The sequence below is a fragment of the Microbacterium lemovicicum genome (genome assembly GCF_003991875.1).
Lineage (GTDB): Bacteria > Actinomycetota > Actinomycetes > Actinomycetales > Microbacteriaceae > Microbacterium > Microbacterium lemovicicum.
On the sequence record NZ_CP031423.1, the window covers coordinates 2220981 to 2277766 of the forward strand.

General features: G+C 70.1%; 52 protein-coding genes and 1 pseudogene (2 of these 53 cut by a window edge). 22 read left to right on the forward strand and 31 right to left on the reverse strand.

The window, feature by feature from the left end; translation table 11 throughout:
• The 3 genes from CVS47_RS10440 to CVS47_RS10450 all read left to right on the forward strand — a co-directional run.
• Positions 1-512 carry the end of an ROK family protein gene (locus CVS47_RS10440; RefSeq protein WP_127096020.1) on the forward strand. 757 nt of this gene lie to the left of the window's left edge, so only the last 512 of its 1269 coding nucleotides appear in the window; its start codon lies beyond the left edge, outside the window; it ends in the stop codon at positions 510-512.
• Positions 513-656: 144 nt separating this feature from the next.
• Positions 657-1061, forward strand: a complete 405-nt coding sequence (locus CVS47_RS10445) for a DUF6379 domain-containing protein (protein ID WP_127096021.1) — start codon at positions 657-659, stop codon at positions 1059-1061.
• A 14-nt stretch (positions 1062-1075) separates the two neighbouring features.
• Positions 1076-2089: a restriction endonuclease subunit R gene (locus CVS47_RS10450; RefSeq protein WP_127096022.1), complete on the forward strand. Its 1014-nt coding sequence runs from the start codon at positions 1076-1078 to the stop codon at positions 2087-2089.
• 391 nt (positions 2090-2480) lie between these two features.
• On the opposite strand, the gene CVS47_RS10455 is transcribed toward CVS47_RS10450, so the two are convergent.
• From CVS47_RS10455 to CVS47_RS10505, 11 genes are all read right to left on the reverse strand, one after another.
• Positions 2481-3464, reverse strand: coding sequence for a Gfo/Idh/MocA family protein (locus CVS47_RS10455; protein ID WP_127096023.1), 984 nt, complete (start codon positions 3462-3464; stop codon positions 2481-2483).
• Between the two features lie 2 nt (positions 3465-3466).
• Entirely contained in the window at positions 3467-4339 is an 873-nt protein-coding gene (locus CVS47_RS10460; protein WP_127096024.1) for a ThuA domain-containing protein, read from the reverse strand.
• Positions 4340-4348: 9 nt separating this feature from the next.
• Positions 4349-5350 carry a sugar phosphate isomerase/epimerase family protein gene (locus tag CVS47_RS10465; RefSeq protein ID WP_127096025.1) on the reverse strand — a complete coding sequence of 334 codons (1002 nt, stop codon included), beginning with the start codon at positions 5348-5350 and terminating at the stop codon, positions 4349-4351.
• A 14-nt stretch (positions 5351-5364) separates the two neighbouring features.
• Entirely contained in the window at positions 5365-6558 is a 1194-nt protein-coding gene (locus tag CVS47_RS10470) for a Gfo/Idh/MocA family protein (protein WP_127096026.1), read from the reverse strand.
• Positions 6555-6971 carry a C-glycoside deglycosidase beta subunit domain-containing protein gene (locus CVS47_RS10475; protein WP_127096027.1) on the reverse strand — a complete coding sequence of 139 codons (417 nt, stop codon included), beginning with the start codon at positions 6969-6971 and terminating at the stop codon, positions 6555-6557. The genes CVS47_RS10470 and CVS47_RS10475 overlap by 4 nt, the downstream gene beginning before the upstream one ends.
• Before the next feature lie 32 nt (positions 6972-7003).
• Positions 7004-8038: a sugar phosphate isomerase/epimerase family protein gene (locus tag CVS47_RS10480; RefSeq protein ID WP_127096028.1), complete on the reverse strand. Its 1035-nt coding sequence runs from the start codon at positions 8036-8038 to the stop codon at positions 7004-7006.
• An 11-nt stretch (positions 8039-8049) separates the two neighbouring features.
• Positions 8050-9150: a sugar phosphate isomerase/epimerase family protein gene (locus CVS47_RS10485; RefSeq protein WP_127096029.1), complete on the reverse strand. Its 1101-nt coding sequence runs from the start codon at positions 9148-9150 to the stop codon at positions 8050-8052.
• Positions 9147-9557 (reverse strand): C-glycoside deglycosidase beta subunit domain-containing protein, encoded by a 411-nt coding sequence (locus CVS47_RS10490; protein WP_127096030.1) that lies wholly within the window; start codon positions 9555-9557, stop codon positions 9147-9149. Before CVS47_RS10490 ends, CVS47_RS10485 begins: the two co-directional genes overlap by 4 nt.
• A gap of 121 nt (positions 9558-9678) precedes the next feature.
• A complete protein-coding gene (locus CVS47_RS10495; RefSeq protein ID WP_127096031.1) occupies positions 9679-11208 on the reverse strand; it encodes a GMC oxidoreductase in 1530 nt (509 codons plus the stop codon).
• A complete protein-coding gene (locus CVS47_RS10500) occupies positions 11205-11999 on the reverse strand; it encodes a TIM barrel protein (protein WP_127096032.1) in 795 nt (264 codons plus the stop codon). The genes CVS47_RS10495 and CVS47_RS10500 overlap by 4 nt, the downstream gene beginning before the upstream one ends.
• Positions 12000-12012: 13 nt before the next feature.
• Entirely contained in the window at positions 12013-12384 is a 372-nt protein-coding gene (locus CVS47_RS10505) for a nuclear transport factor 2 family protein (protein WP_127096033.1), read from the reverse strand.
• 88 nt (positions 12385-12472) lie between these two features.
• On the opposite strand from CVS47_RS10505, the gene CVS47_RS10510 reads away from it, so the two are divergent.
• On the forward strand, positions 12473-13459 hold the full coding sequence (locus tag CVS47_RS10510; protein WP_127096034.1) for a LysR family transcriptional regulator: 987 nt from the start codon (positions 12473-12475) through the stop codon (positions 13457-13459).
• Here the strand turns inward: CVS47_RS10510 and CVS47_RS10515 are convergent.
• Together CVS47_RS10515 and CVS47_RS10520 are read right to left on the reverse strand one after the other, a co-directional pair.
• On the reverse strand, positions 13449-14285 hold the full coding sequence (locus CVS47_RS10515; RefSeq protein WP_127096035.1) for a carbohydrate ABC transporter permease: 837 nt from the start codon (positions 14283-14285) through the stop codon (positions 13449-13451). The two genes, CVS47_RS10510 and CVS47_RS10515, sit on opposite strands and share 11 nt — an antisense overlap.
• A gap of 1 nt (position 14286) precedes the next feature.
• Positions 14287-15240 carry a carbohydrate ABC transporter permease gene (locus CVS47_RS10520; RefSeq protein WP_127096036.1) on the reverse strand — a complete coding sequence of 318 codons (954 nt, stop codon included), beginning with the start codon at positions 15238-15240 and terminating at the stop codon, positions 14287-14289.
• A gap of 173 nt (positions 15241-15413) precedes the next feature.
• Here CVS47_RS10520 and CVS47_RS10525 point away from each other — a divergent pair, with 173 nt between their 5' ends.
• The 3 genes from CVS47_RS10525 (at position 15414) to CVS47_RS10535 (ending at position 22315) form a co-directional block, all read left to right on the forward strand.
• Positions 15414-18626, forward strand: a complete 3213-nt coding sequence (locus tag CVS47_RS10525) for a glycosyl hydrolase (RefSeq protein ID WP_241240114.1) — start codon at positions 15414-15416, stop codon at positions 18624-18626.
• A 150-nt stretch (positions 18627-18776) separates the two neighbouring features.
• Positions 18777-20072 (forward strand): ABC transporter substrate-binding protein, encoded by a 1296-nt coding sequence (locus CVS47_RS10530; protein ID WP_127096037.1) that lies wholly within the window; start codon positions 18777-18779, stop codon positions 20070-20072.
• Between the two features lie 77 nt (positions 20073-20149).
• The gene (locus CVS47_RS10535) at positions 20150-22315 is read left to right on the forward strand and encodes a glycoside hydrolase family 3 N-terminal domain-containing protein (RefSeq protein WP_127096038.1); all 2166 of its coding nucleotides are present in this window, start codon (positions 20150-20152) and stop codon (positions 22313-22315) included.
• Here CVS47_RS10535 and CVS47_RS10540 read toward each other — a convergent pair.
• The 6 genes from CVS47_RS10540 to CVS47_RS10565 form a co-directional block, all read right to left on the reverse strand.
• Positions 22305-23300 carry a Gfo/Idh/MocA family protein gene (locus CVS47_RS10540; RefSeq protein ID WP_127096039.1) on the reverse strand — a complete coding sequence of 332 codons (996 nt, stop codon included), beginning with the start codon at positions 23298-23300 and terminating at the stop codon, positions 22305-22307. The two genes, CVS47_RS10535 and CVS47_RS10540, sit on opposite strands and share 11 nt — an antisense overlap.
• On the reverse strand, positions 23293-24927 hold the full coding sequence (locus tag CVS47_RS10545) for a DUF5597 domain-containing protein (protein ID WP_127096040.1): 1635 nt from the start codon (positions 24925-24927) through the stop codon (positions 23293-23295). Before CVS47_RS10545 ends, CVS47_RS10540 begins: the two co-directional genes overlap by 8 nt.
• Positions 24928-24989: 62 nt before the next feature.
• Positions 24990-26468: a family 43 glycosylhydrolase gene (locus tag CVS47_RS10550; RefSeq protein ID WP_127096041.1), complete on the reverse strand. Its 1479-nt coding sequence runs from the start codon at positions 26466-26468 to the stop codon at positions 24990-24992.
• Positions 26465-27385 (reverse strand): alpha/beta hydrolase, encoded by a 921-nt coding sequence (locus tag CVS47_RS10555; RefSeq protein ID WP_241240115.1) that lies wholly within the window; start codon positions 27383-27385, stop codon positions 26465-26467. Before CVS47_RS10555 ends, CVS47_RS10550 begins: the two co-directional genes overlap by 4 nt.
• A complete protein-coding gene (locus CVS47_RS10560) occupies positions 27382-28857 on the reverse strand; it encodes a C-glycoside deglycosidase beta subunit domain-containing protein (protein WP_127096042.1) in 1476 nt (491 codons plus the stop codon). The genes CVS47_RS10555 and CVS47_RS10560 overlap by 4 nt, the downstream gene beginning before the upstream one ends.
• A gap of 16 nt (positions 28858-28873) precedes the next feature.
• Positions 28874-30175: a C-glycoside deglycosidase beta subunit domain-containing protein gene (locus tag CVS47_RS10565; protein WP_127096043.1), complete on the reverse strand. Its 1302-nt coding sequence runs from the start codon at positions 30173-30175 to the stop codon at positions 28874-28876.
• Between the two features lie 305 nt (positions 30176-30480).
• On the opposite strand from CVS47_RS10565, the gene CVS47_RS10570 reads away from it, so the two are divergent.
• The 3 genes from CVS47_RS10570 to CVS47_RS10580 all read left to right on the forward strand — a co-directional run bounded on the left by CVS47_RS10570 (position 30481) and on the right by CVS47_RS10580 (position 32810).
• The gene (locus CVS47_RS10570; protein ID WP_127096044.1) at positions 30481-31221 is read left to right on the forward strand and encodes an IclR family transcriptional regulator; all 741 of its coding nucleotides are present in this window, start codon (positions 30481-30483) and stop codon (positions 31219-31221) included.
• Between the two features lie 90 nt (positions 31222-31311).
• On the forward strand, positions 31312-32499 hold the full coding sequence (locus CVS47_RS10575) for a 4-hydroxybenzoate 3-monooxygenase (protein ID WP_127096045.1): 1188 nt from the start codon (positions 31312-31314) through the stop codon (positions 32497-32499).
• 71 nt (positions 32500-32570) lie between these two features.
• On the forward strand, positions 32571-32810 hold the full coding sequence (locus tag CVS47_RS10580; protein ID WP_127096046.1) for a hypothetical protein: 240 nt from the start codon (positions 32571-32573) through the stop codon (positions 32808-32810).
• Positions 32811-32998: 188 nt separating this feature from the next.
• Here CVS47_RS10580 and CVS47_RS17015 read toward each other — a convergent pair whose 3' ends face one another.
• From CVS47_RS17015 to CVS47_RS17060, 3 genes and pseudogenes are all read right to left on the reverse strand, one after another.
• Positions 32999-34291 carry a M23 family metallopeptidase gene (locus CVS47_RS17015; protein WP_164734632.1) on the reverse strand — a complete coding sequence of 431 codons (1293 nt, stop codon included), beginning with the start codon at positions 34289-34291 and terminating at the stop codon, positions 32999-33001.
• Between the two features lie 362 nt (positions 34292-34653).
• Positions 34654-35115: a hypothetical protein gene (locus CVS47_RS17055; RefSeq protein WP_378790620.1), complete on the reverse strand. Its 462-nt coding sequence runs from the start codon at positions 35113-35115 to the stop codon at positions 34654-34656.
• 348 nt (positions 35116-35463) lie between these two features.
• A pseudogene (locus tag CVS47_RS17060) lies at positions 35464-35823 on the reverse strand (zinc-ribbon domain-containing protein); the annotation flags it as partial.
• A 287-nt stretch (positions 35824-36110) separates the two neighbouring features.
• Between CVS47_RS17060 and CVS47_RS10595 the strand changes: the two are divergent.
• The gene (locus CVS47_RS10595; protein WP_127096049.1) at positions 36111-36530 is read left to right on the forward strand and encodes a DoxX family protein; all 420 of its coding nucleotides are present in this window, start codon (positions 36111-36113) and stop codon (positions 36528-36530) included.
• Here CVS47_RS10595 and arr read toward each other — a convergent pair.
• Together arr and CVS47_RS10605 are read right to left on the reverse strand one after the other, a co-directional pair.
• Positions 36523-36942, reverse strand: a complete 420-nt coding sequence (gene arr, locus CVS47_RS10600) for an NAD(+)--rifampin ADP-ribosyltransferase (RefSeq protein ID WP_127096050.1) — start codon at positions 36940-36942, stop codon at positions 36523-36525. The two genes, CVS47_RS10595 and arr, sit on opposite strands and share 8 nt — an antisense overlap.
• Positions 36943-36988: 46 nt before the next feature.
• Complete coding sequence (locus CVS47_RS10605; RefSeq protein WP_127096051.1) at positions 36989-37423, reverse strand: hypothetical protein; 435 nt, start codon at positions 37421-37423, stop codon at positions 36989-36991.
• 140 nt (positions 37424-37563) lie between these two features.
• Between CVS47_RS10605 and CVS47_RS10610 the strand changes: the two genes are divergently transcribed.
• From CVS47_RS10610 to CVS47_RS10620, 3 genes are all read left to right on the forward strand, one after another.
• A complete protein-coding gene (locus CVS47_RS10610; protein ID WP_127096052.1) occupies positions 37564-38220 on the forward strand; it encodes a trimeric intracellular cation channel family protein in 657 nt (218 codons plus the stop codon).
• Between the two features lie 78 nt (positions 38221-38298).
• Positions 38299-38703, forward strand: a complete 405-nt coding sequence (locus CVS47_RS10615; protein ID WP_241240116.1) for a hypothetical protein — start codon at positions 38299-38301, stop codon at positions 38701-38703.
• Between the two features lie 61 nt (positions 38704-38764).
• Positions 38765-40441 carry an amidohydrolase gene (locus CVS47_RS10620; RefSeq protein WP_127096053.1) on the forward strand — a complete coding sequence of 559 codons (1677 nt, stop codon included), beginning with the start codon at positions 38765-38767 and terminating at the stop codon, positions 40439-40441.
• A gap of 15 nt (positions 40442-40456) precedes the next feature.
• On the opposite strand, the gene CVS47_RS10625 is transcribed toward CVS47_RS10620, so the two are convergent.
• Complete coding sequence (locus CVS47_RS10625) at positions 40457-41029, reverse strand: TetR/AcrR family transcriptional regulator (RefSeq protein ID WP_127096054.1); 573 nt, start codon at positions 41027-41029, stop codon at positions 40457-40459.
• Positions 41030-41150: 121 nt separating this feature from the next.
• Here CVS47_RS10625 and CVS47_RS10630 point away from each other — a divergent pair, with 121 nt between their 5' ends.
• The 4 genes from CVS47_RS10630 (at position 41151) to CVS47_RS10645 (ending at position 45033) form a co-directional block, all read left to right on the forward strand.
• A complete protein-coding gene (locus tag CVS47_RS10630; protein WP_127096055.1) occupies positions 41151-42578 on the forward strand; it encodes an APC family permease in 1428 nt (475 codons plus the stop codon).
• Positions 42579-42612: 34 nt separating this feature from the next.
• On the forward strand, positions 42613-43473 hold the full coding sequence (locus CVS47_RS10635; protein WP_127096056.1) for a PhzF family phenazine biosynthesis protein: 861 nt from the start codon (positions 42613-42615) through the stop codon (positions 43471-43473).
• 166 nt (positions 43474-43639) lie between these two features.
• On the forward strand, positions 43640-44083 hold the full coding sequence (locus CVS47_RS10640; RefSeq protein WP_127096057.1) for a GNAT family N-acetyltransferase: 444 nt from the start codon (positions 43640-43642) through the stop codon (positions 44081-44083).
• A 104-nt stretch (positions 44084-44187) separates the two neighbouring features.
• Positions 44188-45033, forward strand: coding sequence for a hypothetical protein (locus CVS47_RS10645; RefSeq protein WP_127096058.1), 846 nt, complete (start codon positions 44188-44190; stop codon positions 45031-45033).
• A gap of 27 nt (positions 45034-45060) precedes the next feature.
• On the opposite strand, the gene CVS47_RS10650 is transcribed toward CVS47_RS10645, so the two are convergent.
• Positions 45061-45666, reverse strand: coding sequence for a hypothetical protein (locus CVS47_RS10650; RefSeq protein WP_127096059.1), 606 nt, complete (start codon positions 45664-45666; stop codon positions 45061-45063).
• A gap of 355 nt (positions 45667-46021) precedes the next feature.
• On the opposite strand from CVS47_RS10650, the gene CVS47_RS10655 reads away from it, so the two are divergent.
• On the forward strand, positions 46022-46402 hold the full coding sequence (locus CVS47_RS10655; RefSeq protein WP_164734633.1) for a YciI family protein: 381 nt from the start codon (positions 46022-46024) through the stop codon (positions 46400-46402).
• A gap of 191 nt (positions 46403-46593) precedes the next feature.
• Positions 46594-47127 (forward strand): hypothetical protein, encoded by a 534-nt coding sequence (locus tag CVS47_RS10660; RefSeq protein WP_164734634.1) that lies wholly within the window; start codon positions 46594-46596, stop codon positions 47125-47127.
• A 23-nt stretch (positions 47128-47150) separates the two neighbouring features.
• Here the strand turns inward: CVS47_RS10660 and CVS47_RS10665 are convergent, their stop codons facing one another.
• The 5 genes from CVS47_RS10665 to CVS47_RS10685 form a co-directional block, all read right to left on the reverse strand.
• The gene (locus tag CVS47_RS10665) at positions 47151-48065 is read right to left on the reverse strand and encodes a hypothetical protein (RefSeq protein ID WP_127096062.1); all 915 of its coding nucleotides are present in this window, start codon (positions 48063-48065) and stop codon (positions 47151-47153) included.
• A 47-nt stretch (positions 48066-48112) separates the two neighbouring features.
• On the reverse strand, positions 48113-48784 hold the full coding sequence (locus CVS47_RS10670; RefSeq protein WP_127096063.1) for a VOC family protein: 672 nt from the start codon (positions 48782-48784) through the stop codon (positions 48113-48115).
• A 10-nt stretch (positions 48785-48794) separates the two neighbouring features.
• Positions 48795-51386: an NHLP bacteriocin export ABC transporter permease/ATPase subunit gene (locus tag CVS47_RS10675; protein WP_127096064.1), complete on the reverse strand. Its 2592-nt coding sequence runs from the start codon at positions 51384-51386 to the stop codon at positions 48795-48797.
• The gene (locus tag CVS47_RS10680; RefSeq protein WP_206502597.1) at positions 51383-53518 is read right to left on the reverse strand and encodes an NHLP family bacteriocin export ABC transporter peptidase/permease/ATPase subunit; all 2136 of its coding nucleotides are present in this window, start codon (positions 53516-53518) and stop codon (positions 51383-51385) included. The genes CVS47_RS10675 and CVS47_RS10680 overlap by 4 nt, the downstream gene beginning before the upstream one ends.
• A 62-nt stretch (positions 53519-53580) precedes the next feature.
• Positions 53581-54402, reverse strand: a complete 822-nt coding sequence (locus CVS47_RS10685) for a biotin/lipoyl-containing protein (RefSeq protein WP_164734635.1) — start codon at positions 54400-54402, stop codon at positions 53581-53583.
• 244 nt (positions 54403-54646) lie between these two features.
• Between CVS47_RS10685 and CVS47_RS10690 the strand changes: the two genes are divergently transcribed.
• Both CVS47_RS10690 and CVS47_RS10695 read left to right on the forward strand, forming a co-directional pair.
• Entirely contained in the window at positions 54647-54931 is a 285-nt protein-coding gene (locus CVS47_RS10690) for an NHLP leader peptide family RiPP precursor (RefSeq protein ID WP_127096067.1), read from the forward strand.
• 96 nt (positions 54932-55027) lie between these two features.
• On the forward strand, positions 55028-56786 hold the 5' portion of the coding sequence (locus CVS47_RS10695) for a TOMM precursor leader peptide-binding protein (protein ID WP_164734636.1). It continues 563 nt past the right edge of the window; 1759 of the gene's 2322 nt are visible here — the first part of the coding sequence; the start codon lies at positions 55028-55030; its stop codon lies off the right edge, out of view.

Genomic DNA, 56786 nt, shown 5'->3' on the forward strand with positions numbered 1-56786 from the left:
CGCTGTGCCGCTGCGGCAAGACCGGCTGCCTCGAGGCGGTCGCCGGAGGCTGGGCGCTGGTGCGCGACGCCGAGGCCGCGATCGCGGACGGCGCCGGCGGCAAGCTGGCGAGCGGTGCCGAGCCGATCACCCCGGAGTCCATCGCCCGCGCGGCCGAGTCCGGCGACGCCCTGGCGATCTCCCTCATCCAGAAGTGCGCGCGCGTGATCGGCGAGTCGATCGCCGCTCTGGTCAACATGTTCAACCCGGAGCGCATCGTCATCGGCGGCGCGGTCGTGGGCGCCGGAGAGGTCTTCCTCGCCGAGGTGCGTCAGCGGGTGTACGAGCTGTCGCTGCCTCTCGCGACGCGCGACCTGAGCATCGTGCAGTCGATCAACGACCGGCGCGAGCCGCTCCGGGGCGGCGCGGAGATGGTGCGCGAGCAGCTGTTCGACGTGACCTTCCCGCGCTGGTTCGCCGACGGCCGACCCTCGCGCGAGCGCGTGCATCCCGAAGAGCTGGTCGCGGGCTGAGGGACTCGGCGCGGTCCTCCGCGATCGCGGAGGTCGCAGCATCCGCCTCTTCGACTTCATTTCGGCGGAAGTTTTACGATATGGTGCGTAAGTGCTCGTCGTAGGTCGAGCTGCCACCGGCTCGAGGACGTTCCGATGACGCTCATGATGCTTCGCGACGATGCACTGTTCACCACCACCGACGGGTTCGGCGTGCGGCTCTCGCTGCCCTGGATCCGCTCGCTGCCCGTCGCCAGCGCGTCCGATCTGCAGCTGCAGGTGGATGGGTCGCCCGTCGAGCATCTGCTCGTGGCCCTCGGCGAGCGCACCGTCGCACCGTCCGCCCTCGCGTTCGAGCGGGGCGAGTGGTTCGTGCAGGACCGGCTGGTGCTGCGCGTCCGCGGCGCGCTCGAGCCCGGCGCACACGAGGTCACCGTGTCGTACCGGCTGCTGATCCCCTACCTGCCGGGCGGGCCCGATGCCCCGCTCACCCTGCCTTTCGCCACCACCCGCACCCTCGTGCTCGACGCCGGGGCCGCCGTGCCCACCGTGTCGCGCGACGTGGCCTGACGCCGGAGCCCGCCATGACCTCTCCCCTGCCCTCCGGCTGGACGCTCTCAGCGAGCGCCTTCAACCTCACCCCTGAGCTCATCCGCGCAGAGACGACGGCGCCCGAGCTCGCTCTCAGCCTCATCGAGCGCGACGTGGCCGACACTGTCGAGGTCGAGCTCGGTCAGCTGTGGCGCGGCTTCCCCGCTCCCGGCGAGCGCGACACCCTGGCGTTCCGAGACGCGCTGATCGGCGCCGGCGGCGGCGTCAGCATCGTGGGCGGGAGCATCGACGACTGGGCGAGCGCCACCCGCCGCCGCACCGACGACGAGCGCTACGAGTTCGTGCGTCCGCAGCTCGTGGCCGCGGCGGCGATCGGCGCGGAGGGCGTGCGGCTGCCGATCGGGCAGGCCGGCCCTGCACTGCTCCGCCGGCTCGTGCCGGTGCTCGAAGAGCTCGACCTCGTGCTGTTCGAGGAGGTCCAGGGCCAGCAGGCTCCCGGACGACCGGAGACGGATGCCGCGGTCGGCGACATCGCGGACATCGACAGCCCGCACGTGCGGCTGCTGCTCGACATCAGCATGCTCATGCCGTCCCTGCCGCACGGCTACCTCGACCGCCTCGCCGGGGCCGGGGTGTCGGCGGACCTGGTGCGGCGACTGCGCGACGAGTGGCGCGAGCCCGCGACCCTCGCGGCGGTGCTCGACGAGCTGCGCGGAGGGCGCGTGCCGGGACAGGTGCAGACGCTGTTCATGAACCTGCTGATCCGGTTCGGGCGCTCGGACATCGGCGACCTGACATCGGTCCTGCCGCTGCTCTCGGGCGTGCACCTCAAGTTCTGGGACCTCGACGACACCGACGGTCAGGTCTCCGGCCCGATCCGCGGGCTCGGCGCCGCCCTGCGCGCCACCGGCTTCACCGGAACGCTCTGCAGCGAATGGGGCGGCCACGAGTGGCTCGACGACGATCCCTGGGACATCACCCGCCGCCACCTCGCCCTGGCCCGCGCCGCCCTCGCCTCCCCCGACACTCCCGTCTCCCCCGCGTAAACGCGATTCGCGCGGGAAGCGCCGCGATGCGGTGTTTCTCAGCGCGTATCGCGGTCAACAGGAGCGACGGGTGCGGCAGCCCAGCCCGCTCGCTACGCCCCGACCCGCGCGTCGAGCGAGCGGAGAGGGTGGCCCCGGCCGTCTCGGCGTGCAGATCGGGAGGAGATGTGTCGATCCGGAGGACGGATCGGGATGCTGCATCCTCCGCTTCGCCGCATTTCCTCCGGATCCGCACACCGCCGCATCCACCCCGGCCCCGCCCACCGCCGCATCTCCTCCGCTTCGCCGCATCTCCTCCGCTTCCGCGCACCACCGCGTCCACCCCGGCCCCGTCCACCGCCGCATCTCCTCCGGCCCTCGCGCACCGCCGCATCCCGCAAGCGCGCGAACCTCAGCGCGGCTGCAGACCCGCGGCGCGGTAGATCGCGTCCACCACGCGCATCGTGCCCACCGCACGGTCTGCGTCGAGGATGCTCGGCGACCCGTCGGCGAGCACGTCGCGCAGGTGTTCGAGCTGCCGGACGTAGCTGTTCTCGCCCTCGGGGGCCTTCTCGTCGATCAGCACGTCGTCGCCGGCCGTCACGCGGAGCGTCGCGCCCCACTGCGGCACGATGACGCTCGTCGCCTCGAGCGAGGCGTCCGACCCGGTCACGCGCATCACCATCGCGCCCGTGTCGTCGCCGATGAACGACGACCGCACCGACGCGGGTAGGCCCCCGGGCAGCCGCAGCTGCGCGTCGGTCTGCAGGTCGATGCGCGGGTCGGCGTCGTACAGCTCCGCCGCAGCGGAGACCACCTCCGGCTCTCCCCACGCCGCACGCAGCAGATCCACCGCGTAGCAGCCGACGTCCATCACCGCTCCCCCGGCCAGGTCGCCGTCGAGCCGGATGTTGCCGGGCTTCACGACGAAGTGCGGGATGCTGAAGTCGACCTCCACGCTCTGCACCGACCCGAGCACACCCGAGCGCAGCACCTCGAGCAGCCGGACGGTCGAGGCGTGCAGGCGGTAGTGGAAACCGACGAACGCCCTCCGGCCTGCAGCGGCCGCGGCATCCGCGATCTCCTGCGCCGTGGTGCCGTTGGCCGACAGCGGCTTCTCGCAGAGCACGTGCCTGCCGGCCTCCAGCGCCCGCACCGCCCACCGCGCGTGCACGACGGGCGGGAGCGCGAGGTAGATCAGGTCGATCGACGGGTCGGACAGCACCCGCTCGTAGTCACCGGAGATCGGCAGGTCGAGCCGCGCGGCGAACGCCTCCGCGCGCGACGGCACCCGCGCCCCGATCGCCACGACCTCCACCCCGTCGACATCCCGGGACGGCTCGACCATCGCGCGCTCGGCGATGCCGCCCGCGCCCAGGATGCCGACGCGCAGCACGCTCAGCCCTCGCCGTTGTAGTACGGCCAGGGGTTGATCCGGCGGTCGCCGCGGCGATCAGGACCCGTCAGCGAGACCTCGCCGGTCGCCGCCCATTCCACGCCTCGCGGGAACATGCGGATGAACTCGATGCGGCGGAACGTGTCGATGTCGTGCCCGATCGTGATGGTGAACGACCGGCCGGCGCCGTACTCGTTGATCCACGCCAGCGGCTGATCGGTGTTGATGCCCGGGAGGGCGGCGATGCCCTCCTCGGGGATCGCGACCGGGTAGTGCGACATCGGCCAGACCGGCGCCTTCTCATAGGCCTCGAGGTCGTCGAACGTCGTCAGCAGCACCTGCGCGCCGTCGTACATCTCCACACCGACGAGGATGTCGTCGCCCGTGACCGTCCAGGTCTCGTTGATGCCCTCGGTGATCGCGTGACGCGGGTCGGTCGTGCGCAGCAGCGCCTCGCCCCACGGGCGAGGACGAAGGCCGGTCTCCCAGGCGCTGAGCTTCGCCCCGCGCATCACGTTGTACTCCTCGGGGTAGCCCCAGCGGTCCTCCTGAGCGGCCGACCCGTGGAACCACACGATGCCCTTGCCGTCGTCGTGGACGAATCTCAGGATCGCGGCATCCGTCTCGGCACCGAACCCGACGGCGGCGTCGTGATAGCCGTCGCGTCCCTCGAACACGACCAGCAGCACGTCGTACCTGCTGATGACGTCGTAGGTGAGACCGCGTGGGTCCTCCGTCACGCGGACGCGGAACCGTCCGGTGTCCTCCAGCAGCGTCGTGATCCACTGGTTATGCAGCCGGAAGCTGCGGTGGGCGTTGTCGTGCTCGACGGTCATGTGACCCGACAGGATGAGCACGTTCAGCACGTCAGCCATCCGCCCGCCCTACTTGCTGCTGAAGGCGGCGTCGAAGAGCTGGTGCGGCGGCGTGATCGTCGCGAGCTTCCGCACGAACGCGAGGGCCTCCGGACCGCCGACGAGACGGTCCATGCCGGCGTCCTCCCACTCCACGCTGGTGGGGCCGTCGTAGCCGATCGCGTTGAGCGCCCGGAAGATCGGCTCCCACGGCACGGCGCCATGCCCGGTGGACACGAACGTCCAGCCGCGGCGCGGGTTGTCCCACGAGAGGTGCGAGCCGAGCACGCCGTTGCGGCCGTCGAGATTGGTGACGGACTCCTTCACGTGCACGTGGAAGATGTGGTCGGCGAAGTCGAGCACGAAGGCGACGGAGTCCAGCTGCTGCCAGACGAAGTGCGACGGGTCGAAGTTGAAGCCGAAGCTCTTGCGGTGCCCGATCGCGTCGAGCGTCGCCTTCGCGGTCCAGTAGTCGTAGGCGATCTCCGACGGGTGAACCTCGAGCGCGAAGCGCACGCCGACCTCCTCGAACACGTCGAGGATCGGATTCCACCGGTCGGCGAAGTCCTGGTAGCCGGCGTCGATCATCTCCTGCGACGCGGGCGGGAACATCGCCACGTACTTCCAGATCGACGAGCCGGTAAATCCCGTGACGGTGCTCACGCCGAGCTCGGCCGCGAATCGCGCGGTGTCCTTGAGGTCCTCGGCGGCGCGCCGGCGCACACCCTCGGCGTCGCCGTCGCCCCAGACGCGCGGGGGGACGATGCCGTGATGGCGCTCGTCGATGGGGTCGTCGGCGACGGCCTGCCCGACGAGGTGGTTGGAGATGGTCCACACCTTCAGCCCGTTGCGCTCGAGGATGTCCTTGCGCGACTGGACGTAGTCCGCGTCATCCCAGCGGGAGACGTCGATGTGGTCGCCCCAGCAGGCGATCTCGAGGCCGTCGTAGCCCCACTCGCCGGCGAGGCGGGCGACCTCCTCGAAGGGCAGGTCGGCCCACTGGCCGGTGAACAGCGTGATCGGGCGGGTCATGATTCTCCTTCGGATCAGACGGATGCTGCGGCGGGGACGTGCACACGCACCCAGGCGGAGTCGTTCTCGTTCGACCGCTCGACCGCGTCGAGCACCTGCTGCACGGAGAGTCCTTCGGCGAAGGACGGGTGCGGATCGGTGCCGTCGGCGATGGCTGCGACGAAGTCGACGGCCTGGTGGGTGAAGCCGTGCTCGTAGCCGAGCATGTGCCCGGCAGGCCACCACGCGGCGACGTAGGGATGCGATGCCTCGGTCACGAGGATCTTCGTGAAGCCCTGCCGATCCTCGGCCGCGGTGCGGTCGTAGAACTGCAGGCTGTTGAGGTCTTCGAGGTCGAACAGCAGGGCGCCCTTGTCGCCCGAGACCTCGATGGTCAGCGCGTTCTTGCGGCCCGTGGCGAAGCGGGTGGCCTCGAACGACGCGAGCGCGCCGCCCGAGAGGCGTCCGGTGAAGATCGCGGCGTCGTCGACGGTGACCTGGCCGAACCCCTCGGCCGCGGTGCCGGACAGCCCGGACCCCTCCCCCTGCAACGGCCGCTCGGCCACGATCGTCTCGAGCACACCGGTGACGCTGTCTACCGTCTGGCCGGTGACGAACTGCGTCATGTCGATGATGTGCGCGCCGATGTCGCCCAGGGCGCCCGAACCGGCGTGCTCCTTCTGCAGGCGCCACGCGAGCGGCATCGCCGGATCCACCAGCCAGTCCTGCCGGTACGCGGCGCGCACCTGCTGCACGCGCCCGACCATGCCTTCGGCGATGAGGTCGCGCAGCAGCGTCACGGCCGGCACCCGGCGGTAGGTGAAGCCGACCATCGAGCGGATGCCGCGGGTTGCGGCCTGCGCGGCGGCATCCGCCATCTCCTGCGCTTCGGCGACGGTGTTGGCCAGCGGCTTCTCGCACAGCACGTGCTTGCCCGCGGCCAGGGCGGCGACCGCGATCTCGGCGTGGGAGTCGCCCGGCGTCACGATGTCGACGATGTCGATGTCGTCGCGCCCGATCACCTCGCGCCAGTCGGTGGCCGACTCCGCCCAGCCCCATTTCTGTGCGGCCGCGGTGACGGCCGCGCCGTTGCGCCCGACCACTACGGCCATCTCCACCGGCACGGGCAGGTCGAACATGCGCGGCGCCTGCCGCCAGCCGACCGAGTGCGCCGCACCCATGAAGCCGTACCCGATCATCGCGACGCGGAGCGGTCGCCCCTGCGTCATGCCAGGACCAGCTCGCGCTCGACCGGGACGCGGTTGGTGACGTAGCGACCCGGGCCGCCGTCCTGACCGGGCATGATCTGCATGTACAGCAGACGCATCGTCAGCACGACCTCGACGGTGACCTTCTCGCCGGCGGCCGGCACCTCGTCGAGGTGGATGAGCACCTCGGGGCGGTCGGCGACGAACCAGAGGGTCTCCGACTGCTCGGGCAGCTCCTCGATGCGGTAGTCGCGACCTTCGAGAGAGAAGCGCAGGTCATCGGTCGGGACCGGTGTGCCGTTGACGGTGGCGGCGACGCCGTCGACCGACGACAGCCACAGGCTGCGGTACCAGGGCAGCTGCAGCGACACGGCGAGGCCGTCGTCGGTGCGGCGCACGTCCTTTTCGGCGAACAGCGAGTTGTGGGTGGCCATGATGTCTCCTAGATGAGCGTTCGTGCGCCGGGTCAGACCGCTGCGCGAGCGGCGACGGTGTCTTCGATGGCACGGCGCATGAGGTCGTGCTGCTTCTTGACGAGGTCGATCGGGTCGGACTCCCCCAGGTCGGAGAAGGCGTGACCCTCCCACTCGCTGGAGAGGTAGCCGGTGTAGCCGCCCTCGACGAACTGCTTCACGATGCGCGGGATGTCCATCGCCGGCTCTTCGCCGTCGGCGCCGATGTCGTAGAACTTCGCGTGCACGTGGAAGATCTGCGGCATGATGTCGAGCCACTCCTCCGGCGGCACCAGGCCGTGCATGTTGAAGGCCAGGCGCGTGAACGGCCCGAAGCGCAGGAAGTCCACGCCCTCGCCGCTCAGGTAGTCCTCGAACTTCTGGTTGCGCACGTGCATCGGGGTCGGCTCGTGCCAGATCTCGTCCATGACCGGGAAGTGCTTCTCGTCCATGCCCATCTGTCCGAGCGTGCGCAGCAGCGTCGGCGACAGCGAGTGCATCGTGGAGCTGAAGTCCGCGGTGAAGCCGAGCCGCTCCGACTGCAGTTCGTCGTACATCTCGCGCATCTGCAGCACCTGCGGGTTGTTGGGGCCCGACGGTGCGTGGATCTCGTAGCCGAGGTACTGGTCGTACTTCTCGGCGAGCGGCAGGAGGCTGCGCAGCAGCTCCTTGCCGTGGGAGCGGATGACGACCCTCTTGAAGCCGAGCGTGTGTGCCGTCTTCAGCTGCCGGGCGAGGAAGTCGTGCTCCTCATCCGGAGTCATGTCGCGGTCCTTGCGGCGCCCCATGTCGAGGTTGGTGCCGACGGCGCTCGCCTCGAGCCCGTACTTCTCCAGCGAGTCGAACCACAGCTTCACGAACGCGTCGTCGACGTCGGGGTACGTGCGCAGCAGTTGGGCGATGTTGAACTCGACGCCCGGGCCGATGCCCTGGTCGTGGACCTCTTTGATCAGCGTCTCGGGCGTGTACAGACCCGCCGCGAACTCGCTGGTCATCGAGTAGAGGGTGGTGCCGAGCTTGATGCCGGTGCCGGCGATGCCGTCGCTCATTCCAGGTCCTTTCAGCTGCGCACGGCGTGCGCGAGGTGGGTGTCGAGCGTGCGGCGGGCTTCGGCGGCGTCCGTGATCATGCGCGATCCCGCGTCCTGCGCGGCGGAGCGCTGCACGGCCTGTTCGGCGGCGATGATCTCGAAGGGGCTCTTCCAGTGGTTCCAGTGCCAGCCCTCGTACTCACTGGAGACGGCACCGGAGTAGCCGTTGTCCACGAGGAGACGGATGAGGTCGCGCACGGGAACGGACGGCTCCTCGCCGTTCTCGTCGATGCCGAAGAACTTGCCGTGCACGTGACGGATCCACGGCACGATCTCGAGCCAGTCGTCGACGCGCGCCGGGCCGAAGAGCCCGGTGCCGTTGATGCCGAAGTCGATGCCCAGGTCGGGGCGGCCGTTCTGGGCGGCCAGTCCGATGAACGAGCCGAAGCGCTTGCCGTGCTCGGCCTGATCGGCCGGTGGCCCCTGCTCGTAGTAGGTGTCCCACAGCTCGACGACCTTGCCGAGGAGCTCCTCCGACGCACCGCGGCGACGGTAGGCCTCGATGAGCGACGGCGCAAAGCCGCTGACGGTGGCGCCCCAGTCGGCCGTGAAGCCGAGGAAGGGCGAGCCGACCTTCTCGAAGCGGTCGCGCAGCGCGAGGATGCGCGGGTGCGAGGCGTACTGGTCGGCGTGCACCTCGAGGGCGAGGGTGACGCCGTGCTCCTCGGCGATGGGGGCGAGCGCCTCCATCGAGTCGGGCTCGATCGAGATCTGCACGCGGGCGATGGGGAAGCCCAGCGTGGCCGCCGCCTTGATCTGGCGCGTCATGTACGCGATCAGCTCGTCCTGGTTGAGGAGGCGGTCGCGGTGGATGCCGATGTCGGCGTTCACGGCGAGCGAGGTCGTGACCAGACCGGTCTCGGCGACGAGGTCCTTGAACCAGCCGGCGAACGAGTCCTCGACCTCGGGGAAGCCGCGGAAGCTCGAGAAGCCGATGACCTCCAGCCCGGGGCCGTAGCCCTCGGCGGCGACCTTGCGGATCAGTCCTTCGAGGTCGTACTCGCGGCCGTGGAAGGCGCGCGTGAAGCTGTAGAGCGTGACGCCCTGGATCGGGGTTCCGAGCGCGCTCATGCGTGTGCCTCCTGCTGCTGACGGGCGGTCATGGTCTTCACGTCGTGCTCCTCGATGTGGAGCGTCTCGCTGTCGGAGATGATGATGTAGGGGATGTAGAGCACCAGGTCCACGCGCACCTCGTGCTCGGCATCGGCGGCGAGGTCGAGGTCGCCGGAGAGCACGGCGGAGTCCAGCGGGAACCACCACTCGTCCGTCTCGGTGACGAGCTCCGGGAAGGTGAACTCCCGGTCGTTCATGCGCCAGCGCAGCGACTCGGCCGGCGCCTCGACGCCGTCGATCGTGAGCTTCGCGCCGGCGATGCAGGAGCCGGGGAGGGCTCGGTACCAGGGCAGCCGCACCTCGACGGCCGCGCGGCCGTTCGAGGTCGTGAGCGTGCCCTGCTCGATGATGCGGTCGGGGATCACGAGAACCTCCTCGTCGGCGCGGACGAGGCCGCGGACTTCTTTGTCATGATTTCTCCATACTATTGCTAGAAACCGACATAAGCAATGTCGGCTGCTCGGATTCGAGCGAGAGGTCGGCCGCTCAGGAACGAGCGAGCTGGTCGGCGATCGCCCGGGCTCCGTTGACGGCGAGGGCGACGCCGGTGAGGGTCGGGTTGCAGGCCGTCGCGGTCGGGATGACGCCGTTGCCGGCGACGTACAGGCCGGGAACCTCCCACACCTCGCCCTGCGGCGAGCACACGCTGCTGCCGTCGTCCTGCGCACCCAGGCGCGTGGTGCCCTGATAGTGCAGCGAGGCGCCGAGCGGCATCATGAAGGGCCGGTCGTCGAGGGGCTCGCCGACGGCCCTGCCGAGGCGGACGATCTCCTCCTTGCCGCGCGCGATGACCTCCCGGTCGCGGTCGGTCAGGGTGTAGTGCACCGTGGGCGCCGGCATCCCGTAGCCGTCGACGTCGGTCTCGGAGAATTCCACGCGGTCGGACTCCTGGAGGTCCTTCGCGCAGAAGAGACCGAGTCCGACGATGGAACCGGGAGCGGCGGGGTCGTCGTCGGCGAGCTTCACCGGCGACGCATCCAGCTGCATGACCTGGCCGTGGAACGGCATGTCGTCGGTGAAGGGCACCCACGTGACGCCGCTGTACTCGCTGAGGCCGGTCGCGCCCGCGCCCTCGCCCTCGAGCGCGGGAAGGTCGCGGATGCGCACGGCGAAGACGATCTGGGCCTGGTCGTTGATGTAGCGACCGAGGGCGTCGGGACGGATGCCGGACGCCCACAGGATCTGCGGCGTGCGCAGGGCGTCCGCCGCCACGACGACGAAGCGCGCCCGCACCTCCGAGGTCTCCCCCGTGCGGCGATCGGTCACGGCCACGCCGGCGGCGCGTCCGTCCTCGACGATCACGCGGGTGACGAGGGACTCGTCGAAGAGCGTGAAGCGCGGGTTCTCGCGCGTGACGTCGCCGAAGACGACGTCCGAGCCCGACCAGACGAGGTTGCCGTCGTCGCGACGGTGCACGGCGAGCGGCATCCGCTGCACGCGGGTCGCCGCGATGCGGCCCTCGTCCTCGGCCGCGGCGAGACGGTCGCGCACGAGCGAGCCGTACGCGGACTGGTCGAAGGCATCGGTCGTGACGCCGAGGAGCCGCTCGGCTTCCGAAAGAAGTTCATCCAGCTTGCCCTCGGCGTCGAGAACGGTGATGCGCTCGCTGTCGTTGGGCCGAGGGCAGGCCCCGGTCCAGTGGGCGGCCATGCCGCCCACGTTGCTCGACATCGCCGCGACGGGCAGCCCGTCTTCACCCTCGACCTGGTAGCCGCTCTCCAGCAGATACGTACCCGGCCGGGCGCGACGCTGGCTCGTCTTGACGATGCCGCCCGTGCGGTCGGCGGTCACGACGGCGTGTGGACCCTCCGACCGGGTCTGCGCCTCGGCGCGCTCGGCCGGATCGGCGATGTTCTTCACGTGCGCACCGGGAGGGTACGTGACCGTCGGCCCCACCTCGAACAGCGCGATTGTCGCCTCGGGCGCGCGCTCGCTCAGGATGCGGGCGTAGGCGGCGCCGGCGGGGCCGCTCCCGACGATCGCGACGTCGACGGACGCGGGGTAACGGCCGGTCATGCCTGGGCCGCCACGTCGCGGATGTAGCGCACCGACTCATCGGATGCGGCCTGCGGGTAGTACTCGAGGCCGATCGGCCCGTCGTAGCCCGAGCTGCGCAGAACGGCGAGGGTGGCGGGCCAGTCGAGGTCGCCGGTGCCCGGCTCGCCGCGGCCGGGGGCGTCGGCGAGCTGGACGTACTTGATGAGCGAGCCGGCGTTCGTCAGCTCGGTCTCGATGTCCTCGCCCTCCACGGCCGAGTGGTAGATGTCGTACAGCACGCCGAAGTACGGGGAGTCGACGCCGCGGGCGACGTAGACGCCCTCCGCCGTGCGGTCCAGCAGAGATCCGGGGTGATCCACGCGCACGTTGACGGGCTCGAGGACGAGAGTGATGCCCGACCCGTCGATCTGCGCGATCGCCTTCTGGTAGATCTCGACGAGCTTGTCCAGCTGCACCTGCCGCTTCCACCCGCCGAAGCCGGTGCCGCTGCCCACGACCATGCGCGGGCATCCGAGGTCGTGGGCGATCTGCACGCCCTCGTCCAGCTTGCGGAAGAACTCGGAGTGGTCCCACGGCGGGATCATGAACTGCGTCCGGGGCTCGGCCAGCTGCGCGGTGAGCTGGGTGCCCGTCTCCTCCAGCGCCGCCTTCAGCGCGGGCAGGTCCTTGGGCGTGGCCGGCGCGTCGGCACCGGTCGGGCCCCACATCTCGACGGCGTCGAAGCCCGCGGCGGCGGCGGCGCGCACGCGGTCGTGATAGTCGCCGGCCTCGGTGAAGAGCAGTTCGATGTTGGGTGCGAGCTGGTACATGGTGTCTCCTGGGTCAGAACATCGGATGGTCGTGAACGGCATGCGCCGGGACGGGTTGCAGCACGTCCCAGTGCTCGACGATCCGGCCGTTCTCGAATCGGTAGATGTCCGCCACGGCCGCGTCGGGCGCGCCGGGGCGGGAGGCTTTGACGTGGACCATGGCGAAATCGCCGTCCACGAGGATGCGCTGGATCTCGAAGCGCGCGTCGGGCGACCCGTCGAACTTCGGCGTCAGCATGTCGATCGCGGGCTGCGGCCCGTCGCCGATGGTGGGGTTGTGCTGGATGTAGTCGTCCGACACGAGCAGGGCGAACGCCTCCGCCACCCGCTTCCGCGTGTAGAAGAGGTCGCAGAACGCCTCGAAGTCCGCACGCACCTCACTCATCGGCCGCACCGATGCCTTCTGGCTGGTGGATAGACAGGGTCGATAAGATGGATGCTTCACCCGACGTCGAGCGAAGGATCACATCGCCGTGGCCGATCAACCTCTTCTGTCGCGACTCGACCTCAACCTGCTGGTCGCTCTCGACGCACTGCTCACCGAGCGGAGCGTGACGCGGGCGGCAGAGCGGCTGCATCTCAGCCAGCCGGCCCTGAGCGCGTCGCTGGCCCGCCTGCGCAACCACTTCAACGACCCGATCCTCGCCCGCCGCGGCAACGCGTACGAGCTCACCCCGCTCGCGCTGCGACTGTCGGAGCACACGACGATCGCGCTGGACGCGGCGCGCAGGGTCTTCGAGAGCCAGGCGACGTGGACGCCGCACGAGTCGACGCGCGAATTCTCCGTCTACGGCTCCGACTACGGCTTCGCCACGATCGGCGCCGCGGTCTCCCGTGCGGCGGCGGAGGCCGCGCCCGGAGTGCGCTTCCGATTCCTGCTCCACAACAACACGATCGTCGACGATGCCGCCAACAGCCTGCGATCGGTCGACGCGATGGTCATCCCCCACGGCTACCTCACCGATCTGCCGTACGAGGACCTGTGGCGCGACCGCTGGGTGATCGTCGCCGACGAGGCGAACCCGCTCATCGCCGACGGGCTCAGCATGGAGATCCTCGCGGCGTGCCCGTGGGTGTTCACCTACCGCTCGCGCTCCGCGTTCACCTCGGCGGGCCGCCAGCTGCAGCTCCTGGGTATCGAGCCCGACGTGCAGGTGATCGTCGAGAGCTTCCTCTCGCTGCCGAGCTTCGTGGTCGGGACCACGCGTCTCGGTCTCGTGCAGGCAGCCCTCGCACCCGAGATCGGCCGCCTTCCCGGCATCCGCATCCTCGAGCCGCCCTTCGACGCCACGCCGACGGCGAACGCCCTCTGGTGGCACCCCGTCCACGAGCGCGACCCGGAGCATGCCTGGATGCGTTCGCTGTTCCGCGATGCCGCCCGCGAGGTGCAGTCGGTCGTCGCCGCCGGAGAGCGGTTCGTCGAGCCGATCGAGCAGACGGAGCACGCGATCAGCCTTTGAGTCCGCCGGCGAAGCCCTGGATGAACTGCTTCTGCGCGAACATGTAGAACGCGAGGATCGGCACCATCGAGATGATGACGACGGCGAAGATCTTGTTCCATGCCGACACGAGACCGCCGACGTAGGTGTACATCGCGACCGGCAGGGTCTGCGTCGTCGAGCCGCCGAGGAAGATCAGCGAGTTGAAGAAGTCGTTCCAGACGATGAGCCCGGCGAGGATCGCCACGGTGCCCGTCGCCGGCGCCATGAGCGGGAGCACCACGCGGAAGAAGGCCTGCGTCGGCGAGGCGCCGTCGATGACCGCCGCCTCCTCGTACTCCGTGGACAGACCGCGGAAGAAGCTCGCGTAGAGGAAGACCGACAGGGGCAGCAGGATGCCGATCCACAGGAGGATCATGCCCAGCGCATTGCCGGTCAGCCCGATCGTGCGCGCGCCGATGTACAGCGGTACGGTGCCCAGCTGCGCGGGCAGGATGATCGCGATCAGCACCAGGTAGAACGTGATCGTCGTCCACCGGCGGGTGCGCCGGGCGATCACGTACGCCGCGATCGAGCCCAGCAGCACGAGCCCGAAGACGGCGCCGGCGGTGATGATGACGCTGTTCAGGATGCTCATCGGGATGCTGTTGCGACCCGTGGTGGTGAGCACCTGCACGAAGGCGGTGAAGTCCAGTCCGCTGGGCGGGGCGACGGCGCTCGTGGTGAGCGTCTCCTTGTCGGTCTTCAGAGACGTGACGATGAGGATGTAGAACGGCAGCAGGCCGATGAGCGTCACGATCCAGACGAAGACTTCGCGGACCGCGGTGGCTTTGGTGTAGCGGAACATGTCAGGCCTTTCCGGCTTCGCGGTCGCGGGTCACGTACTGCTGGAGGATGGCGAATGCCAGGATGACGACGGTGAGCACCAGGGCGAGGGCGGAGCCGAAGCCGAACTGACCGAGCGAGAAGGCCTGCTTGTAGACCTCGGTCGCGAGCGTCTCCGTGGCACCGGCCGGTCCGCCGCCGGTGAGGGCGAGGATCTGGTCGAAGATGCGCAGGCCTTGGATGATGCCGAGCGTGGTCGCGATGGCGATGGAAGGGCGGATGGCCGGAACGGTGACGTTCCAGAACCGCGCCCACATGCCGGCCCCGTCGAGCGCGGCGGCCTCTTCCACCTCGACCGGCACAGAGGCCAGTCCGGCGAGATAGATGACCATCGTGAAGCCGGTCTGCTGCCAGACGACGGTCAGGAGGATCGCCCAGATCGACCAGGTCGGGTCCGCCAGCCACACCTTCTGGAACTCGGACAGCCCCACCGCACCCAGCAGATCGTTGAGCGGGCCGTCGAACTGGAAGATGAACTTCCAGACGTAGGCCACGGCGAGCGGACTGAGCACCACCGGCATGAACAGCAGCGTCCGCAGGATGTACCGGGACTTGAGCGTGCGGTTGATGGCGAGCGCGAACAGCAGGCCGACGATGTTCGTGAGGATGACGGAGCCGAAGGCGAGGAACAGGGTGTTCCACACGGCACCGAGGAGCTGCGGGTCGGCGAAGATCTTCTCGAAGTTCTTGAAGCCGATGATGTCGAACTTGCCCAGGCCGGTCCAGTTCGTGAAGGCGAAGAAGCCGCCCGTCAGCGTCGCGGCGTAGTGGACGCCGATGACCAGCACGACGGCGGGGAGGGCCCACCACCAGTGGCCGTAGCTGATGAGCGCGCGGTTGCGGCTCTTGGGCGGCGGAGTTCTCCGAGCCTTGGGAGGCACGGTGAGGGTGCGAGTACTGTCCTGCTCGATCGTCACGTCGTCTGCTCTCTGACCTCGTCGTCATGCGCTCCGGGAAGGCGTGGTGCGCTCGCGATCCACTATCACACGCTTGCGTCGGAATCACACATTAGTCATGGCGATACTCGGTATAAGTCCCCGGGACCACGAGGCCGTGACGCAGGCGACGGACGGTGTCAGGATGCTTCGCTGTGACCTCTTTCGATGACGCGACCCCTCACGCCTCTCCCGACGCCCGGCCGTCGACGCCGGCGACCGATGCTCTGTGGGACGCCTTCACCCGGCCTCCCGACGAAGCGCGTCCGCGCTCCTGGTGGCACTGGATGGACGGCAACATCGATCCCGAGGGCATCGTCCGCGATCTGACGTGGCTGCACGGCGTCGGCGTCCGCGGAGTCCAGATGTTCGACGGCGGGATGGGCATGCCGCTGGTGGTTCCCGAAGCCGTGCGGCCGGGCTCGCCGGCATGGACCGAAGCCGTCGACACCGCCGTGCGCACCGCGGACGACCTCGGCCTGGAGCTGGCGGTCGCGACCTCCTCGGGCTGGAGCGCCGCCGGGGGTCCGTGGGTGCGCCCGGAGGACGCGATGAAGAAGGTCGTCTGGAGCGAGACCATCGTCGGCGGCGGCGAGCGCGTGGAGGCGCGACTCGCCGAGCTCCCGTCCGTGCCGGGGCTCTTCCAGGACACGCCGCGATGGGGAGCGCCGGCGTCTCCCGGCTACGTCGTCGACTGGGCCGTGCTCGCGCTCCCCGACCACGATGGCCTGCACGCCCTCTCCCCCGATGCCGTCAGTGCGTCCGGCGCGGTCGAGCACACGGAGCGTCTCGCCGACGGCTCGTTCTCCGACGCGCTGAGCATCTCCCGCGATCCCGACGCGTGGTCGGAGGGATGGCTGGAGCAGACGTTCGCCGCGCCGGTGACCGTGCGCTCCGTCGTCGTCGGCCTGCCCGGGCCGCGCGGCTTCGGCGCGGCGCCGCCGCCGGATGCGGTGCTCGAGTGCTCGGACGACGGCGGCACCTGGCACGAGGTCGCCCGGCTCGATGTGACCACCGTCCCCGCGCGGACCGCGTCGTTCGCGCCGGTGACCGCACGCCGCTTCCGCCTCCGGCTCTCCGGGGCGAGCGCGGCCGAGGCGCTCCCTCCCCGGGAGGAGGGGGTGCGGATGCCGCCGGTGCTGCGTCGTGCGGATGCCTTCCTGGTGTCGCAGTTCGCCCTGTTCCCGGCCTCGCGCGTGCATCACGCCGAGGTGAAGGCCGGGTTCGGCGTGGTCGACGACTACTACGCCGTCGACAGCGACACGACCGGCGCGCTCGGCGTCGTCGACGCGCGCGACGTCATCGACGTGACCGCGCACGTGCGCGACGGCGTGCTCGACTGGGCGGCGCCGGCCGGAGGCTGGCGCATCGTGCGCCTCGGCGCCTCCCTCACCGGGCAGACGAACGGACCCGCTCCGGCCGACTCGACCGGGCTCGAGGTCGACAAGCTCGACGCGCGACGGGTCGCGGAGTACCTCCGCGTGCACCTCTCCCGCCTCGGCGACGACGGAGCACCCTCCCGTTTCGCCGCGCTCCTCAGCGACAGCATCGAGTCGGGCTCTCAGAACTGGACCGACCGCATCGAAGACGAGTTCGCCACGCGCCGGGGGTACGGCGCCCGGCCCTGGCTGCCCGCGCTGGCGGGGTTCGTTGTCGGGTCGCCCGAGGAGTCGGACGCCTTCCTCTTCGACTGGCGCCGCACCATCGCGGAGCTGCTGGCGCAGGAGTACTACGGCACCCTCGGTAGCGAGGCCCGCCGCCGGGGCATGCGGTACTACGCGGAAGCCCTCGAAGACCGTCGCCCGCAGCTCGGCGACGACCTGGCGATGCGTGCGCAGGCCGATGTCCCGATGGGAGCGATGTGGACGTTCGATGCCGACGGATCGCCGCGACCGACCTACGTCGCGGATCTCAAGGGCGCAGCATCCGTCGCGCACGTCTACGGCAAGGACTGGACGGGCAGCGAGGCGTTCACCTCGTTCGGCCGGCCCTGGTCGTGGTCGCCGAAGGCGCTCAAGCACATCGCCGACCTGCAGCTGACGCTCGGCGTGACCCGGTTCTGCATCCACACCTCGCCCCATCAGCCCATCGCCGCCCCGCCGCCGGGCATCGCGCTCGCGCCGTTCCTCGGTCAGGCCTTCACGGTCCATGAGACGTGGAGCGGCATGGCGGGCCCGTGGATCGACTACCTCGCCCGGTGCAGCGCACTGCTGTCGGCGGGACGACCCGATGTCGACGTCGCGGTCTTCGTGGGAGAGGAGGCTCCGGTGACGGGGCTATTCGGCTCGCACCTCGACACCGCGGTGCCCGACGGCTTCGACCATGACTACGTCGGGCCGGACGCCCTCCGCGACATCCTCCGCGTCGAAGGCGGCCGCATCGTCGCCGACGGCGCCGACTACGCCGTCCTCTTCCTCGGCGGTTCCTCGGCGCGGATGACGTGCGCTGCGCTCACCGAGGTCGGACGACTCGTGGATGCCGGAGCCGCCGTCATCGGCGATCGTCCGACCCGCTCACCGTCCCTCAGCGACGATCCCGCGGACTTCTCCGCCCTCTGCGACCGCCTGTGGGGTGAGGGCGGAGTCTTCCCGGGCTCCCTCGCAGACGGGCTGGCGCGACGGGGCCGAATTCCGGCATGGGAGGTCACCAGCGGCGGCATCGTCCGGCGCACCTCGCGCGTGGTGGACGGCCGGAGGCTGCTGTTCCTGGCGAACCCCGCGGCGTCCGCTCTCGACGTGCGCGTGCGCCTGGCGAGCGGTGCTCCCCTGGCCGTCTGGGACCCCGTGGAGGTGCGCGACGTCCCGTTCGCGGCGTCCGATGACGGGGCGGTCGCGCTGACCCTTCCGCCCTTCGGCTCGGTGTTCGTCCTGGAGCAGGAGGAGCCCGCCACAGCGGTGGCGGAGCCGGGTGCCGACGTCCTCCACCTCGACGGCGAGTGGGTGCTCGAGCTGCCCGGCACGGAGCCGATCACCACCTCGCCGGCACCGCTGCCCTGGTCAGGCGACGTCGGACGGGGGTTCTCGGGCACGGCCGTCTACCGCCACCGGTTCACGATGACGCCGGACGCCGCCGGGCGCACCGCCGTCGTCGAGCTCACGGACGTGGGCGACATCGCGCGGATCGTGGTGAACGGCGTCGACTGCGGCGTGGCCTGGACGGCGCCGTTCCGCGTCGAGGTGTCGCCGGCGCTGCACGCGGGCGAGAACGAGCTCGAGATCGAGGTGGCGAACCCGTGGCGCAACCGGCTCATCGCCGAGGGCGCCGAGGCGTCCGGCGAGGTGTTCGCGCCGATGACCGGGGTCTTCGAGCCGACGGCGGCAGTGGAACCGGCGGGCCTGCTCGGACCGGTGCGGCTGCGCCTCGCCTGAGCGGGCTCGCCGGGCGGATCAGCGGGGCTATAGGCGCACATAAGCGGTTGTTATGTCGAAATGATGCAAATGCTGTCAGTCTGTTCCTGCGGCCCCCGAGCCGAGCCAGCTGCGCCGCTGGCGACGATGACGTCACGAAAGGTTCGAACAATGTCACAGCACATGCTTCGCCGACAGCTCCGATGGTCGCTTCTCGCGGTCCCCGTGGCCGGCGTCCTGGTTCTCGCCGGCTGCTCCGGCGGCTCGACCGACAACGGCGGGGGCGCGTCCGGCGATCCCGCCACGACCGGGTTCTCGATCATGGTCGCCCAGGCCAACGACGCCGACGACTTCTACGCCCAGACCGCGAAGAAGTACTCGGACGAGACCGGGGTCCCCATCGAGGTCATCCCCTACCCGTCCGACGCGTACAACACGCAGGTGACGACGCAGCTCCAGGGCGGCAACGCGGCCGACGTGATGATCCTCTCGCCCGGCACCGGTCAGCCGATCTCGGTGATCAGCCTCGCCGAGGCCAGCTTCCTGGCCCCTCTCGATGACACCTCCGCCGGCCTCCTGCCCGCCGGCAGCGAGACGCTCTTCCAGGTCGACGGCAAGACGTACGCCCAGCCGACCGCCCTCACCCCGGTCGGACTCGTGTTCAACGTGACCGCCGCGGAAGAGGCGAAGGTCACGTACCCGACGACCTATGAAGAGCTCCTCACGGCCTGCACCACGGCCCGCGACGCCGGCAAGACCTTCTCGGTCCTCGCCGGAGGCATCCCCTTCAACACCGGACTCATGGCTCAGCTGATCTCGGCCACGCGCGTCTACTCAGAGACGCCCGACTGGAACGAGCAGCGCGCCGACGGCAAGGTCACCTTCGCCGACAGCGGCTGGAAGGACGTCCTCGACGACATCGTCGAGATGAACGACAAGGGCTGCTTCCAGGACGGTGCCGCCGGTGGCACGTTCGACAACATCACGGCCGGCCTGGGTGGCGGCACGGCGCTGACCGCCGCCGTCCCCGGCAGCGCGGCAGCCTCCATCGCCGAGGCGACCGGTCAGGACCTCAACGTGCAGGCGTTCCCGCCGAAGAAGGGCGAGAAGGCGTTCACCGTCACCGGCGCCAACTACGCCTGGGCGATCAACGCGAAGTCCGACGACGCGGTGAAGGCCTCCGCTCAGGCGTTCCTCGACTGGGTCGCCACGCCTGAGGAGTCCGCCGCGTACGCGAAGCTCTCCGGATCCGTCCCGATCACGGGCATCGACAAGAGCACCCTGCTGCCCTCGTACGCTCCGATCGCCGACCTCCTGAGCGCCGGCGACTACGCCGGTCTGCCCAACGCCGCCTGGCCGAACGGAGCCGTCTACGACGCGCTCGGCGCCGGTGTGCAGGGTCTGCTGACCGGCCAGAAGACGGTCGATCAGGTGCTCAGCGACATGGACGCCGCCTGGGGCGAGTAAGTCACAGCACGACAGCGGCCGTCCGGGGCATCCCCGGGCGGCCGCTCCCCTTTTCCCGCTCGACTCCCGGAGACACGATGACCACGCCCGACCTCGACGCCCTCCTCGCCCGGATGAGCCCGGCCGACAAGCTCGCCCAGCTGCAGATCCTCTGGCGCCGCGACGAGGCCGATGCGCTCGCTCTCGCCCGCGCCGGCATCGGCGCTCTGTTCTGGCCGCAGAGTGCGGAGAAGACGAACGCCCTGCAGCGCGCCGCCGTCGAGGAGAGCGCCCACGGCATCCCCCTGCTCATCGGTCTCGATGTCGTGCACGGGCAGTTCACGATCTTCCCCACTCCCCTCGCCCAGGCGGCGAGCTTCGATCTCGCCGTCGCAGAGGCGGACGCCCTCGTGTCCGCGACGGAGGCACGGTCGGGCGGCGTCACCTGGACCTTCTCGCCCATGGTCGACGTCACACGCGATCCTCGGTGGGGACGCGTGGTCGAGGGATTCGGCGAGGACTCCTTCCTCACGTCGGCCTTCGGCGCCGCGAAGGTGCGCGGCTACCAGGGCGACGACCTGAGCTCCTCCGAGCGCATCGCCTCCTGCCTCAAGCACTTCGTGGCCTACGGGGCGGCCGAAGGCGGACGCGACTACAACACGACCGACATGTCGTGGCGGCGGCTGCGCGAGACGTACCTGACGCCTTTCCGCGCCGGCGTCGACGCCGGCGCGGCCACCGTCATGGCCTCCTTCAACTCCCTCAACGGCACGCCCATGCACGCGAACCGCCGGCTGCTGACCGAGGTGCTCAGCGACGAGTACGGCTTCGGCGGTGTCGTGGTCGGCGACGCCGACGGCGTGCTGCAGCTGGCCGTCCACGGAGTGGCCGCAGACGAGGTCGATGCGATCGGCCGGGCGCTCTCCGCGGGCCTGGACGTCGTGATGGGCGGCATCGAGCTCACCGCCGACGGCGAGCCCATCCTCGATCACGTCTCCCCGGCACGCATCGACGACGCCGTCCTGCGGATCCTCCGCCTCAAGCGCGACCTCGGCCTGTTCGAGCACCCGTACGCGGATGCCGCGGCCGAGCGCTCCGCGCCCACGTCCGACACGCTGGACGAGGCCCTCCATGCCGCGGAGCGATGCCCCGTGCTGCTCAAGAACGACGGCGGTCTGCTGCCGATCGCGGACGAGCCGCGTCGCATCCTCCTGACGGGACCCTACGCGCGCAGCACCGACCACCTCGGCGCCTGGGTGCAGCACTTCGGCGCCGAGGCGGGCACGTTGTCCGACGCCCTCGCCGCGCAGCTGCCCCAGGCGTCGTGGACGATCGCCGACGGGGCCGACTTCCTGGCGCCGTCCGCCCCGCAGATCGAGGAGGCCGTCGCCCTCGCCGCAGACCACGACCTCGTCGTCGTCGCCGTCGGCGAGCCGAGCTCGATCTCCGGCGAGGCCAGCTCGCGCAGCGACATCCGTCTCCCGGGGGACCAGACCGCGCTCATCCGCGCCATCGCGGCGACCGGCGTGCCCTTCGTCGTGCTGCTGGCGAGCGGACGTCCCCTCGTCGTCGAGGACTGGATCGACGATGCGCCCGCGGTGCTGCTCACGTGGCACCTCGGCACGCGCGGCCCCGAGGCGATCGCCCGCGTCGTCGCGGGTGCGGTGGATGCCGGCGGACGGCTGCCCATGACGTTCCCGCGGTCCGTCGGGCAGATCCCCGTCCATCACGACCACGAGCGCACCGGTCGGCCCGCGCGCACCGGTGGGTCGCTCGACGTGGAGCGCTGGGACGTCGGGCTGCAGGGCCCGAACAACCTGGACGACTACTACAGCTCGAAGTACCTCGACCTCGACCTCGGGCCGCGGTTCGCGTTCGGGCACGGACTGTCGTACACGACCTTCCGGCTCGACGGTGCGCAGCTGGACACTCCGACGGTGTCGGCGGGCGATCTTCGCGCGGGAGCTCTGCTGACCGTGCGGGTCGACGTGCACAACACCGGGCAGCGCGACGGCGACGATGTGGTCCTCCTCCACCTCGCCGACCCCGTGGCCACGCTGGCACAGCCGGTGCAGCGCCTGCGGGGCTTCCGGCGCGTCACCGTGCCGGCCGGAGAGAAGACGACGGTGACCCTGCAGGTAGGGTGGGACGACCTCGGCTTCTGGGACGACGACAGCCGCTACGTCGTCGAGCCGGGCGAGCTGGTACTCACGATCACCGACGGAACGGATGCCACACCGCTCACGGTGCTCGTCACCGGGTGATCTCGCTGCGGATGGCGTCGAGGGTGCGGTAGACGGCCGCGGTCGTCGCCGCCGTGTGCAGCGGATGCTCGAGAGCACCGCTGTGGACGGCCGCGACCACCGCGCGCAGCATGGGCACGTAGCCGTTGCCCTCGCGCTCGACCTCGACGACCTCCTCGCAGTGCTGCCCGCGCCCGATGTGGTGGTGGACGGTGAGCTGAGACGCCCACCAGAAGCCCCGGGGGATGGTCACGAAGGCCTCGGTGCCGCCGACGGCCGCCGACGTGTCCAGCCAGTCGACCATCGAGCTCGCCCCGTGCGCGAACCGCCCGTCCGCCCAGCCCAGGGTGAACTCCTCGCGGAGGTCCACGCCGTCCTCTCGCACCGTTCCCGACGCCCGGATCGAGTCCGGTGGGCCGAAGAGCGTGTGGGCCAGCGTGACCGGGTAGATCCCCTGATCCAGCAGCGCGCTTCCTCCCGGCTTCCACCGACTGCTGTCGTCCTGCGGAAACGGCGCGCCGAACGCGGCGCGGAGGCTGCGGACCTCGCCGAGCACTCCCTCGCCGATGAGGGCGACCAGGCGGGCGATCAGCGGATTGAACGACATCCACATCGCCTCCATGAGGAAGACGCCGGCATCCGCGGCGCGGGTCGTGAGCTCTCGCACCTGTTCTTCACTCATGCCCAGCGGCTTCTCGCAGAGGACGTGCCGGCGCGCGGCGATGGCCTCCGACGCGACATCGAAGTGCGTGACGTGGGGCGTGGCGATGTAGACCGCGTCGACCGCGCCGAACATCTCCGACCGGTCCGTGAATCGGCCGGCGATGTCGAACTCGTCGGCGAACGCGTCCGCGCGCGCACGGTCGCGCGAGGCCACCGCGACCACCTCCGCATCCGGCACGAGCGCGAAGTCCGAGACCATCTGACGGCTGATGCCGCCCGTGCCGACGACTCCCCAGCGCAGGGGACGTCGCGCCGCGTCCTGCGGCGCGACGGCGTCAGACACGGACCAGGCGGATGCGGGTCGCCCCGACGTGGTGGGTGGGCACGAGATGGAGCCGCTCGTCGCCGTTGAGGATGCGACCGGAGACCAGTCGTCCGTCCTCGAGCAGGAGCTCCTCCACCTCGTCGATCTCCACTCTGCGGCCGGTGACGAAGAAGTCGAGCGCGAGCTCGCGGCCGACGACGATGAAGCTGTCGTCGCCGGTGCCGATGATCAGACCGAACGGCCGGCTGTCTCCGGCGTGCGGCACCTCGGCACCCGGCAGCGACTCATCCGGCACCGACACCTCGAGGTCGGGCACGAAGACGCCCGCATCCAGCAGCATCCGATGGAGGAGGGCGAGACCGGCGCGCACGGTGACGTCGACGCCGTCGATGTGCACCGTCGCCTGGTCGGTCTCAGGCTCCAGCACCACCGCGGCGATGCTTCCCCGCTGCTGGGCGGCCGCGATCTCCTCTTCCAGCGCGGCCAGGAGGCCGACGGTGGCGGCGACCTGGCCGTCGGGGTTGAGGTCGTTCGCGCCGAACGCCGACCAGCCCACCGCGCGGTACCGGCCCACGGCGCGCACGAGCTCGCCCGCGCGCGGCCGGCACTCGGGCACGAACAGCGGCTGCGCTCCGGTGGCGTAATCTGCCATCGCCGCGTCCGCGTCCTGGACGTAGATGTCCGGCCCGAGGAGGGCGAGCGAGGGAGCGACGGCGTGCCAGATGTCGAGCACGCGCGAGGACGGGCCGCCGCTGGGCCACTGGCCGGGCTCGTCCTGTCCCGGCTGCGGACCGAGCCAGGCGTTGGCGTACATCGGGATGTCGGCGATCGCGCGTCCGCGAGAGGCGAGGTGCTCGACGTAGCTCGCGAACCCCCACGCCATGAACACCTCGTGCGCCGCTGAGCTGTCGCCGAAGACCTCGCGCCAGGAGCCGGCGGATCGCTGCCCGGCCGTCTCCCACAGCGTGCGGGCGAGGGTCGTCGGGGCGGATGCGTCGCGGACATGCGCCACGAGATCCGTCGGAACCGCGGACGTCCACGCCTGTTCTGCGGTCGCGCTGCGGTCACGGCTGTCGCCGAGAAGCCCCGACTCGTTCTCGACCTGCACCATGGCCACGGTGCCGTCGGCGTCGGCCGCAACGATGTGGCGGATGAGGGCCTCGAACGCCGTCGCGTCCGCCTCCCTCAGCTCCGCGCCGAAGACCGACAGCACCGGCTTCGCCATCGCCCCGTCGTAGCTGAATGCCTGCGCGCGGGTCTGCTCGACCTCGGCGCGCGGGAAGCGCGACGTGTCCGCCCGCACCCAGCGGGGCGCATAGGTGGACGCGGCGTTCTTGTAGGCACCGAACCACAGCAGCACCAGCCGCAGTCCGCCCCGGCGCGCCTCCGTGATCATGGCGTCGACCAGACCGAAGTCGAACGAGCCCTCGACGGGCTCGCACAGCGCCCAGCTGACCGGGGCGAGCACGGTGTTCGCCCCGATCCGCCGCAGGTGCGCGAAGGAATCGGCGATCGCCCGCGGCGACGAGGACGAGGAGTTGTGCACCTGGCCGCCCAGGAGGAGGGCGGGGACGCCGTCGCGCGAGAGCGCGAACGGCGCCTCGGCGGAGATCGCCCAGGGGCGGGTGGTGGGCTGGTCGGTCATGGGGCTCCTCGGCAGGTCTGCGGCGGTCCGTGTTCGGACGTGGGGGTCAGGGGTGTCGGGCGTCAGGACAGCGGTGTGTAGCGGAAGTCGCGGAACACCGCCTCGCCCTCACCCGACGCATACAGCGCGGGGCGGAGGCTCAGCAGGTCGCCGATCGTGTTGGCGTGGTAGCCGGACGTCTCGTAGCGCACGTAGTGACGCTCCCACTCCCCGCCGTCGGCACGGAACCACCCGGTCACGATGTGCGCGTCGTTGCGGATCCGCAGCGTCAGGCGGTCAGCGATCGGCACAGGCTGTCGCCAGTGCGTCCGGATGCCGCCGGAGTAGCTGCGCATCCCCTGCCCGTCGATGCCCATGCCGACGAACAGCCGGTTGTTGAAGAAGAGCAGCAGCCCGGCCTCGCCGTGGAGCGCGGTCGCATCGACGTCGACCTCCACCTCGTAGGAGTGGTCGCCGGTCAGCATCGCGAGCGGCGATGTGTCGCCGATCCCCGCGCCCTTCCCCGTCAGCCGCAGCCCGTCGTCGAGGCGCACGCGGTCGAGCTCATCGGGTGACGGCGCGTGGAAGCCCCACCGCTCCCCCAGAGCGAGCGTCGAGAAGTCGTCGACGACCTCGGCAGACGGATGCTGCGGCGCAGCGCCCGAGGGAGCCTCGAGCTCTCCGCCGATATCCGTGACTCCTGCCTCCGGCCAGCCGTCGGCGGTCCAGGTGATCGGCTCGAGGAGGATCTGCCGCCCCAGCGTGCGGTAGCCGTTCTCGTAGCCGTGCGAGACCATCCACCACGCGTCGTCGTCCACGTTCGCCCCGGGACCGGGCACGAGGGTGGCGTGCCCGCGCGACCACCAGTGCTCCCCGGCATCCGTCGTCCGGGCGATCGGGTTGCGCGGGTGGTTCTCCCACGGACCGTGCACCGAGCGCGAGCGGGCGACGATCACCATATGGCCCGTCGCCGGCCCTGCGGTCCCCCCGACCGCGCTGACGATGTAGAACCACTCCCCGCGCCGGAGCAGTTTGGGCCCTTCGAGGGCGTAGGCCTCCGTGACCCACTCGTCGGGGTAGCGCCAGCCGTCGTAGACCTTCTCGAGCTCGCCGACCGTCGACAGCCCGTCATCGGTGAGCCCGACGCGGCGGATGCCGTTCACGAAGAGCCACCGCCTGCCGTCCTCGCCCACGACGTGTCCGGGGTCGATGGCCCCCCGGATGCCGAGGTCGACCGGCTCCGACCACGGCCCCGCCATGGCGTCGGCGTGGATCACGAAGATCGAGGCGTCGGTCAGCGTCGACCACGGCGTCGGGATGAACGGGATGTAGATGAAGAAGCGTCCGTCGTGCCCGGCGATGTCGACCGCGAAGGTGTTGCCGATCGGCTTCGGGAGCGCGGCTGTGACATACGTCCAGTTCACGAGGTCGGTGGAGCGGTAGAGGAGCAGTCCGGGCGCCGCCTCGAACGAGGAGTACGTCATCCAGTACTCGTCGCCGACCTTGATGATCGCGGGGTCGGGCCGGTCACCGGCCAGGATCGGGTTGGTGAAGGTGGTCATCGTTCCTCGAGGATCCAGTCGACGATCGCCTCGACCGTGGGGCGGGCGGTGGGATCGGCCGGCTCATTGATGTGTCCGTGATCGGCGTCGGGTTCGAGGTGGAGCGCGACAGGGACACCCGCATCCGCGAGCACCCCGGCGAATGCCTCGCCGGAGGGACGCAGTCCGTCCTTCTCGCACACCACGATGAGCGTCGGCGGGAAGCCGGCCGCGCTGCCGATGCCGGGCCACGCGTACGGATCTGCCAGCGCCTCCGCCCGGCCGGAGTAGTTCATGGCCAGCGCCATCCAGGGCGCCGCGGGGTCCGGCGTCCGGCCGGGCTCGCCGGGGTGGAGCGCCGGGTAGACCAGCACGAGTCCCGAGGGCACCTCCTCGCCGGTGTCGCGCAGACGCGCGACGATCCCCGCTGTCAGGTTGCCCCCCGCACTCGCCCCGCCGAGCACCACGGAGTCAGGACCGACGTCGAAGAGCTCCTCGGCATGGGCCAGTGCGTGCCGCCAGCCGATCAGCACATCGTCGGCGGGCTCGGGGAAGTGCACGTCGCCCCGGCACTTGACGTAGTCCAGCGCCAGCACGGGGATGCCCTGTGCCGCCAGCTCGAGGGCCACCCAGTTCGACTCCGGCATGTCGAGATGACCGCCGATGAACGCGCCGCCGTGCACCCAGACGAGGGCGCGACCGGGTGCCGCAGCCGTCGTGTCCCGGTAGAGCCGGGCCTCGATCAGGCGTCTGTCCGGGCAGTCCAGGCGCAGGTCCGATGTCTGCACTCCCGCCAGGTGCGGGAAGCGACGGCGCAGCGATGTCGTGTCGATGTCGGGCCGCGGGTCGGCCGGCTCTCCGTGCTCGCGAAGGTAGGCGAGGCTCTTCGCGAGCGGCATCGCGCGGAGATCGACCGCTGCGTCCGCCGGCCCGCTCACGCGGGTTGCGTCTGACGCATGGCGGAGCGGATGAGATCGTGCTGCTTGCGCACGAGCAGCAACGGGTCGACCTCGCCCAGCTCGGCGAAGGCGTGACCCTCCCACTCGCTCGACCAGTAGCCGCGGTAGCCGCCCTCGACGAACACGCGCACGAGCTCCGGGTAGTCGATGGCCGGCTCCTGGCCGTTCTCGTCGATGTCGTAGAACTTCGCGTGCACATGGAGGATCTGCGGCATGATATCGGCCCACTCCTGCGGCGCGACGTGACCGTGCATGTTGAAGGCCAGGTGTGCGAACGACCCCAGTCGACCCGGGTCGAAGTCCCGTCCCTTGAGGTACCCGATGAACTCCTGCTGACGCTCCTGCATCGTGGCGTCGGTCGCCCAGATCGTCTGCAGGCGCTCGACGGCCTCACCGTCGAGGCCGGCGCGCGACACGGCGCGCAGCAACGTCGGCGACATGGCGTGCATCGTCGAGGAGAAGTCCGCGACGAAGCCGAGCAGAGGCGAGTCCAGCTCGGCGTACGTGTCGCGCACCTTGAGGATCGCCTCGGCGTTCGGGCCCATCGGTGCGTGGATCTCGTAGGCGAGCTTGAGCTCGAGCTCCTCGGCGATCGGCAGCAGGCGGCGCAGCAGCTCCGGCTTGGCCGACTGGATGCGCACGAGCGGGAAGCCGAGCTTCTTGGCGCCGCGGAACATCAGCTCGCTGAAGTCGAACTCCTCATCGGGCGTCATGTCACGATCGCGCCGGCGGCCCATGTCGAGGTTCGCGCCGAACGAGCTGGCGTCGAAGCCGTGGCGGTCGAACGCGTCGCGCCACGTGCGGGCGAAGTCGTCGGACACCACGGGATACGTGGGCACGACCTGGCTCGCGACGATCTCGATGCCCGGGCCGATGCCGAGCTCGGCGACGCGGTCGAGCAGGCCGTCGAAGTCGAACCACCCGGCGCGGAACTCGGCGCTGGCCGAGTAGAGGGTCAGTCCGAGCTTGAACGGATCGTGCTCGGTCGCCTCGGGTGCCGGCGGCACATCGGAGACGAGGGCCGGAGCCGCCGCATCCTGATCCGTCACCGTGAGCGTCCTGACGTCGCGGACGAAGTTCGGCACGTACATACCCGGGCCGCCGTCCTGGCCGGGCGCGATCTGCATGTACGGCAGCCGCAGCTGGCCGATCAGGGTGATCTCGTGGGTCTCTCCGAGTGCGACGGGAGCCTCACGGCGCACCACGAGCAGCGGATGCTCCTGGAGGAACCACAGCGTCTCGCTCTGGTCGGGCAGCTCGTCGAGCGCGTAGGTGCGGTCGCCCAGCTCGAAGCTCAGGTCGGCGGCGTCCACCGCCGCGCCGTCGACGGTGAGCTCGAGCGAGCCGACCGACGACAGCCAGAGGCTGCGGTACCAGGGGATGGTGAGGCGCAGCGCAAGACCGTCGGCGTGCGTGCGGAGGCTGTCGTCGTGGATGAGTCCGTTGGGCATGACGTCGAGTCCCGTCTCAGAGCTTGTCGGCGGTCTGGCGCATGAGCGAGTGCTGGCGGCGGACCTGCTCGATGGAGCGCCAGGGCTCGCGTTCGCCTTCGTACTCGCTGGAGAGGTACCCGGTGTAGCCGGCGTCCTTCAGTGCGCGGAGGACGGGTTCCCACGGGATCTGCTGGTCTTCGAGCTGGTCGTCGATGTCGTGGAACTTGGCCTGGATGAATACGACGTGCTCGATGATGTCGAACACATCGGCCGGGTCCACGCCGATGCCGTCCAGGAACGCGGGGCGACGGCCGGGCAGCTCCCCCGGCTTCAGGGGGATGGGGCGGTCCTGGAAGATGCCGGTGTCCAGCAGGATCCCGAAGTGCTTCGTGCCCGTCCGCTTGATGAATTCGACGTACTCGTCCACGACTTCGTGCTTGATCGGGGTGGGGGAATGGATCTCGGGGCAGATGATCACGTCCAGCTCCTCCGCGAGGGGCAGGGATGCTTCGACGACCTCGGTCCAGATCGGGTGCGGCACGAGGTCGCTGGTCACGACGCCGATCTTGGGACGCACGAACCGGAACCCGAGCCGCTTCGCGAGCCGCAGGTCGCGCTGCAGCGCGGCGGTGCCTTCGGCGACGGTCATGTCGCGGCCGTTCACCCCGCTGGAATGCAGGCGGGAGTCGATCCACGACCCGTAGTTCGTCGGCTCGAGGCCGTACTGGTCGAGGAGCCGGAACCACTCGTCGACCCACTCCTGCGACGGGTCGGGGTAGTTGGGCACGTGGCCTTCGCCGAGGATCTCGATCCCCGTCGCGCCGAGGTCGGCGATGCCGGCCATCGCCGTCTCGAGGTCGAGCACGGTGCCGTAGTCGGACATGAAGCTGTACAGCGACACCCCGTACTTGAAGGGCGCGCCGGATGCCTCGGGTGCGAGGGTGACGTTCTTGGTGACCTGGTAGCGGCTGGGCTGATGCTCCACCGGGATGTACGACATCCGCAGGCGCAGGTCGATCGACAGCTCATGGATGCCGTCGGGCAGGCCGCCCGCAAGGGGCACCGTGATGATCGCAGCATCCTCCAGCGGCCACCGCAGGTCGTCGCTCTCCCACAGCTCGGCGAGCGTGTGCGTCTCGCCCTGGAGGGTCCACAGCGGCACGTCGGGCTCGACGTCGACGATCCCCGGGATGCTCACCCCGATCCCATCGATCAGGCTCGCCGCCATGCCGCGATAGGACGGCATACGCACACGGAACTGGAATCCCGTGATCTCACCGCCCTCCCGGACGTTGCGGAAACCGACGGATTGGATGAGGTCACGTTCGAGCAGCATCAGTGCTATTCCTTCGATCGGGCGATCACTCCCCGGGAGCACGGTCGTCGTGCGGGAAGCCGCTGTCGCCGCTCTCAGGTTATCGCTTTGCGTCACTTTCCGTCATAAGTCCACGTGATGTGCACATAACGGGTTTTGTTTCCGTCTCACCTTCTAATGCCCTGATCCGGCCCCGGCCCTCACTCTCTCTTGAGCCGGAAGGCGCTGATGGGCGGTGGCGCGTACGTTCCGCGCGGACGATCCGGCCGTTACAACGGGCATGCCGATGAATGGGATGCTGCGGCATCCGGTGCCAGGATGACACCATGGCGAACTCCCCCTCCGGCGACTCGATGACCGACCGCCTCGTGCGCGTGCTGGAGACCTTCACCCCGACCCGCACGGTGCAGACGTCGGCCGAGATCGGCCGCCGGGCGGGTCTTCCCAGCTCGTCGGCGCACCGCATCGTGGCCGAGCTGGTCGATGCCGGGCTGCTCGAGCGGGACGAGAGCCGCGGCATCCGTGTCGGCATGCGGCTGTGGGAGCTCGCGACCCGATCATCGGGCGCGCTGCGGCTGCGCCAGGTCGCGCTGCCTTTCATGGAGCGCATCCAGGCGCGGGTGGGCGAGCACACCCAGCTCGCGATCCTCGAGCAGGACGAGGCCCTCTTCCTCGAGCGCCTCAGCCACCCCGACGCCGTCACGAACATCACGCGCGTCGCCGGCCGCCTGCCCCTCAACGCGTCGTCATCCGGACTCGTGCTGCTCGCGTACGCCGACCCCGAGGTGCGCGACCGCGTGCTGAGTGGGCGGCTGATCCCCCTCACCCCCGCGACGATCACCGATCCGGCGACGCTGCGTCGGACGCTAGGCGAGATCCGCCTGCAGGGGCACGTGGTCGCGCCGGGGTACATCGAAGACGTCTCCACAGGCCTCGCCGTGCCCGTCCGCAACGCGGCCGGAGCGGTCGTCGCCGCGCTCTCGGTCGTCCTCCCCCGCGATGCGCCGACCGAGTCCGCGCTGGCCGCGCTCCACCGCGCCGCCCGCGACATCGAGCGCGCGCTGTGATCCCGGTTCCCGATGAATGGGATGCCTCGGCCACGACCGGAGCGGACGTTCCAGACTGAGCCGCATCCCGGCCCCGTCGAAGGAGACGACATGACCACCCACGTCCGCACCCGCGTCGCGATCATCGGTGCCGGCCCCGCCGGCCTGCTCCTCTCGCACCTCCTCGCCGCCGACGGCATCGAGTCGGTCGTCATCGACCAGCGGTCGCGTGAGGAGATCGAGACGACCATCCGCGCCGGCATCCTCGAGCAGGGCACCGTGGATCTGCTCGTCGACTCGGGCGCCTCCGACCGTGTGCTGACCGTCGGCAACCGTCACGACGGCATCGAGCTGCGCTTCGAGGGCGAAGGCCACCGCATCGACTTCCCGTCGCTCGTCGGCCGCGCCGTCTGGCTCTATCCGCAGCACGAGGTGCTCAAGGACCTCGTCGCGGCCCGCATCGCCGGCGGCCAGGACCTCCGCCTCGGCGTCACAGCGGAGCGCGTGGAGGATGCGACGACCGACCATCCGCGCGTCATCGCCACCGGGCCCGACGGCGAGGAGCTCGTGATCGAGGCCGACTTCGTCGTCGGTGCGGACGGATCGCGCAGCGTCGCCCGCGCCGCCGTCACCGGCTCCTCCACCGGCGGCTACTTCCGCGAGTACCCCTTCGCATGGTTCGGCATCCTCTGCGAGGCGCCGCCAAGCTCCGAGGAGCTCATCTACAGCCGCTCCGACGAGGGTTTCGCCCTCATCAGCCAGCGCAGCGCCACCGTGCAGCGCATGTACTTCCAGTGCGACGTCGACGACAACACCGAGCGCTACAGCGAGGCGCAGCTGTGGGACGAGCTGCAGAAGCGCGTGCCCGGAACGGAGCTGAAGCAGGGCACGATCTTCCAGCGCGACATCCTGCGCTTCCGGAGCTTCGTCGCCCACAAGGTGCTCGAGGGCCGCGTCGCCCTCATCGGCGACGCCGCGCACACCGTGCCGCCGACCGGCGCCAAGGGCATGAACCTGGCGATCGCCGACGTCGTCGTCCTCACGGCGGCGCTGCGTGCGCTCTTGCTCGAGGGCGACGACCGGCTCGTGCAGGCCTTCCCCGAGACCGCACTGCAGCGCATCTGGAAGGCGCAGCACTTCTCCTGGTGGATGACCTCGATGCTCCACGTCGCCCCCGGCGCGTCGGAGTTCGACCGCCTCCGCCAGATCGGCGAGCTGCGCAGCGTGGTGGAGTCCGAGGCCGGCAAGACCTACCTCGCCGAGGCGTACACCGGCTGGCCTCTCGCCGGTCGTTCCTGACGGAGATCCCCCTCGCGACGGAGGCGTCGCGGATGAGGTGTGCGTAGCGTCGAACGGGAAGGGAGAGACCCGTGACCCCATCTCCACCCACGCCATCGCCGAAGAGCGAGTCCCAGATCTCGGTCTGGTACTTCGTCGGCGCCACCTTCGTCTTCGCCGCGCCCGTGATCTTCCTGCCGGATGCGGACTTCTGGGTGCGCATCGTCAGCATCGCCCTCGGGCTCGTGCTGATGGTCGCCGGCGGCTTCCAGCTCCGACGTGAGCTGACCGCGCGTCGTGACCGCCGCGAGGGCCCGCCGAGCAGCGCCTGACCCGCCGCGGGCACGAAAAAGCCCCGACCGTTACCACGCGGCCGGGGCGAGACGGATGAGAAATCCGCCTATCGGGATCTAGTCTACATGCGTCGGCCGGTTCTCGGTTGCCTCGGCCGGTTCCCGCTCGCCGAGCGGGCGAAGCGAGGCGAAGCGCCCCCCGACGCTCCGCCCCGCTCCTCCGCCCCTCACCCCAGCCGCACCACCGTGCGGTCCAGGGGCAGCTCGTTCGTCCGGTCGCTCGGGTCGATCTTGTCGAACGGCAGCTGGCCGGTCGGCTGCAAGCCCAGGTCGTCGTCCCAGATCCGGTCCGGCACCGACCCGAGCAGTGTGAAGGAGTCGAACACGTAGGGCACGCTGTCGGTCGGGAAGAACGTCGGCTCGGTTTGCAGCTGGAAGTGCAGGTGCGGCGTGGTCGAGTTGCCGCTGCTGCCGATCAGCCCCAGCTCCTGTCCGGCCTCGACGGTGTCGCCCACCTTGACCTTCACCGATCCGGGATCCATGTGTCCGTACAGCAGGTACCGGCCGGGCGCGATCTCGACCACCACGTGGTTGCCGACCGTCTCGATGATCGGCGGGACGGTGGGCGGCTCGGGTGCGGCATCCGTGTTCTGGAATTCGTCGACGGCCCGCACGACGGTTCCGGATGCCGCGGCCACGATCGGCTGGCGATACGAGAAGTAGCTCGACAGCTGGCTCGGATCCCCCTCCCACGTCGTGCCGTTCTCGTCGACCTTGAAGAAGTCGATCGCGAAGCGCTGAGGGGCGAGCCCGACGCCGTTCACCGGCAGGAAGCCGTTCCGGTGGTGGGTGTAATTGCTGCAGCATCCCTCGCTCATGTACCAGTCGCCGGCCGCGACGGGCGAGCCCACCACCGCCGCCTGCTCGTCGCTGACGGCGACGGTGGTCAGGAGGTAGGGAGCGCTCTGCCCTGAGCCGTCCGGCCGCACCACCTCTCCGTCCGTGCGGTGCTGCAGACGCGTGGGCACGGCGTCGGGGTCGACGGCCACGTCGATCCACGCGATCCAGGTCTGCGCCGATCCGATCTCGACGGGTCCGGTCGCGTCGACACCCTCCGACGACGCTCCGAGACGGGTGATCGAGCGCTGGATGGCGTCGGGCCCGATCGTGAGCAGGGTGTCGCCGGAGTCGGGATCGAGCACCTCGAGCGTGGAGACGGCGTAGGTGATCGGGGCGGCGTTGGTCAGCAGCAGCTCGTACGCGAGATGCACCTTCCCGTCACTCGCGAGCACCGGCGCCGGCGTGGTGGTCGGCTGGGCGATGAGCGCCGTGAAGCCGGTGTCGGGCGTCAGGTCTTCTCCATCGGCGACCGCCGGCCCACTCGGGGCGGACGTGGGCGACGGGCTCGTCGACGCGGCCGGAGCCGTCGGCGCGGTGCACGCGGAAAGCATCAGTGCGGCGGCGAGCGCCGCACCGGCCGCCGAAGCGAAGCGAGATCGGCGAGAGCGGATGCTGCGCATGACGTCTCCTGGGTGTCGGGCCCGTCGACGACGCGCCAATGGCTGGGGTCTTCGCGCACACCGCGCCGTTCCCCTGCCTCCACTGTCGTCGACCGCTCCACTCCTCACCATGGACCCACGTCCCGTCCTCCACGACCTCCCACCCATCGCCGGTGGCACCCCCCTCCGCTGGGCGAGCGCAGCGAGCCGCCCGCCGCCCGCCACCCGTGCCCGTCCCGCCCGGCCGGTCCACGCTGGCACCCCCCTCCGCCGGGCGAGCGCAGCGAGCCGCCCGCCGCCCGCCGGTCCACGCTGGCACCTGCTCCGTCGAGCGAGCGGAACGGGCCGCGACACCTGTCGTCCCTCGCGACCGACCACACTCCTCACAGCAGATACGCATCCACGAACAGCGGCCCCCGCACCTCCCTCAGCACGTCCAGCAGCTTCCCCATCGACGCCCGGTTCCAGCTCGCGAGCTGCAGGTCGTACGGCCCGAGCTTCTCGAGCTTGCCGGTGCGCAGGCGGATCACCTCCCATCCGGCCCGGCGCAGCATCCGGTCCTTCTTCCTGTCGGTCTCGGTGCGCGTGCCGACGTGCTCCAGCCCGAACCTGCCGGTGCTGTCGTACTCGATCGCGACCCGCAGCTCGGGCAGCAGGATGTCGGGCCACACCTCGAGATGCCGGAAGAACGGCTGGCCGGTGCGGACGGCGTTCAGTCCCGGCGTCACCCCCAGCGCGCCGAAGACGTCCCCACGCAGCCGACCCTCGACGGCCGACGCGGGTATCGGCGCGCACACCGACACGAACGGCTCGCCGACCGGCAGCGGCGGGGTCTTCGCACACAAGGCCGGCGCCGGCTTCTTCGGCCGCGGCGCCCGCGCGGGGCGGGCCCGGACTGCCGCGTTTCCCGCAGCCGCCGCATCTCCCATACCCGCCGCACCTCCCATAGCCGCCGGACCTCCCGCAGCCGACGCTCCACCCGCACCCGCCGCACCTTCCGGACCTGCCGCACCTCGCGCACCCGAAGCTCCACCCGCACCTCCCGAACCCACCGCACCTCGCGCACCCGAAGCTCCACCTGAACTGCCCGCGTCGCGCACAGCGCCAGGCGCTGGACCGCCTCGCTCCAGACCGCCGAGCACCTCCCCCGGCCACCTCATCGGTGCGGGGCGCGCGGTTGCGGTGCAGTCCGGGCACCACGCCGACTTCCGCCGCTCCCGGCCGGGACGCATCCGCTGCTCCGTCGGCGTCGCGGCGAAGCGGTGCCCGGCCGCGCACTCCCAGAGCAGCAGCACGTCGGCCGCCGGCGGGATCTGCGTCAGCGTGATCCCAGCGTTGAGGTCGGGGTGGTACTGCCGGATCAGCTGCGGATAGGACGCCCACGCCTCGCGATACTCGCCGATCTCATAGGGCACGTCGCGCCCGCGCGAGAAGCGCCGCCGCGCCCACCAGTCCTCGACCCGCTCCGCCATGCCCCGCACGGTACCGGGAGCCACCCCCACGCCGACCGATCCGGAGGAGATGTGCCGAACGGGAGGAGGATGCCGCAGCATCCGCCCTCCGGATCACCACACCTCCTCCCGGACTGCCCGCACTCGCACGCGTTGGCACGCGTTGGCACGCCACCCCCACCCGCACTCCACCCCCACGCTGACCGATCTGGAGGAGATGTGCCGAACGGGAGGAGGATGCCGCAGCATCCGCCCCCCGGATCACCACAACTCCTCCCGGACGGCACGCAAACCGCACGCACCGCACGCACCGGCACGCACCCGCACGCTACGGACGCACCCGCACGCACCCCCACCGCACGCCGAGAACGCGAAGCTACCCTCGAGGGATGAGCCTCCCCCGCACGATCGCCCGCTGCCTGCTCGGCGCGGCCCTCGTCTTCACCGGCACCGGACACCTCACGTTCCTCCGCGAGGAGTTCGTCGCCCAGGTTCCGGCATGGCTGCCGCTCCCGGTGGATGTGACGGTTCTGGCATCCGGCGTCGTCGAGGTCGCCCTCGGACTCGCGCTCATCTTCCTCGTCCGCTACCGGGTCGCGGTCGGCTGGCTCACCGCCGCGTTCTTCGTCGCGATCTTCCCCGGCAACATCGAGCAGTTCGTGCGGGGCACCGACGCGTTCGGTCTCGACTCCGACCTCGCGCGCGGCATCCGCCTGATCTTCCAGCCTGTGCTGGTGATCTGGGCACTGTGGTCGACGGGCGCGTGGAAGGCCTGGCGCGAGCGTCGCCGCCGCACCGCCCTCAGTTGACGATCTCGGCGTCGCTTCCGGCGAGCTTCACCAATCGCTCCCGCCACAGCTGAAGGTCCTCGGGCGACAGCCGGGTCCAGTCGTCTCGCTCAACCACGATCCGCAGCGGTGCCGCACTGCGGAACGACCGCGTCGGATTGCCCGGGAACTTCTTGTCGGTCACATTCGGATCGTCCTCGAACGCGCCCGTCGGCTCGACCTCGTAGACGTGCGGGATGCCGCGGCCACCCGCCAGCTCGACTGCGAGCTCTGCGGCGAGGCCGGCGCCGTCGATGAGCGAGGTGAAGTAGATGTGGTTCATGACGATCTCGGCGCGGTAGTTCGACCGCTGACCGGGAAGGAGCAGGTCGCCGACCACGAGCGCGGCCTTGGTGCCGTGGAAGAAGGGTCCGGGATCGAGAGGCTCAGTCACGCCGAAACTCTATGACCACGGAGAGCCCGAGGCCCAGACTCCTCGGTCAGTCCGCAGCGGCCGCCTGCTCCTCCACGCTGTTCGGCGTCCACCCGAACCAGCCGTCGGCGGTGGCCACCACGGTCCATTCACCGCAGATGAACGCGTCGGTGATCTTGTAGATGTTCGGCGTCCCCTCCATGGCGTACGACGGCCCCGAGAGCCGGGCGCCGGCACGGCACGTGGCGGTGTCGAGGGCGGTCGGGCTCGTCACGCGGAGGGCCTTATCAGGACCCTGCGTCGACTCGATGATGCGGATGCGCGTGCCGTCGCCCGGCACCCAGGCGACGGATTGGCCACCGTCCGACAGCGCCGAGGTGTCGGCGTAGTCGGCCGAGCGCTGCTTGTAGACGACCTCGTCGACGACAGCGCAGCCGCTGAGGGCGATCGCGCCCCCGAGGACGACGGCGGAAAGGACCAGGATGCGGGACGGTGTCTGCATGACTCCAGTCCAGCGATCCGCGGCGCGCGGCACATGCGGCGCGGGGATGATCCGCATCAGCCCTCGGATGTATCCCTGCGCCCCCGGCCGACAGCGTCCCGGACCCCGAACCGACCGAATCGAGCGGTAGCGTGAGCGGCGTGAGCTCCGCCGACACGCCCGCGGCCGCGGCATCCCTCCCCTCCCTGCGGGCGCGCACGTTCACGATCATCGACGTGGCGGCCACCGCGCTGTTCGGCATCGAAGGAGCCGCCGCCGCCGTACACGCCGGGCTGGACGTGCTCGGCGTGCTCGTCGTCGGCTTCGTCGTCGCCTTGGCGGGAGGGATGCTGCGCGACGTTCTCCTCGGAGACCTTCCGCCCGCGGCGCTGCGCACTCCGAGCCGCATCATCACAGCGATCGCCGCAGCCGCTGCCGCGTTCCTCGTCGTGGGCGTGGTCGATGCGATACCCGGCGGCGTGCTGATCACCCTGGACGCGCTCGGTCTGGCGCTCTTCGCCATGACCGGTGCCGAGAAGGCCTCCTCCCGCGGCGCGAACCTCTGGGTGGTGACGATCCTCGGCGGCATCACCGCGACCGGCGGCGGCGTGCTGCGCGACGTCCTGCTGCTGCGCACGCCGGTCGTGCTCACGGAGAGCGTCTACGGCACGGCCGCGCTCGCGGGGGCGCTCGCGACGGGCATCGTCATGTCGTTCACGCGACGACCCCGCACGGCGATGCTGGTCGGCTTCGTCGTCGCGTTCAGCCTGCGCATGCTCGCGGTGACCTTCGGCTGGCAGCTCCCCCGCGCGCTCTGAACGAGGCTGTCCGTCGAACGTCGCCCCGTGTCCGGAAAGCTGCGCGCGGTCACTCCTCCGCCGGGCCATCCTGGAGTCATGGCAGACCAGCAGCCCCTCGAGCCGGCAGACCAGCAGCCCGCCGAGCCGGCGGACCAGCAGCCCGCCGAGCCGGCAGTTCAGCAGCCCGCCGTCGTGCGGATGTGGACCGGCGTCGTCCGCACCGCCGACGTCGACGACTACGCCCATTACGTCGAGACCACGGGCATGACCGCGTACCGCGCGACGCCCGGCAACCTCGACGCGTGGCTCCTCACCCGGGACCTCGGCGACGGCCGCACCGAGGTCACGACCGTCTCGCGCTGGCGCTCACTCGCCGACATCACCGCCTTCGCCGGGCCCGACGCCGAGAAGGCCGTCTTCTACCCCGACGACGACCGCTGGCTCATCGAGCGCGACGAACGCGTGCGCCACTACCGGCAGGTCGGCGCGACGCCCGTTTAGCCCCGTCGCGCACCCGCGACCTTTGATCTACAGTTGTGTAAATCAAAGACGAGGGGATCCGATGAGGGACATCCTGCTGACCAACGCGCACATCGTGACGTCCGATGCCGCGCGACCGCGTGCGGACACGCTCGCCATCCGCGGCGGGCGGATCGCCTTCGTCGGCGAGCGCGCGGACTGGGACGAATCGCTCTCGCTGCCGGAAAGGAATCTGGGCGGACGCACCGTCGTGCCCGGTCTCATCGACGCGCACACCCACCCCTCGATGGTGGCGCGCAGCGCGTGGCACGTGCCGCTGCCCAAGAGCGACGACGTCGACGAGATCCTGGCGTTCGTCCGTGGATACGGCGCCGCACACCCGAGGGAGGAGGCGCCGTTCCTCTACTTCGAGTACTACCCGAGCACGCTGTTCGGCGACGGCCGGCCGACGAAGGAGCTCCTCGACACGGCCATCTCCGATCGGCCGGTGCTCTTGCAGGACTTCAGCGATCACGCGCACTGGGTCAACTCGCGCATGATCGATCTGCTGGGAGTGACCGCGGACACCCCTGATCCCGTGCCCGGACTCGAGATGTTCGTGCGCGACGATGACGGCCGGCCGACGGGCCACATCCTCGAGATGGCGTATACGCACTTCATCGACCGTCTCTATGACCGGATCGGATGGCGTCCGCCCGCCGTGACGACTGAGAGCCTCGCCGACGTGCTCGACACGATGGGCGCGAGCGGAGTGACCGCGCTGTTCGAGGCGCTGATCGAAGACGAGGATGCGCTCGAAGCGGTGTCCGGCCTCGATCGCTCCGGGCGGCTGCACCTGCGCTATGAGGCCGCCGCCCGCTTCCGCACGCGCGCCGACCTCCCCGGCGCGATCGCCCGGGCTCGCCGATGGGATGAGCGGTACGGCAGCGACCGGGTGCGCATCCGCACCCTCAAACTCTTCCTCGACGGCACGAACGAGAGCGGCAACAGCGCCGTCATCGCGCCGTTCGACAACGACGCCTCCCGCACCGACCTCGGCGACATCCAGATGGAGACCGACGAGCTGGTCGAGTGCCTGGAGCTGATGAACCACGAGCGCATCGACCTGCACATCCACATGGTCGGCGACCGCGCGTTCCGCGTGGCCTGCGATGCCGTGGAGCGCGCGCAGACCCGCTCCGAGATCAACGGCGCGCCGTGGCTCCTGCAGGTGACCTTCGCGCACTGCGAGCTCATCGACCCCGCAGACATGGGTCGCCCCGCCGCGCTGGGCGTCATCGTGAACTGGACGACCCACTGGTCGGGCGGCTACTTCGGCGAGGAGGGGCGCGCCTACCTCGGCGATCGGTGGGACCACATGTACGACTTCACCGCGATCGCCGACAGCGGTGCGACACTCGCCTTTGCGAGCGACGTGGTCACCCGGTACGAGCTGCACCGCGCGCATCCGTTCTTCGGCATGCAGGTCGCCGCCACACGCGTCGACCCCGAGGTGCCGCTCGACCCGGGGCGGTACCCCGGCAGCGTGCGGCCCAGCGCCCGCTCACGCCTGTCGGTCGAGCGTCTCCTGAAAGGCCACACCATCGACGCCGCGCGGCAGCTGCGCATCGACGCCCAGGTCGGATCACTGGAGGTCGGAAAGGACGCGAACCTGGTGGTCCTGAGTGACGATCCGTTCGAGATCGACGTCGACCGGCTCGGGACCATTCGGCCCGTCGCCGTGATGGTCGAGGGCGAGGTCGTGTCCGGCGAGCTCTGACGCGGCGCCGCGGCCTCAGTCCTGTCGCACGACGGCCGGAGCGAAGGATGCCGCCGTCTCGATGAGCCGCTCGGCGCGCGGCGCTCGAGGGTTCAGCAGGTCGAGCATGAGAGCGCCCATCGACATCGCCATGAGCGCGTGCGCACGCGTCGCGATGTCCGCGTCGGACAGTGCGGGTCCGGCGGTGCGCAGCAGATGGGCGATGCGCTCCTCAACGTGGGCGTAGGTCGCGTGCGTGCGCGCGCGAACGCGCTCGTCCTCCCGGGACTCGTGCAGGAAGGCGAGGATGACGGCGTCGTCCTCCTCGTACACGAACGAGAGTGCCAGCAGCTTCTCGAAGGACTCTCCGACGGTCGACGGCGAACCGGTGACGGCGGTCACCTGCTCCACCTCCCGCACGTAATCGCCCACGGTGGCCTCCCAGACGGCATCGAGGAGCTCGTCACGGTTGCCGAGGTAGTGCCGGATGTGCGCCCGGGTCATCCCCGCTTCCTCGGCGATGCGCTCCTGCGTCGCACCGTCGATGCCGTACTGCGAGATGGCGCGCTTCGCAGCGGCGATGATCTGCGGCTTCCGCTGCTCGCTCATGTCGCGTCGTCCCACTGACCGCCTCCTCGCTTGGTCCTTGACAACATCATGCGGTCAAATTAGCTTATCCATGTTGTAAAACTATTCGAAGATCACCGACGATCGCGGAGACGGATCACCCATGAGCGCACACGCCTCCGACACGACCGGCCACGACGGTTCGTTCCGTCGGGTCCTCAAGCTCCGCCACCTGGTCGCCTTCGGGCTGGCGTACCTCGCGCCGACGGTGGTCTTCAACTACTACGGCATCGCCACCTCCGCGACCGGCGGCATGATGGCCCTCGCGTACCTCGTCACCATGACGGCGATGTTCTTCACCGCGTACTCCTACGCGCAGATGGTGAAGGCCTACCCGGTCGCCGGGTCGGCATACACGTACGTGCAGCGGTCCGTGAACCCGTGGCTGGGCTTCGGCACCGGCTGGGTGCTGCTGCTGGACTACCTGTTGCTGCCGATGATCTGCTACCTGCTCTTCGGCGTCTACATGAACGAGTACGTTCCCGCGGTCCCGATCTGGGTGTGGGTCGTCATCGCCGCCGCGGTCGGTGCGACGATCAACATCGTCGGCACGCGCATCTCCGGGCGCGTCAACGTCGTGGTCGTCAGCCTGCAGGTGGTGTTCTGCCTGTTCCTCGTCGGCCTCATCGTCGTCTACGTGGTCAACCGCGACGGCGCCGGTGGACTGTGGGCGCCGCAGGCGCTGCTGGATGCCACGCGGTTCGACGGCGGCGGTGTGCTGTGGGCCGCATCCATCCTCGCGGTGTCGTTCCTCGGCTTCGACGCCGTCTCGACCCTCGCCGAAGAGGCGGAGGATCCGCGTAAGAACGTCCCCCGCGCTGTGCTCATCGTCTGTCTCGGCGCGGGCGTCGCCTTCGCCGTCATCTCCTACTTCCTGCAGCTGGCCTGGCCGACCGCCTACCTCGATCTCGCCGACCCCGACACGGGAATCTTCGAGCTGCTTCAGCGCCTCGGCGGCGACGCGCTCGGGCTCGTGTTCTTCGTGACAGACCAGTCCGCGACGATCCTCGCCGCGATGGCCGCCATCGCCGCCGTCTCCCGGCTGCTGTACACGATGGGACGCGACCGCATCCTGCCCGAGCAGGTCTTCGGCCGGCTCTCGCGCCGGTTCGGCACCCCGGTCACCAACATCCTCATCACGTCCGCGATCGCGCTGACGGCGATCTTCTACGCAGACAACCTCTTCGGCGCGGCATCCCTCACCAGCTTCGGCGCCATCACCGGCTTCATCATGGTGAACGTCGCTGTCATCAGCCACTACTTCATCCGCGAGCGTCGACGCGCCGGCTGGGACGTCGTACGGTTCCTCGTCCTCCCTCTCGCGGGTATCGCGGTGAACATCGTGCTGTGGATCGGCATCGACATCCCCGCGAAGCTCCTCGGCCTGCTCTGGCTCGTCGTCGGCGCCGTGTACCTCGGCATCGTCTCGAAGGGCTTCCGCGTCTACCCGACGCCCATCCGCGAAGAGGTCGACGAGTCGCTCGCAGACGTCGCCGACGAGACAAGCGCGCAGAAGGACGCCGCGCGCTGAGGCGTCACGCCGCGGTTCCCGGCATGCTGGAGCCATGACATCGCGAGCCGTCACTCCCCTGCGCTACGCCGCATTCGCCGCGGCTCCCGGTGGAGGAAATCCCGCCGGGGTGGTGCTGGATGCCGCCGCCCTCACCGACGCCGAGATGCAGGCCATCGCGGCCGATGTCGGCTACTCCGAGACCGCGTTCGTGACGTCTCAGGAGACGGATGCTGCGCCCCGCCATGTGCGCATCCGGTACTTCTCCCCGGTCGCCGAGGTCCCCTTCTGCGGACACGCGACGATCGCGACGGCGGTCGCCCTCGCCGAGCGCCATGGCACCGGCGAGTTCGTCTTCGAAACTCCGGTCGGCGACGTCGTCATCGCCACCGCCGACGGCGAGCGCGGCATCGAGGCGTCCTTCACCAGCATCGAGCCCGAGGTCACCGACCTCGACAACGCCGTCCTCGATCGGCTGCTGCGCCTGCTCGGGGTGACGCGGGCGGACCTCGACCTGCAGCATCCGCCCCGTCTCTCCTTCGCCGGCAACCGGCATCCCGTCGTGGTGTTCGCCGACCGCGCGGTCTTCGACGGCTTCACGTTCGATCCCGATGCCGTGCGCGCACTGATGGACGAGCAGGGCTGGGCGGGCACGGTGACCACCCTTTTCGCCGTATCGGAGGCGGAGTTCGACGCCCGCAACCTCTTCCCGGTGGGCGCGATCACGGAGGATCCGGCGACGGGATCGGCCGCGGCATCCGTCGGCGCGTATCTCCGCGCGCTCGCGCTCGTGCGTCCGCCGGCGCGCATCACGATCACGCAGGGCGCGCACGTCGGGCGTCCGAGCGTGCTGCAGGTCGACATTCCCGCCATCGGCGGCATCACGGTGACGGGCACCGCGACGCCGATCGCCTGACCCCCTTGCTCCCCCGCGCGTTGGGGACGACTTCCGTCGCCCCGGCCGGCAGCCCTGCGACGAAAGTCGTCCCTACGCGGCTCGTGTGAGGCGTGTGCACCTCAGCAGGCCACTCGATCGAGAGCGGACCGCGCGCCGCGGCATCCGGATGCGCTGGGATCAGAGGATGACCGACGACCTGGTGTTCTCCGCAGACCCGGCCGCCATCGACGTCGACCGCGTGCTGCGGTGGCTGTCGGAGGAGTCGTACTGGGCCCGCGGGCGCACGCGTGCGACACACGAAGCGGCGATGGCCGGCTCCCGCAATTACGGCGTCTTCGACGCGGCCACCGGCGCGCAGCTCGCCTACGCCCGGGCGATCACCGACGGCGCGACCTTCGCGTGGATCGCCGACGTGTTCGTCGACCCCGCCGCCCGCGGTCGCGGCGTCGGCAAGCGCATCATGCAGGGCATCATCGACGACCTCGAGCCCCTCGGCCTCAAGCGCACCGCGCTCTTCACCGAAGACGCCCACGGCCTCTACGCGCAGTTCGGCTTCCAGCAGCTCGACGACGCCGGCTCATGGATGCTGCGCTGGGGCTCCGGGTTCGCACCGGCTTCTGCGACGTGACATCGCGCCACCCCGACGATCGCCGAGTGGCGGCACCCTGTCATCCGTTGCGCATGTTGTAAAGCCTCGTCGAGGCCGGACAGCCGTTTTTTTAGGCTCGATGCATGATCTCTTCGACACACCGCCGAATCCTGATCCCCACCGTCCTCCTCGCCGGAGGCCTCGCGCTCGCCGGGTGCACGGCGCCCGCCGAACCCGTGACGTCCGCCTCCGTCCCGCCCTCCGCGGCACCCGTCACCTCCCCGACCGCGTCGCCGGTCGCGACGCCGACCGTGTCCGATCAGGATGCCGTGGCCACCGTCACCACGTATCTCGAGGCCATTCAGCAGGAGCGCTGGGCCGACGCGTTCGCCCTCCTGACGCCCGAGTCGCAGGAGCTCACCGGAACGGAGGAGCAGTTCATCGCCGCCCTGCGACGAGGGATCACCGCCCCGGAGCCTGCCGCCGGCTTCCTGGGGTCAGACGGGTCGTTCACGACGGCGCCGGGACCGGTCGCCGGTTCCGTCCTCGTCTCGGCCACGCGCGATCGGATCGCCGACGCGTGGCTCGTGCGGAGCGGCCCCGAGGGCCTGCGGGTCGACCAGGCCGGCGTGCCCGCCACCGGGGAGTCGCCCTACGCGTGGGTGAACCCGGCCACCGGCCCCGAGGACGTGTCCGACTTCGCTCCCTACGACCCGGCCGGGCCTGCCTCCATCGCGTTCGCCGACCTCGTCACGCGCACGGGAGCAGAAGGACGCTCGCTCGTCGGCTACCCGTCGGAGCTGACCGCCTACCTCGGGGCCGACACGGTGCCGGCGACGTCCGAGGAGTCCGGCACGACGAGGACGTGGACTCTCCCCCTCGACCCCGCCGCACTGGAAGCCGGAACCGCCGCCCTCACCGTCGTCTGGGAGGTCGAGCCCGGCAGCGATCAGTGGCGCACGGCGACAACGGCCGTGTACCTCGACTGACGGCGTAGGCGCCCTGGAGGCCCGTCCTCACGGCACGACGCGGATGCCGGACGACTGCAGCTCCAGCGCCGCGAGCTGCTTCACCACCACGGGGTCGCGGCGCTGCCAGGCGCCGAGCGCATCGGGGCTGATGGCGGCGATCGCCCGCAGCCTCTGATTCGACAGCGCGCGCAGCGCGAGCAGGTCGAGGCTGACGCCCGTGCGGACGAGCGTCTGCGTGCGCCCCGCGCGGATCGCGAACCGCAGCCGCGGGATCAGCCACGCGGCGAGGATCACCAGGATCGGCAGCAGCGCCACCCCGACGCCGACGGTGGTCGCGAGCTGCTGGGTGAGCTCCTGCTGGCTGACGCCCGCCGCCTCCAGCGCCGAGCCGGCGCTGCTCGCTCCGTCGAACGGCGCACGGATGCCCGACCCGAGCAGCGGCACCGACCCCAGCCGGTCACCGAGGTCGTCCATGTTCGCGCGGAATCCCGCGCCCGCGTCCTGCATCTGCTGTCCGAACGCCTCGAGGCTCCGGATGGCGCCGTACACGGTCGCGCCGAGCCAGACCCACGCGAGGATGAGCGCGATCGCGACGACGTCGGCGACGATCTGCCGGGTGCGTCGTGGCGCGAAGTCCGAATACAGTTTCACGTTGTCACTCTGGCAGAGCGCGGCATCCACGGCTCTGTCGCATCGTGCTGCGCGTGCGAAACGGCGGAGAAGTGCAGAATGACGGATGCTGCGGGCACGCCGCATCCGTCATCCTGCACATCCCCGCATTCCCGTGCGCCACCCGGTCGCGCCAGGCACACCGGCCCCTCCGGCGCCTCGAGACCGGTCAACACGACGTCCGCAGCACTCTTCACCGGCCCGACGCTAGGTTCGACCGCCCCGATCGCGAACGGGGGTTGCACCTCGGCGCGGCATCCGCTTGCGTATTCACCATCACCTGCTCGGTGAGCGAGCGCAGCGGATCGAAACGCACGAACCACCCCAGGAGGCATCCGTGAAGTACGTCATCCTCATCCACAACGGCCCCGCGATCGTCGAGCTCTTCGAGGCCATGAGCGACGAGGAGAAGGCCGCCGCGTTCCAGGTCTACTGGGACGTCGAGGCCGACCTGAACGAATCGGGCGAGCTCGTCGATTCGAAGGCCCTCGACACCGACGCCCAGAAGATCGTCGTCCGCGGCCGCAACGGCAAGCCCGTCCTCACCGAGGCCGCGCCGCCGTCGATCGCGGACTCCGTGTCGGGCTACTACCTGGTGGATGTCGCGGACGAGGCCCGCGCCGCCGAGATCGCCGCGCGCTTCCCCGAGGCCGTCGTCCCCGGAGGCATCCGCGTCGCCCGCGTCTGGACCGACGCCGACTTCGCGGCGAACGCCTGAACCCGCCTTTTAGTGGTTCGAAGACGGCTGAGGCTCGTCGTCTTTGCCCGTCGGGTGCGAGCGCTGACGAGGCGCGCTCAGAAGCCTGGACGCTTGACCCAGCGTGACCACCGGAGTACACCTGCGCTTAGATGCTCTTCTGCATGCGAATGAGCGAGGTGAATCGGCGACCGATCTGGAGAAGGTGAAGAGTGAACTCTCACAAATCTGCTGTCACGCTCGCCGTCACACTCGTTGCGGCACTCACTCTCACAGCCTGCAGCGCCAGTCGAATCGTTGCCAGCGGCTCTGATGATGTGGCCCGAGCGGCCGCTAGCGCGATGCGCCAGCAGGCTGACAAGGCGGCACGAACCGCCGTCGTTCTTGGGTCCGCCGCTGATGAAGCTGCCGCTCGCCAGGCGGTGGTCGTGGAGACTGCGGAAGCAGTGCGGAGCAGCTCGTGGCAGATGTTCAAGACCCGGTCAGCAGCGACGTTCCGAGTCACTCGCGAGAGCGAGATCTGCCAGCCCGTTGTCGATCTCCTCTTCGCAGAAGACTCCGACGACATCATCGATGCCCTCTACGGCCTTTCCGACGAGGCGAGCGCCACCGCCGGTGCGGAAGAGCTGTTGAGTGACCTGACCACGCTCATCGAGATCTGGGGCAGCTACGACGGGACCCGACCGGAAAGGACGTATGTAGGAGTGGCCACCGCCTTGTTCCAGGACTACTACTGCGCCCCATGACCCCCGGAACACCAGACCAGTAGTCAGGCTGATTCGGCGACTGCGCCGGCTCGCCGCCGTCGCGTGTCGAGCACGAGCGCACCGGCGACCCCGATGACGGCCGCGACGATGAGCGGCGGGACGACGATCTCCGGAGTCGTCAGAGCCGAGAAGAAGACCTGGATGCCGAACTCGGCCATCTCCGCCGGATAGGCCGCCATCACCCTCATCCCCGCCGCGTTCGACACCCCGGTGAAGAAGGCCGGCCCGATCCACAGCGCCGCGAGGCTCACGATGACCGTGGTGACGCGGCCCACCGTGCGGAAGCCGCACCACGCGATCGCGCATCCGACGAGCACCGCCGGCAGCCAGCGGAGGACGAAGAGGATCACGTCGCTCAGGCCCTGCGGACCGAGGAGCAGCACGTCGCGGAACGGCGCGCCGAGCCAGCTCGGTGCGACGATCGCCGTCATCGCCAGCGCGATGGTCGCGCCGGGCGTCGGTGCGAGCGAGACGAGCAGCACGACCAGGAGGCTCATCAGCAGCGACAGCGCGACGACCGCCAGCACCGCGGCGAGGTAGAGGCGGCTCTGCGCCGACTCCTCGAGCAGAGCAGCCGTGACGACGGCCGACTGACCGACGGCGATCGCCTGCACGAGGAGCAGTCCGCCGACCGCCGTCGGCACGGCGAACCGGCGGCGTCGATTCGCCGTCGCCCTGAGGGCGATTCCCGTGGCCGCCCCGCCCACGACGAGCAGCGCGACGATGGTGGTCAGGAAGTACTGGCTGAGCGGCAGCAGGGCGACTGGCGTCTCGATCGTCGACTGGTCCTCCGCGAGGTTCTGCAGCGGCAGCCGGGCACCGGTGATGAGCCACGGGAGAAGGCCGGCCACGCCGCCGCCGGCGCCAATCAGGAGCCAGATGCCGAGCGGGAGGGGACGATGCTGCGCCGTGCTCATGAGCGCACATTACCGACCGTCCGTCACCTGATCCCGCAGCGGTCCGGTCAGTCGGCGGTGTCGGTCCATGACGCGATGTCGACCCCGTGGTTGTCGGGCGACGCCAGCGACCACCATGCCGGAGCCTGCGAATCGTCGACCATGCGACCGCCAGCGGCGAGCGCCGCAGCCACACGCGCCTGCGCCTGATCGGCCGGGACGAACACGTCGAGATGCGTCCTGCCCCGCCGCGGCACGTCGCCCGCGATCGGGTTGAAGGCGAGCTGCGGTCCGCATCGCAGCGGGTCGACGGCATCCGTGTCCTGCAGGGGGTCGTACCCGAGCGCCGCCTGGAAGAACGGCCGAGCATCGACCTCGGAATGCTGGGCGACGTAGATGCCGATCGACTGCACCCGCGCCGGCTGCGCCCTCAGCCCCCGCTCCCCCGCCGCGCGCGACACGGCCGCCGCGAACGCCGGAGCCGCCAGCGGAATGCCGCCGAAGTCGCGATCGGGCACCCGCACGACGATCGCCTCCGGACGCACGTCGATGTCAGGGTCCACGTCGAAGTGCCGGGACGCCTCGACGATCGACGCGACGAGCGAGGCCGCGTGAGTGAGGGATGCTGCGGCGAACACCGCCTGCGGACCGGTCGCCGTCACCCGCCAGTCCGACACGCCTTCGGCTCGGTGGAACTCCGCCGGCGTGATGCGGGCGTCGCTGCTCGTGGGTTCGCTCATCTGCATGACCTTAGGCGAGCTGACGCTGCGCCTGCGCGGCGAATCGGCCCCCGAGAGCCATGAGCTCCTCGAACGAGCCCGACTCCAGCACCCGCCCGCGCTCCAAGTAGTAGATGCGGTCGACGTCGCGCACCGTGCTGAGGCGGTGCGCGATGACGATTCGCGTCACCGTGAGAGCAGCGAGGCTGTCGGCGACGATCGACTGCGTCACGTTGTCCAGCGCGCTGGTGGCCTCATCGAACAGAAGAACGCGGGGATCGCCCGCGAGCGCTCGCGCGATCAGCAATCGCTGCCGCTGTCCTCCCGACAGTGTCGAGCCGCCTTCGGTGATCGCCGTATGCATCCCCATCGGCATGGCTCTCACGTCGTCCGCGAGGCCGGCGTGCTCGGCGGCACGCCAGGCGTCGTCGGTGGTGAGGTCCACAGCATCGCCGAGGATGTTCGTCAGGATCGTCCCCGGCAGTGGCTCGACCGACTGCAGCACCACCCCGAGTTGACGCCGCACGGCGCGGAGATCAAGCCCGGCGAGATCCTGGTCGTCCAGATATACGCCACCCTCCTCGGGCACCTCGAAGCCGAGCAGCAGCCGCCCGAGGGTGGACTTGCCCGAACCTGACGGCCCGACCAGCGCGACGGAGCTGCCGGCCGCGATGCGGATAGACACGTCGTCCAGGACGACCGGACCGTCCTCCAGGTAGCGGAAGGTGACCCCGCTGAATTCGACCGCCCCGCGCAACACTCCGGGGTCGGCTTTGCCGGCGTCGTCCTCGGGCACTTCCGCGATCACGGGGAGCATCCGCTTCATGGCGGGCGCCGACTGTACGAGTTGCGTGGCGACCATGACGATTGACACGACAGCCGCCACGACCTGCCCGAACGCCGCGTTGATGGCGAGGAACTGCCCCGCTGGAATCGCGTCCGAGTCGCTCAGACCGACGACGGCGAACAGCACCAGTGAGGAGAGGATCGGGAACACTCCGATCGACACCGTCACAACGTTCTGTGCCCGGCGCACGTCATTCCACGCGAGCCGCCGCGCACGGAATCGCTCGGCCCATCTCTGGAATGCCTTCTCGTGAGCACCGGCCACCCGCAGCTTGCCGATGCCTGCCACCAACTCGAGAACGAGGCCGCTGAGCTGGCCGGCCGTGCGCTCCACCGCCTGCGCCCGCCGGTACTGCGCACGAGCGGAGAGCCAGACGATGACGCCCAGCGCGGCGATGAGAAGTGTTGCGATCACTCCGAAGACGGTGCTGTAGACCCAGATCAGAGCGAGGCTGAACACGGCGGTCGCCACTCCGAGGAGGGCGACGACGGCCCCGCTCCCCACGAGGCGCACCATCGCGTCGACGGACTGCACGCGCACGGCCAGATCACCGGCCGAGTACCGGCGGAAGAAGGCGGTCGGCAGGGAGAGCAGGCGTCCCCACACGGCGGGGACGAGGTAGCCGTCGAGGCGGCCCTGAGTGCGCACGACGGCCGTCGCCGTGGCCACCTGGAACAGCGCACCGGCGATCGCCGACACCGCCAGCGCCAGTGTCAGCTGCACCAGCTCGGGCACATCGGCGCCCGGGATGACCGTGCCGACGATGCGGCCCGTCACGATCGGCACGGTCAAGGCGACGAGCGCGGAGGCGATGGAGAAGCCGACGAGCCAGAGCACGTCGCTGCGCGTGTGCAGCAGCGCCGAGCGCAGCAGCGCGGGGATCGTGAGCGGACCCTCGGGCAGCGGCCTGTACACGACGACCGCATCGGCCTCGACCGCGGCGGCGAGATCAGCGGTCACGGTCGTGCGCGAGCGGGTCTGAGGGTCGATCAGCTCGTACCGCGTGGCGCCGCGAGGCACCAGCGCCACCGGCTGATGACCCTCACTGAGGTACCCGACCATCGGGCCGGAGTCCTGCCGCCACCAGCCGTCGGCGAGGCGCACGCGTCGCGTGCGCACGCGAGCGGAGCGCGCCAGGAGGGTGATGCGGTCGCCGGATGTCACGCCGGGCGGCACCTCCGGCGCCGGCAGCCCGTGGGCCCTGATGACCGCGGCGAACGCCGCATCCAGGGGATCGTCTCCCTCGGCGGTGAGGGGAAGCACGGGTTCGTCATCCACGAGTGCCCGCATGCCGTCGAGCGCACCGGCCATCGCGGTGGCCCGGGCGCTGCGCTGCGCTCGCACGCGGGCGACGCCCTCACGCTCCATCTCGGCCCGCCTGGCATTGACCGCGGCCTCCAGCCGTGCCGTCGGGTCGACCTCCGCCGTTGGGGCCGGCGGCGCGACGTCCTCGCCGCTCAGGGCCTCCGCCAGCCCGTCCACCCACGCGGACCGCTCGTCGGCGTCGTCGGGCCCCATCGGCACACCGCGCACGACGGTGTCGATGCCTCCCACGGCGAGCAGTCGCACGGTGCGGCCCGGCCCGTCGGCGATGCCGAAGACCCGCCCGCCGGCGGCGACCGTGCCCAGGTGCAGACGCGGGGTCGGGGCATCCGTCTCGCCCCCGACCGCGAACACCTCCACCACTCCGCGCACGACCTCCCACGATCGTGCCGTGTCGGTCAGCAGCAGCGGCCGATTCGCGCCGAGCGCCGCATCCGCGTTGCTTTCGCTCATGCCTGCGCGCTCCCGTCCGCGGCGAAGAGCGCACTGTAGGGGCCGCCCGTGCCGATCATCTCGTCGTGCGTACCGCGTTCGACGATCCGCCCGCGGTCGAGCACGATGATCTCGTCGCAGTCGCGGATCGTGGAGAGCCGGTGCGCGACGATGAGCGTCGTGCACCCGCGGCGGCGGATGTTCCCGTCGATGAGCTGCTCGGTGGTGGGGTCCAGGGCACTGGTCGCCTCGTCCAGCACCAGGATGCGCGGCTCGGTCACGAGCGCGCGGGCGATCTCCAGGCGCTGGGCCTCTCCCCCGCTGAAGTTCGCTCCGCCTTCGCGCACCGCGGTGCCGTAGCCGTCGGGACGTCGGGCGATCTGGTCGTGGATCGACGCATCGTGCGCGGCCTGCACGACCCGCGCGGTGGGGATCGTCGTGTCCCACAGGGTGAGGTTGTCGCGCACGGTGCCGCTGAACAGGCGGATGTCCTGGTCGACGAGGGCCAGAGACGACGTGATGGTGTCGCGAGGCCATTCGCCGCGGAGGCGCCCGTCGAAGAGGATCTCCCCGCTCCACGGCTCGTGCAGGCCGGACACCAGACGGCTGATCGTCGACTTCCCGCTGCCCGATCCGCCCACCAGTGCCACGCGACTGCCGGGCCGGAGCGTCAGGTTCACGCCGTTCAGGAGCGGTGCCTCGAGGATGCTGTAGCCGAAGGTGACATCGCGGAGCTCGATCATGCCGGACAGACGGATGCCCGGTCCTGCCGTCTCGCGGTCGTCGATGTCGATGACGGGGTTGGCCAGGACGTCATCGAGACGCTCGAGGTCGCCGCCGATCTCCTGGAGCGTCCCGCCGAGCTGGACGAAGCGCCCGATGGGCTCGATCGCACGGTTCATCAGCACCTGGAAGGCGATGAGGGTGCCGAGGCTCATCGCTCCCGTGATGACGTCGAGACCGCCCCAGCCCAGCACGGCGGTCGTGGTGAGCGCGGCCAGGAACGGCGGCACGACCAGGAGGGGAAGCGAGGCCCGGCCCATCCGCTGCGCTCCCGAGACAGTGCGGGCATGCAGCCCGCTGATGCGGGTGAACAGGTCGGACTCGCGCCCGGACGCCTTGATCGACTCGATGGAGGTGATGCCGCTCATCGCGCTGCCCAGCATCAGTCCGGCGTCCTGCAGCAGGCGGACGGTCTCATCGCGGCGCCGGCGACCCACGGAGCGCAGGACGAGCACGTTGATCACCACCCCGGCGATGCCCACGAGCGTGAGCCCCGGGCTGTAGCCGACCATGACGGCGAAGTAGAAGATCACCACGACCGAGTCGATGAGGGCCGCGGCGATCTCGCTGGAGAGCAGCACCGCGAGCCGGTCGTTGCGCGGGACGCGGCCGGAGATTTCTCCGGCCGAGCGCCCCGAGTAGAACGAGATGGGCAGCCGCAGCAGATGCCACAGGAACGCGCCCGAACTGTGCGAGGACAGCTTGGTCTCCAGCGCCATCAGATACCGCTGACGGAGGGCGGTGAGCACGCCGATCACGAGCGCCGCCCCGAACAGCAGTCCGAGGATCGGGCCGATCGCCCCCGGCTGATCGGCGACGAGCACCTGGTCGATGAAGGCCTTGGTCAGCACAGCCGCGGCCAGTCCCGGGATCACGAGCGCCAGCCCGGCCAGCACGACGTAGAGCAGCCCCGCCATCGAGTGACGCAGGCGCTGCGCCAGCCCGGGCAGCACTCGGGGAGGGATGCCGCCCCGGATGAAGTCGGGTCCGGGCTCCATCGTCAGCACCACGCCCGTGAACGACCGGTCGAACTCGTCGTCGGTGACCGTCCGCGATCCGACGCCGGGATCCTTCAGGAACCATCGACCCGGCGCGTACCCCTCGACGACGACGAAGTGGTTGAAGTTCCAGAACACGATCGCCGGCAGAGTCCCGGTGCGCAGCTCGGCCGGGTCTTGACGCAGACCCTTCGCCGTCATGCCGTAGGTGCGCGCGGTCTTGAGCACGTTGCTCGCCTTGACGCCGTCGCGGGATACGCCGGCCGCCTCTCGCAGCTCATCCAGCGGCACCCACCGGCCGTACGAGGCGAGCACCATCCGCAGCGAGGCGACACCGCACTCCGCGGCCTCCATCTGGATGACGGTCGGCACCGCGGTGCGCCGCGCCTTCGCCCCCGCGGGTTTCGGCCTCGCGGACGTCGTGGCCGCCGCGGTCATCGTGCCGCTCTGATCGATGGGAACAGCAGGGAGATGGGGGGCTGGGAGGCGGTGATGACCGTGGAGTTCACCAGCGTCCCCGCCGAGAGTGGCTCCTGCGGACCGGTCGCCGTCGTCCAGGAGTAGCCCGTCGCCGTGTCCGCCTCGGTCAGCGCCACCTCGATCTGGAACACCGGGACACCGGAGACCACGATGTTCGTGATCTCCTCGTTGTTGAGAAGGGCGAGCACGCCGGCCCGGGTGACCGGGTGCGTTCCCACCCGGGTGACCGTGCCCCGCAGCAGGCCGTACTCCTCCGAGGGAACGGTGGTCACGGAGATCTGCACCGGCATCCCGGGCTTGATCGGCTGGGTCCCGTCGACGGGCACGAACGCGTAGACGCGGAGGTCTTCATCGGCTGGCTGGATGGTCGCCACCGTCGCGCCGGCGGTGACCGGATCGCTCGGGTACGCGAGCAGCTCCACGACGGTGCCGGAGGCCTCCGCATCGACGGTCCGGCTTCCGCTCCCCGTCGACACGGTGGCGATCGGGTCTCCCTGCGACACCTCCTCCCCGGCGCTGACGAACACCTCCGACACCGAGCCGTCCTGGGGTGACACGCTGTTGACCGTCCCGTACTGGGTGGCCAGCACCCCTGCCGCCGGAAAGGTCGTCGTCACGGTGCCGACGAAGCACCACGCGATGAAGGCGGCCAGCACGAGGATCACGGCCCCGAGGGCGATCCAGCCCGCGGGGCGCACCAACCGCACCTCGGTGTCGAGCTGCTCGGGGCTGGACAGGTGCCTTTCCGCACCCGCCCGGAACATCGGTGTACTCACATCATCTCCTCGTCGGAACGCGCGCGCGTTCGTGAGGGCAGCCCCTCTTTCCCCGTACGGTTCCACATCGCGCGGGAGGGCACCATGGGCCCAGGTCCTGCACGCAGGAGAAGCCGACGACGCTGGGCGACGAGGACCGGGAGGGACAGTACCTAGATCCATGGTGGGTCTCGGCATCCACCCGCACAGTGGATGTCAGGGGAACATCCACCCCGATCGAAGGACAACAGGGAGATCGAAGAAAATGAGCGAATCAATCGACAACGACATCGCCAAGGTCATCGCCAAGGCATGGTCGGACGAAGACTTCCACGCTCGGCTGGTCGCCGATCCGACGGCGACTCTCAGCACCGAGGGTGTCACCATCCCCGAGGGGGCTCGCGTCGTCGTGCTCGAGAACACGGATGACGTCGTTCACCTTGTCATCCCGGCCAAGCCGCGTGAGCTGTCCGACGAGCAGCTCGACTCCGTGGCCGCCGGCCTCAGCGGCGGCTTCACGGGCTACGCCTACTGCGGCCGCGACAAGTAAGTCCGTCGACGTCCTGGTCGGCGAACGCGGCGTGGGCGTGCGATGCACCCCGCGCCGCTGCCTTCCCGACGCAGACTCCGAGAGGAAGGCGCATCCATGATCGCCGCAGACACCCCGATCAGTCCCCGCACCGCGGTCGACGGATCGACCACCGTCACCCGATGGGCCGTCGATCCGCGCATCTCGGTGCATCCGCTGGGCGAAACCGGCGTGGTGGCGCTGAGGGGCGAACGCGAGATCATTCTGCGAGGGAAGACGTTCCGGGCAATTCTGGACATCGCCGAAGGTCGCTCGTCCGACGAGATCGCCGCCGCGATCGGCGGTCGGGTCTCCGCGGCAGAGACCTACTATGCGATCGAACAGCTGCGGCGCCGCGGCATCCTGGTCCCCGCCGAGCCTGCCCCCGACGCCGGGTGCCGCGCACTGTGGTCGGAGCTGGGCGTCCAGCGCCCCGGTGACGATCCGATGCCCACGCCGACGATTACCGTCTCTGAGACCGGGGGTGTCTCGACCGATGTCATCGCCGGACTCGCCGATGGACTGGAGGCCTCTGGCTGCATCGTGCGCACCGTGTCCGGACCGCCCGACCTGGCCGCAGAGGCGCCAGACCTGCTGATCGTGGTGGCGGGGGACTACACCGATCCCGCCATCGCCGAGATCAACCGGCGCTGTCTGCAGTTCTCCGTGCCCTGGATGCTCGTCTGGCCCGACGCGCATACGCCGTGGCTGGGCCCGGTGTTCCGGCCGGGGGCGACCGCGTGCTGGGAATGCCTCATGAACCGTCGTCGTATGCACCGCCGCCTGCACGCTGTTCTGGGTGCTGACGGCGATCCTGTGCTGATGCCCCCGCTCTCGGCACCGTCCGTCAGCGCCCTCGTCGGGCGGATGGCCGCGTTGGAAGCCGCCAAAGCGGCGCGGGGCATCGTCCCAAGCCTGGCTCACGACGTGCCGGCCGGCGCGGCCGTGCTGCTCGAGATGAACCTGGCCGACTGGTCGAGCACCGAGCACATCGTCGTCCGACGGCCGCAGTGCCCGGAGTGCGGTGATCCGTCTCCGCGAGCGATGCAGCAGATCCGGCTGGACGCCGAACGTCCGCGAGAAGGAGACGACGGCGGTACGCGCACGCTCGATGCCGACGAGACCTTCCGCCGCCTCCGTCACCACGTGAGCGCGATCACCGGGGCCGTTTCCCTCCTCGAGAAACAGCCCGTACCTTTTCCCGGCGTCCACGTCTGGTACTCGGGCATCAATGTCGCCCTGGCGCCCGAAGACCTCTTGGACCTCGATGTGACGGTGCGGTCGGTGACAGCCGGCAAGGGGACGACCGCCGAGCAGGCGCGCGTGGGGGCGCTTGCGGAGGCCCTCGAGCGATACTCCGCGTCGCGGCACGGAGATGAACTCGTCGTGTGCGGATCCTTGAACTCCCTGCACGGTCGAGCGATCCACCCGAACGACGCGATGCTCTTCAGCGAGCGTCAGTTCGCGGATGCCGAAGCGCACGGGTCTCCGGACTCCTGGTTCAACCGCGTCCCCGCTCCGTTCGACCCCGACGCCACCCTCGAGTGGACGCCGATCTGGTCGTTGACCCACGACCGCGAGTTCTTGCTCCCGACGGACTACCTCTACATGGGCCGCCGGGACGCGGCATCCATCGGTCTCATGTCGGATTCCAACGGGTGCGCGGCCGGCAACACGGTCACGGAGGCGGTTCTGCAGGGGTTCTACGAGCTCGTCGAGCGAGATGCCGTCGCCATCTGGTGGTACAACCGCCTGAACAGGCCGGGCGTGGATCTCGCGTCCTTCGGCGACCCGTGGATAGACGACATGGTGGCGTCCTACCGCGCTCGCGGCCGGG

What these genes read in the sequence shown, in the direction of transcription:
- CVS47_RS10445 (WP_127096021.1), top strand. Translation starts at nt 657, where the DNA reads ATGATGCTTCGCGACGATGCACTGTTCACCACCACCGACGGGTTCGGC.
- CVS47_RS10505 (WP_127096033.1), bottom strand. Translation starts at nt 12,384, where the DNA reads ATGAGTGAGGTGCGTGCGGACTTCGAGGCGTTCTGCGACCTCTTCTAC.
- CVS47_RS10665 (WP_127096062.1), bottom strand. Translation starts at nt 48,065, where the DNA reads ATGAGCACGGCGCAGCATCGTCCCCTCCCGCTCGGCATCTGGCTCCTG.
- CVS47_RS10485 (WP_127096029.1), bottom strand. Translation starts at nt 9,150, where the DNA reads ATGAGCGCGCTCGGAACCCCGATCCAGGGCGTCACGCTCTACAGCTTC.
- CVS47_RS10635 (WP_127096056.1), top strand. Translation starts at nt 42,613, where the DNA reads ATGACATCGCGAGCCGTCACTCCCCTGCGCTACGCCGCATTCGCCGCG.
- CVS47_RS10575 (WP_127096045.1), top strand. Translation starts at nt 31,312, where the DNA reads ATGACCACCCACGTCCGCACCCGCGTCGCGATCATCGGTGCCGGCCCC.
- CVS47_RS10645 (WP_127096058.1), top strand. Translation starts at nt 44,188, where the DNA reads ATGATCTCTTCGACACACCGCCGAATCCTGATCCCCACCGTCCTCCTC.
- CVS47_RS10570 (WP_127096044.1), top strand. Translation starts at nt 30,481, where the DNA reads ATGGCGAACTCCCCCTCCGGCGACTCGATGACCGACCGCCTCGTGCGC.
- CVS47_RS10550 (WP_127096041.1), bottom strand. Translation starts at nt 26,468, where the DNA reads ATGACCACCTTCACCAACCCGATCCTGGCCGGTGACCGGCCCGACCCC.
- CVS47_RS10470 (WP_127096026.1), bottom strand. Translation starts at nt 6,558, where the DNA reads ATGACGCAGGGGCGACCGCTCCGCGTCGCGATGATCGGGTACGGCTTC.
- CVS47_RS10625 (WP_127096054.1), bottom strand. Translation starts at nt 41,029, where the DNA reads ATGAGCGAGCAGCGGAAGCCGCAGATCATCGCCGCTGCGAAGCGCGCC.
- CVS47_RS10640 (WP_127096057.1), top strand. Translation starts at nt 43,640, where the DNA reads ATGACCGACGACCTGGTGTTCTCCGCAGACCCGGCCGCCATCGACGTC.
- CVS47_RS10450 (WP_127096022.1), top strand. Translation starts at nt 1,076, where the DNA reads ATGACCTCTCCCCTGCCCTCCGGCTGGACGCTCTCAGCGAGCGCCTTC.
- CVS47_RS10620 (WP_127096053.1), top strand. Translation starts at nt 38,765, where the DNA reads ATGAGGGACATCCTGCTGACCAACGCGCACATCGTGACGTCCGATGCC.
- CVS47_RS10690 (WP_127096067.1), top strand. Translation starts at nt 54,647, where the DNA reads ATGAGCGAATCAATCGACAACGACATCGCCAAGGTCATCGCCAAGGCA.
- CVS47_RS10495 (WP_127096031.1), bottom strand. Translation starts at nt 11,208, where the DNA reads ATGACCGGCCGTTACCCCGCGTCCGTCGACGTCGCGATCGTCGGGAGC.
- CVS47_RS10545 (WP_127096040.1), bottom strand. Translation starts at nt 24,927, where the DNA reads ATGACCGACCAGCCCACCACCCGCCCCTGGGCGATCTCCGCCGAGGCG.
- CVS47_RS10595 (WP_127096049.1), top strand. Translation starts at nt 36,111, where the DNA reads ATGAGCCTCCCCCGCACGATCGCCCGCTGCCTGCTCGGCGCGGCCCTC.
- CVS47_RS10560 (WP_127096042.1), bottom strand. Translation starts at nt 28,857, where the DNA reads ATGCCCAACGGACTCATCCACGACGACAGCCTCCGCACGCACGCCGAC.
- CVS47_RS10500 (WP_127096032.1), bottom strand. Translation starts at nt 11,999, where the DNA reads ATGTACCAGCTCGCACCCAACATCGAACTGCTCTTCACCGAGGCCGGC.
- CVS47_RS10605 (WP_127096051.1), bottom strand. Translation starts at nt 37,423, where the DNA reads ATGCAGACACCGTCCCGCATCCTGGTCCTTTCCGCCGTCGTCCTCGGG.
- CVS47_RS10615 (WP_241240116.1), top strand. Translation starts at nt 38,299, where the DNA reads ATGGCAGACCAGCAGCCCCTCGAGCCGGCAGACCAGCAGCCCGCCGAG.
- CVS47_RS10465 (WP_127096025.1), bottom strand. Translation starts at nt 5,350, where the DNA reads ATGACCCGCCCGATCACGCTGTTCACCGGCCAGTGGGCCGACCTGCCC.
- CVS47_RS10565 (WP_127096043.1), bottom strand. Translation starts at nt 30,175, where the DNA reads ATGCTGCTCGAACGTGACCTCATCCAATCCGTCGGTTTCCGCAACGTC.
- CVS47_RS10480 (WP_127096028.1), bottom strand. Translation starts at nt 8,038, where the DNA reads ATGAGCGACGGCATCGCCGGCACCGGCATCAAGCTCGGCACCACCCTC.
- CVS47_RS10460 (WP_127096024.1), bottom strand. Translation starts at nt 4,339, where the DNA reads ATGGCTGACGTGCTGAACGTGCTCATCCTGTCGGGTCACATGACCGTC.
- CVS47_RS10630 (WP_127096055.1), top strand. Translation starts at nt 41,151, where the DNA reads ATGAGCGCACACGCCTCCGACACGACCGGCCACGACGGTTCGTTCCGT.
- CVS47_RS10675 (WP_127096064.1), bottom strand. Translation starts at nt 51,386, where the DNA reads ATGAGCGAAAGCAACGCGGATGCGGCGCTCGGCGCGAATCGGCCGCTG.
- CVS47_RS10530 (WP_127096037.1), top strand. Translation starts at nt 18,777, where the DNA reads ATGTCACAGCACATGCTTCGCCGACAGCTCCGATGGTCGCTTCTCGCG.
- CVS47_RS17015 (WP_164734632.1), bottom strand. Translation starts at nt 34,291, where the DNA reads ATGCGCAGCATCCGCTCTCGCCGATCTCGCTTCGCTTCGGCGGCCGGT.
- CVS47_RS10670 (WP_127096063.1), bottom strand. Translation starts at nt 48,784, where the DNA reads ATGAGCGAACCCACGAGCAGCGACGCCCGCATCACGCCGGCGGAGTTC.
- CVS47_RS10475 (WP_127096027.1), bottom strand. Translation starts at nt 6,971, where the DNA reads ATGGCCACCCACAACTCGCTGTTCGCCGAAAAGGACGTGCGCCGCACC.
- CVS47_RS10515 (WP_127096035.1), bottom strand. Translation starts at nt 14,285, where the DNA reads ATGTTCCGCTACACCAAAGCCACCGCGGTCCGCGAAGTCTTCGTCTGG.
- CVS47_RS10535 (WP_127096038.1), top strand. Translation starts at nt 20,150, where the DNA reads ATGACCACGCCCGACCTCGACGCCCTCCTCGCCCGGATGAGCCCGGCC.